Below are 55,895 nucleotides of genomic sequence, written 5' to 3' on the forward strand. Positions count from 1 at the left end.
CTCCGGACGAAAGCCGCAGCTCTTTAATCCATCCACATGAGCAATCAGATCAAACAGCCCGCTCTCTACTGTCTGCTCCACCAGATCAAAGTATCGACTGTACAGGCTGCCGAGATCCATTCTCCCGAAGCGCTCGCTCGTTTGGGGCAGATGAACAGCGACTCCCTCAACAAAATGAACGGCGCCCAGGCAGAAATCCCAGTCATAGGCATTCACGATCCTGGACAGTGCTGCTTCCTGTTCAGGGAAAAAATCCAGCTCGATTCCGACCCGCAGGGCAATCCCGTCGTCTTCCCAGCGCTGCTTCTCCCTCTCCAGAAAAGCGAGGTAGTTCGGAAAGCTCTCGCAGCAGACTTGATCCAGCCACTGCCGCTGGACTCGTCCCAGATGATCCTGTCCCAGATGCAGCTGCTCTTCATAGAGGCTTTTGAATTGTGTAAAACGGTAGCCATGCTCCACGATGCCGACGATTCCAATCCCCAGCTCCTTGGCTCGCGACCGATACTCATCCAGCCAGGCCGACGAATAAGGCCCTTCCCTCATGCGATCCGTCAATCTACGCACCAGCCCGTCCATCCATTCCCTTGTGCCAGGCACCTCTTCCTTTACCTGCTCCGAAAGCGATGCTGTTGTTTGCATCAACCAATCCAGAGAATACGGCCCTTCCTCAACATGGACATGAAAATCTACCTTCATCCCGATCCCCTCCGCGGGTATTTCCAACAGTCTTACTTGTTTTTATGTTGAGGGAATAGGGCATATGTCACACGAACCTATTTCATGTCGCTTTTTCGCTCATACGTACAAAACGCATGTGGATAGCGGTTCTTCTCGTCTATGATACCTTCTCGCTTATCTACCAAGGTAAAGGCATCCCGATCCCATGCCGGGAAATACGTATCCCCCTGCGTGTCCAAATGGATCTCTGTGATGTACATGCGATCTACCACATCGAGAAACTGGCGATAAATCTCGGCTCCTCCGAAGATGATCACATCTCCGAGCGCCAGCACCTCCTCCTTGGTATGAACCACATCCACACCTGGCATGTGAAAATCAAGATTGCGGGTCAGAACGACATTTCGTCGGTTGGGAAGCGGCTTGCCGATGCCTTCCAGCGTCTTTCTTCCCATCACGATCGTTTGGCCTGTCGTAAGCTCCTTTACGTGCTTCAAATCAGCCGGCAAATGCCAAGGCATGACGCCATCCTTGCCGATCACCTGGTTGTTCGCATACGCGACGATCAGGCTAATCATACAGCTACCTCTCCTTTAATATGTGGATGGGCTTCGTAGTCGACCACCTCAATATCGTCGAAGGTAAAGTCAAAAATGGATGTAACCTCCGGGTTGAGCTTCAGCTTTGGCAGAGGCTTCGGCTCTCTGGTCAATTGCAGCTTTACCTGCTCCACGTGGTTGAGGTACAGGTGAGCATCGCCTAATGTGTGCACAAATTCACCAGGCTCAAGTCCCGTTACATGCGCCATCATCTGGGTGAGCAAAGCGTAGCTGGCGATATTGAAGGGCACGCCCAAAAACGTGTCTGCACTGCGTTGATACAGCTGGCAGGAAAGCTTTCCATTGGCGACATAAAACTGAAACAGCAAGTGGCATGGAGGCAGTGCCATCTCATCCAGCTCAGCCGGGTTCCAGGCGCTTACGATCAAACGGCGAGAGTCGGGATTTCGCTTGATTTCCTCTACGACCCACTTGATTTGATCGACCGTCTTGCCGTCTCGTCCAGCGAAAGAACGCCATTGCTTGCCGTATACCGGTCCCAGATCTCCGTTTTCATCCGCCCACTCGTTCCAAATGCGCACGCCATTTTCTTGCAAATAGCCAATATTGGTATCACCAGAAAGAAACCACAAGAGCTCGTGGAAAATCGATTTGGTATGTAATTTTTTCGTTGTAATCAGCGGGAAGCCCTCGCTCAAGTCAAACCGCATCTGATGACCAAAAACACTGATGGTCCCCGTGCCTGTCCGGTCTTCCTTTTTGACTCCCTCGTCCAGAATGCGCTGGCACAAGTCCAGATATTGTCTCATTCCCCTACACTCCTTCCCTATTAGGTCTATACTAAACCAAAACGGCGCGATTGAAAACGGAAGGGATACAGCATGCTATAATAACAAGGAATCGAACGCATGAAAAAGGAAGCGGGATCAAATGGACGAGAAAGAATCGAAGACCAAACCACGCTACAAACAAATTGCAGAACAAATGGAGCAGCGGATCAGCATCGGTGAATTTCCACCTGGCCATTTTTTGCCTTCTGAGCGGTTGCTTGCCAAGGAACTTCATGTAAACCGCTCCACGATCGTCGCAGCGTATGATGAGTTGCAAGCAGCAGGTGTGGTCGAGAGAAAGCGAGGCAGCGGTACGATCGTCAGCCGGGATATTTGGTGCACAGCAAGCTTTGCATCTGGTCGTGCAATGTCTGTTGCAACCTGGAGACGCTGTAGCAATCGAAGAACCATCCTACTGTTATTCCCTGCCCTTGTTTCGTTCTTCCGGCTTACGGACCTTCCCACTTCCTGTAGATAAAGACGGGATTATACCCGAACAACTGGCAGAGCTTCATCGCAAGCATCGGATCAAGATGGTCTTTCTCAACCCCAATTACCAGAACCCGACCGGGAGCCTGCTCTCTCTGGAGAGACGCCATCGCTTGTTGGCTCTTTCAGCAGAAAACGGCATCCCGATTATTGAGGATGATCCTTATAGTCTGACCTCTTTTTCCGGTGAGTCCGTACCGACACTCAAATCACTCGACAGGCACGGTACTGTGCTATACATCAGTTCATTGACAAAAATCGTCGCGTCCGGACTGCGCATCGGCTGGATTGTCGGACCTCAGACCGTCATCGAGCGATTGGCAGATGCCAAGCAGCAATTTGACTACGGACACAGTATTTTTCCGCAGTGGCTGGCTGACAAGTTTCTATCCTCATCTGATTTTTCTAGACATATGGATCTATTACGCAGCCAGCTCCTCCTGCGTCGCGACCAGCTCGTGACCTCGTTGCAAGGCCATTTTGGCGATCAGGCAGAACTTGTGATACCAGCTGGAGGCATTCACCTTTGGTGCGGTCTGGCTGGTGAATGGAACGAATCACAGCTGTTGCGTGAAGCCGTGAAGCGAGGCACCATTTTTGTCCCTGGGCATCTTTTTGGAGCGAAGGATGGATACGTGCGCTTCACATTTGGGCGAGCGGATGCAGACGAAATTCGCGAAGCTGTTTCTCGCTTTGCAGATGCTTTCACTTTAAGTGGATGAGCAAAAAAGCTACCAAGTGGATGGTTTCAATTTGTATGGATCGCGCTATGATCAAGTTGTGCAAGATGTTTGATTCCTTGTCTTCATCTGAATCAATCCTGTTCATTCCCAGAAAGGACGATGGTGTATGTCCATTTATCCATTTATCATTGCTGTCTTTGTACTGGTCGCGATCGCCCTAGCTGCCACCTTTAAGATCGGATTGCAGCCAGAAGAAACCAGACAGCGGGGATTCGTCGAGCGCTCCCGAAACCTGTTGATCATATACGGAGTCATCACCATAATCTTGTTGATTGCTTTGGCCGTCTTTCTCTATTTGCGCTGATTTGGAACATTCGCTAGCAAAAAAACGCCGTCCGCTCTCTACGAACGAGAGCGACGGCGTTATTTTTTTTGGTGGCCAGACATTGAAAAGGCGGATTAATTGTTCACTGCTGAGCGTTCTACATTTGCTGCTTGCTGACCTCGTTGACCATTGACAATTTCAAAGGTAACGAGCTCGCCCTCCTCCAAATTGCGGTAACCGGATCCACTGATTGCTGAGTAGTGAACGAACACGTCCGGCCCACCATCCCGTTCAATAAAACCATACCCCTTCTCCTTGCTAAACCATTTCACTTTCCCATGAATCATTGCATTTCCTCCCTGTACAAATTGCAGCTATGCGCTTACTTCATCCTATGCGGATGCGAAGAAAGTGGAGATACGGTATGATAAATAAAGTACGACTTTTCGTCTTTTCGCCGAAAGGAGATGATTTAGCATGCGTAAAACCGCTATTGTCCTCTGCGCATTGCTTTTGACGGCATGTTCAGAGGTATCAGAAGGTGTACAGACGGCTCAACAGGCAATCGAGACAGGAAAGCAAGCGATCGAAACAGGAAAACAGGTCGTAGAGGCTGGAAAGCAGCTGGCCGAATCTGAGATCGCCCAACAGTTGAAAACCTATCTGCAGGAAAAATACGACTCCTCTGAGGCACTGAGAAACGCGATGTTTAGTGGAGACGGGCAGCTTTTAAGTGAAGAATTGCAAAAAACGGAGCTGGCCAACTTCAGCTTTTACAAATCCGATCTGCTCGGCCTCGAATACAAGGGAAAACTGACCGGAGACGGCAAATTCCAAGTATTGAAGCAGGATCTGAACAATCCTTCTGCGGAGCCTACCGTGGTCAAGGAGTTCCAGGTAAATCTGGACAGCAGTGGACAAATTCAATTGCAGGAATAGACGTTCAAAAGATTTTTTTGATAGGCTTGCGATCCCGTATCGCAAGCTTTTTTTCTTTGGCTGCCGAGAGCCCATCCAAAGCTGAGATCCTGGGTCTTTATTCCAAGCCTTAGCCTTCACGTTTTTGCATGATCAAAAAGAATAAGTCCATATTACACCCATAGAGACTGAATACATAAGAGGTGCTGTGACGTATGAACATGCTGCTTGGCTCCATTATCGTCTATATGGCTGGAATGCTGCTCATTGGCTATTACGCTTATCGACGCACCTCCAATCTGACTGATTACATGCTGGGCGGACGCTCTCTCGGTCCCACTGTCACTGCCTTGAGTGCAGGAGCTTCCGATATGAGTGGATGGCTGATGATGGGCTTGCCGGGAGCCATGTTCGCCCAGGGTCTGAGCGCTTCCTGGATCGCGATCGGCCTGACTTTAGGTGCCTATGCGAACTGGCTGTATGTAGCTCCGCGCTTGCGTACCTATACAGAGATGGCCAACAACTCGATTACGATTCCCGCTTATCTGGAGAATCGCTTTGGAGATGCTTCTCATCTGCTGCGACTGGTATCGGGCCTTGTCATCCTGATCTTTTTTACATTTTACGTCTCATCCGGCTTGGTCTCTGGGGGTGTTTTGTTTGAAAACACCTTCCAGCTCAGCTACCAAACCGGGTTGTGGATAGTGGGACTGGTGACGATCGCGTACACCCTTTTCGGGGGCTTCCTGGCTGTGAGCTGGACCGATGCTGTCCAAGGCCTCATCATGGTCATTGCCCTAATCATGGTCCCTCTCGTTACTATCGTTGCGGCAGGTGGGGTGGGGGAATCGTTTTCCGAGATTCGCTCCATCGATCCTTCTCTGCTCAACATTTTCAAAGGGACCAGTCTGCTCGGGATCATCTCGCTTTTCGCCTGGGGGCTTGGCTATTTCGGTCAGCCGCATATCATCGTTCGCTTCATGGCGATTACTTCGACGAAAGAAATTAAAAAGGCCACCCGAATTGGCATGGGGTGGATGATATTCTCGGTTGCGGGCGCGATGCTCACCGGCCTTGTAGGAATTGCCCTTTACTCCAAAAACAGCTGGACGCTGGCTGATCCGGAGACCATTTTTATCCAGCTTGGTACGATACTTTTTCACCCGATCATCACAGGGTTTTTGCTTGCGGCTATACTGGCTGCCATCATGAGCACGATCTCGTCACAGCTCCTCGTGACATCCAGCTCCCTGACGGAGGACATATACAAGACTTTCTTTCGGCGCTCGGCAACAGACAAGGAGCTGGTGAGAATCGGACGACTCTCTGTTCTCATCGTTGCGGTCATCGCATTTCTGCTCGCTCTAAACAAAAACGACACCATTCTCGATCTAGTCGGCTACGCCTGGGCAGGGTTTGGTTCCTCTTTTGGACCTGTCATCCTGCTGTCGCTGTACTGGAAGCGCATGAACCGCTGGGGGGCACTGGCAGGGATGATTGCAGGGGCCTTGACGGTCATCATCTGGACGAGATTCGATGTGCTAAAGGACTTTTTGTATGAGATGGTCCCAGGCTTTGCTGTGAGCCTGTTGGCGATCCTGATCGTCAGCAACGTCACGGCAAGGCCACCGATGGAAGTAGAATCGCAATACGACGCATACCTGAAGAAGAACCAACAATAATGACTCATGTTCTACACCGCAGGATGAGGCCGAGATGGATCGAAAAAACGAAACACGCTTTTAAGCGTCCACCCCTGAGAGATTCCTTGGAGACGGCGCTTGGGACGCGGTTTCGTTTTTTCACGAAGTCGGGCAGTCTATCCTGTTCTTACTCGTTACCAATACGCTTCAAGCTGGAACATCTCCGATATCGTCGTAAAAGCGTATTTTTGTTCACAAAGCACTTCGATGATATACGGCAAAGCTTCCACTGTTCCCTTGAGTGTATCATCTACAGTTCCCGCACAATGCTGCAAGACGACAGAGCCCGGCCCTACATGCCCGAGGACATTCCTCGCTACCTGGGGCCTGGTAAGCCCCTTCCAATCCCAGCTGTCCACATCCCACAGGATGATCTCGTGACCCCCAGCCTTTAAAATACGGTTCACGTCTTCATTCGTCGCTCCGTATGGGGGACGAACCAGGCGTGGCTTCAAGCCAATGATTTTATCGATTTGCTCTGTGGTTCTCTCCACTTGGTCGAGCACGGCAGAGAGCGCAATTTTCGTAAAATACGGATGGTCCCAGCTGTGATTCCCGATTACATGTCCCTCGGACGCTATTCTTTCCAGTATTTTGGGATTGTATTTTGCCATTTGACCTACGCACATGAAGGTTGCCTTTACGCGATACTGGGCCAAGATATCCAAAACACGCGGGGTCCATAGATGGTCGGGACCATCATCAAAGGTAAGCGCGACTTCCTTGGGTTTTCTCCGAATTGGAGCTTCTGTGGTACTATACCGGCTCTTCCCTTTTTCTTCACCCTTTTTCATTCATTCACCTCCATCAAGCTTCAATCTCAAACCGTTCAACGACACTCTCCCGCTTCGTCCATATATTTCATGATTTTGGCGACGTATTGCTGCGTTTCTTCCGGCGTTGCGGACAACCAGGAATTCCCTTGTTCTGCTATTGCCTTTTTCATGTTGTTTACACCCCAGTTATATGCCCCCAATGCTTTGGGAATATCGCCTTCGAATTCTTTCAGCATTTCTTTCACGTACATCGCCCCACCCAAAATGTTTTGCCACGGATTGGTACGATCGATTCCTAGCTCCTCTGCCGTTTCAGTCAAGAGCTGCATAATGCCGAATGCACCAGCTTTGCTCAATCCTGCATTTTTTCCAAAACTAGATTCAGCGTAGGCAATCCCATGCAGAAGGATCGGGTCCAGATGAAACAGACGTGCCGCCTTGTCCAGCATCATTTTTACTTCTTGCTGTCCATCAAAAGAATCCTCACGTGCTGGCGGTATTTTTAAGGGCTGCCCGACAAAAATCATATTGGATGTGAGTTTGTTCCCTTTTTTAAGCTGTTCTACCGATACCATGTATCTCTGGGCAATCTCCCAGAGGGTTTCTCCCTGGCTCACGATATGCGTTTCGTAAGGTTCGATGGAGGCAGCATCGTAATAGAGAAGCTCACCATGGTGTTGGGGACTCTCCTTTTGATCGGGCAGAATGCCATGCTCTCTCAATGTACGCAGCATATATTCCGCTCGCTGGCGGTAGGTGTGGCTACGGACTGCAAGATTTCCCCGTTCGCGAATTCTTCTTCGCTCTTCTTCGGGACGGGCCAGGTATTCACGAACGAGGCGAAGTGTCTCTTCAGCAGTAGCAGAGACCAGCAGATCGTCACCTGGGCGAAACAATCTCCTGATCTCAGGCGTATCCTGTGTGAGAAGGAATCCGCCACAGCCGAGTATTTCAAAAATTTTCTGCGGGATCTGGGTACCCCATGTGAGTAAGCTGATGACGATGTCTGACGAGCAGTAGACTTGTTTCATCTCTGTAGATGGCAAGGAGGCATGAATCCACTCCTGCGGGATGTCGAGCCCAAAGAAGGGCTTCATTTTATCCCAATCCCTGCCATAAAAATCAATCCGTATGTTTTCGTACAAAAGCGGTCGAATCAGGTTATGCAGGGCCATCAACCGATCCTGATCCGTATGATGTTTATACATGTGGGGAAAAGCATGCCCTACCAATGCTATCGAATGGCGGGGTTCGGAGGGAGTAGGTTCGGGGAAAAAGAAAGTCTGATCATAACCGAAGTCCATATGTGAAGCCCGAAAGCCTGCCTGTCTGTAAGTGGCTACACATGCAGGGGATACTGAAAACACAAAGTCAACCTGCAAACGCGAAATCAAAGGCAAGGACCAGATTTCGAGAAAGGTAGGGTCATCTACCGCCCAATAGACCAACGGCACTTTGGCTTCCTGGGAGCATTGTCGAATGACATGCTGCAGCGTGATCGACAGCTCTGGGCCCCAGCCTATCACGACCATCAGTTCAGGCCTGTATTTTTTGATCATTTCAGGAATATTTTTCTCGGTTAATGGTCCCGTAATCATCACTTGATGTCCTGCATCACGAAACCCATACGCGAGTCCATGAACGGATGCGTGGCTATTTTCAAAGAACAAAACGCGCATGAACGTTCTTTCACCTCCAATCTCAAGAACCGTTGTTTTCTTTGATCTTCAAATACTGGTCAACGTAAATCAGATCGGAAGTCAGACCGTTCTCCTTCATGATTTGTTCGACCGTCACACCGTACTGTTGTGCAATATTCCAAAGGGTGTCCCCCTCTCGAACGTCATGCACCTCGTATTTCTCCCTGATCCGATCCATGAAATAGGTGAGTTTGCCACCCGTCAGCGTATCGCTGTCTTCCTTTTTCACGATGCCTTCCTCCTGGAGTAGGTCCAGCATGTAGTCAGCTCGATGCTGGTAGGTTTCTTCACACACGGCATGCATCCCCTGCTTTCTGATCTGTTCACGCAGATCGGGATGCTCCAGATAGTGACTGACGAGCTCTACGGTTTCCTTAGCAGACGAAGATGCTACCAAATCTCGATGGGGAACAAAAAGGCGTCTGACTTCAGGTGTACTATGCGTAACCAGACAGCCACCCGAGCCTAGAATTTCATAGGTCCGCTGGGTAAGCTGGGTCTCATAATTTTGCAATCCGATCACGATGTCTGCTGAACTATACACTTTGTTTGCTTCTGGATACGGGAGATAACCATGTATCCACTCCGCAGGGATGTCTTTTCCTAAGTAAAATTTCATTTTGTCCCAGTCACGACCGTAAAAATCAATACGTATATTTGCATGAAGGAGCGGTCGAATTAACGTATATAAAGAGACCAGGCGATAATGATTGGGATATTGTTCAAACACCTGGGGATAGGCATTAGCCACGACTGCAATCGAGGTACGGTATTTTTCCTCACTCGGCACGGTGCAATGAATGCTCGGGTGATAGCCAAAATCCATATGAGCAGTTTTTATACCCTGTTGACGGTAATAGTCCACTCGTGCCGGACAAATGGTAAACACGAAGTCAGGTTGCACTCGCTTAATCAATGGCAACGTGAAATAGCTCGTAAAAGTAGGATCTTCCGTTGCCCAATACACGAGCGGTACTTGCGCTGCATGTACATGTTTACAGATCCATTCCTGCTTCTCCGTTGTTTGTTCAGGTCCCCACCCCAGCATGACGATGAGATCGGGCTGAAACTCTGCGATCATTTCAGGGATATTCTGATCCGTCAGAGGTCCTGAAATCATCACTTTATGGCCTGAATCGCAAAATCCATTCGGCAATCCATAAATCCACATCGGGTGGCTCTCCAAAAACAGGACACGCATTTTCTCACCTCAACATTCTCATATCATTCGATACCATATGCGGCGGCAAGTCTTTCGCGTAACGGCGGCAACCATCCTTTTGAATGCGGAAAAACACGTATCGATACTTTTCATAGAGATAAAACCGTCATGAGCCTTTTTTTGCATGTGCATGCAGTTTATCCAGGGCATACTGAATCAATTGCTGATCCTGCGTATCGACTCCATGAAAAAGTGACCAGAAACTGACGATTTTTGTGTAAAAATGATCGATGCGCTTGAGAAAGGCCGAATCCAGCGGTCCCTTGTAAAAATGAATTACTTTATTTACAAAAGCTTTTCCGTAAGCCCGGCAGATCCCGACAAAATCATAGGCAGGATCCCCTGCCCCCATCGCACCAAAATCGATCACACCGGACAGTTTTCTTTGTTCAAAATCGTACAGCAGATGCTCTGGCTTCAGATCATTGTGTAAAAGGCAGGGTGTAAACCGGAATGAATCCTTGTCTGTTAAAAAGTCATCAAAGACTTGCCTGGTCCATGAAATCAGCTTGGGGGTCATAACGGGAAACGCTTTGTTTTTTATCGTTTTGAACAGGTCCCTGTAGTAGTCTTTGATCTGTGAAGCTTCTGCCGCTTCTCCAAATGCTTTATCCAAAGGAAAAGCATGCATGGCGGTCAAAAATGCCCCGATCTCCTTGGCCAGCTGCTCTTGCTCTTGATCATTCAAGCCAGCCATGTCCACAGGAAAAAGCGGACGTCCTGCTATCATGGGATAACCCACATAGGGGATCTGATCAGACTCATTCGAGGAATAGATAAATTGAGGGATTGCAACAGGGAGAACAGCGTGAAGCTGGGGCAAGATCTGAAGCTCCTTGGCCATGATGCTCTTGGCTTCTTCTGTCTTGGGGAAACGAAAAATCATCCTTTCCCCGACGATCAGTACAAGATTGTACCATCCTGTATCATCTACACGCAGGGATTCCTTGGCCAAATCCGGGTATTTGGCGTGCAAAAGCTTTTCCAGTTTCTCCGTCTCCACAGTGATGTCTGCTCCTTTCTAGAACATCCAAATTAGAGGATATTGTATTGTATGACTTGGCAAACAAGTGGAAACTTATAGTCACGTACATTCTCACATCTACCTACCAAGGAAAAAAATAAGGATGTCTCCCCGGCGATGAGAGACATCCTTTGTACTTCCATTAACCTCTATTCCGATAAAAGACCGGACGAATCCCTGCCATTCACGCGCGCAGCATCATCCAACTGCTTGAGCGACTGAGTCATTTGCGCAAAATTGGCTGCCAGATTGCCTATCTCATCCCGGCGCAGGATATCCAGCTGTATCTCGTACTCGCCTTCAGCCAGCTTTTTGGTAGCCTGAGTCAAGGTAGCAAATCCATGTTCAACTCCGGCAAAAAACCTGTCGGCAGTCTCGCAGCCAATCCTGCACTTCCGCCAAATAACAACAGCGTGATCAGCGCGACTTTCCCCTTGTTCTCCAAGGCTTTCTGTAAGACCTCGCTATAAAGCAGCGCAATCCGTCCACCTTGGGGCTTTTTTTCCGCTTTCTTTTCTTTGCGTATGGTCATGCTTGCTAGCAAAGGCACAACCGTAACTGCTACGATCAATGAGGCAAGTAGCGACCATGCTACTGCTGCTGCGAAAGGCTTGAAGAAATCTCCCAGCATGCCGCTCACAAAAGCAATGGGCAAAAAGACAGCGACCGTCGCCAATGTAGACGAGGTAATCGCTCTGGCAACTTCCCCTACAGCAGCCAGAATCGTTTCATTCTGGCGTTCTTCTGTCTGAAAGCGCCTGAAGATATTTTCAATGACGACTATGCTGTCATCTACGACTCTACCGATCGACACTGTCATCCCGAACAAGCTCATCAGATTGATGGTGATGCCGTTAAATTTCATGAACATGACGCTGATGAGCACACAAAGCGGAATGGAAATCATGACGATGAATGTAGATTTCATATTTCGCAGGAACAGATAGATGACGAGAACCGCCATCATCATACCAAGTACACCCTCTTTGGGGATACCGTAAGCATCCCCAGCTTTGCCTGGGGTTCGCTTTCAATATTGATCACTAGAAACGAAAACACCCCACCCAATGCGACGAGTAGCGATAGGAGCACCACCATAGCCGGATTTTGCAAAGACGATTTGGTTAACCACCGCACTTTCATCCCCCCCTTTGCTCGATGTTTACCGCTTGCTGCGGTGATCGCTCTGCCCACAATATAGCTCCCCAATATGAACGATCGATGAACAAAACGTGGCAATATGAAGGAGGAGAAAAAAGAAAAAGAGGCGCCCGATTCGGAGCACCTCTTTATCATCCCTATTTATTCCAGTTCAGCTGCTACACGTTTCAATTTGCCTTCCAGCTCGTTCAGGTCTACCTTCATCTCCAACGCGGCAATCAGACCTGTGAAGTAGGAGGCAACCTGTTCCTTGACAAGGGCACGTTCCGTTTCCACGATTGTGGAAAAGAGTGTGGAAAACTGGTCGCGCAATTGCTCGCTTCCGCCAGAGACATAGGCAGATACAGGCTCTTGCAGGCGCTTTTCCAAATCCTCGCGCATTTTCACTCTGCCATCCTGTTCAAAGAAATCCTTGGTGTTCTTAAACAGGGAGAGCGCAGGTTGGAAGGCCTGGCTGGTTACAGGCAAATCCTCCGCGAATGTCAGCGTCTCTACCTGCCTCGGCTGATATGGAGACAGGGAGAGACTGGTCGCGTGGGCCTGAACATCACGTTGCCACTGCTGGATCAGCGTGACTCCTTGTCTGTTCATGTACTTCTCCAGTCGCAGCGTGGTCGCACGCAGCTCCTGTGCCAGATCATAGCTGATCGAACGGAGGAGATCCGTCAGACAGCCTTGCAGAGCCTGCTTCATGTTGCGTCCATCCTCTTTTAGGACAGCCGGGTTGAAGGCAAAACCAAACAGCTCGTTGAAGCGGAAAAAGAGACGTTGCTTGACGTAGAAAAGCAGTTCTTCTCGCTCTTTGTCCAAATCCCGCTCCATCGAAGTGACCGAGAGAGCATCTACTGCAGCCAGCGCCGCAGCCTGCGCTTCGTTGGCCGCATCCCGACGAGCCAGACGTTCGCTTTCTCCGGACGTTGCCATGCGCATAAATTCGGACAAGGTTTCATGTGCCCTGCGAATCTCAGCGATTGCGGCATTGACCGCAATCTGGGTCAGCTCGTCGATGGTAAAACGCAGGAAATCTTGTTCAAAATGAGCCATTCCAGACAGGGCAAATCCTTCTTCCGCTGGCATCAAAGGCTCACCTTCTGCTGTCTGCGTGCGTTGACGGTACACTTTTTCAGCAGATCCAGCAAGCTTGCCAGCCTCAAGCATCCGCGCCAGCAAAGCAGTCTGACTGGATACCGGATAGATCCGAGGTAGGCGAATTCCGCAGGTAAGCAGGTTTTTCTCTACGTGCGTAATGACACCCTGCAGCTCTTCTTCTGAGGCAGCCAAATCAGCAGCATTCACGATGAAGAACATCTTGTCCATCTCAAAGGTGTCCTTTACACGTCCCATCTGCAGCAGGAATTCGCGGTCAGCCTGGGAGAAGGCATGATTATAGTAGGTTACGAACAGAACAGCATCCGCGTTTTTCATGTACTCAAAGGCAACTCCGGTGTGACGAGCATTGATCGAGTCCGCACCGGGCGTGTCCACCAGGACGATTCCTTGATCCGTCAGCGGGCAAGAGTAGAACAGTTCGATGTACTCGGCAAAGCACGCTTTTTCTTCCTTGGCTACGAAGCCTTTGAACGCCTTCATGTCTACCAGCAACTCGCCGCCGAGATGATCCGCCATCTCACCTAGACCCTTCGTGACGGCTTTTAAGAAGGTGTAGTGAGGTTTCGCGGTTGGAGGGATTTGCGCTACGTCAATTTTGTTCAGTTCGTCCAAAGCGCCCTCCAGATCGGGAGCGGACAATCCGAATACAGCCAGGGAACGGAGCACGTCCTGTTCGATGGCATCTCTGCTTTTCAGCACGACACGAACGGTTCCATGGGGCTGTTCCTCGGTTGGAGGCATAATTTTGTTGATTGCAGCCGTCGTCGGATTGGGCGATACCGGCAGCACCAGATCTCCCATCAAGGCATTGGCAAACGACGATTTCCCCGCACTAAAAGCCCCGAACAAGGCAACAGTAAAGCGGTTGGCAGTCAAGCGATCTGCACGATCCAGCATCGCTTGCGCCTGATTCTTCATACCCGGTACATCTGTGATTTCTATACTTGCACGCCGCAAGCGCTCCGCTGCGGCAAATAGCTTCTCTCTCAACTGGTTCATAATCGTACGTTACGCTCCTTCTTGCAGGATCGCCTGCAACTGTTCTTTGGCGGCTTGCTCTTTGGATGCGAGCTTCGTCAATTCCTGATGAACCTCTGCCATTTTGCGCAGATCAGCCAATCGCTCCTGCAGCTGTCCATTCTCTGCCTTTACCTGCTGTTCCAGCTTCGCCACGACCTGCTCGATGAAAGCGAGACCTGCACGTCTGTACTCCAGCTTGATCCCATTGGAAAGATCGTTGCAGTAATTCATCACATACTCGCGAGAGCCCGCTCCATCCTTGATGTGAGAAGCGAGGAACTCCCCTGTCAACGCAATGCTGGTCGCATGCACTGCAGCGTGATACGCTTCGTCGCGAAGTTCGTATGCCTGTGGCTGCTTCGCCATCAATTCTTTGAAGTGGAAATCGAGATTGCCCGCCACTTTTTCACGCAGATCCGCCAGCAACGCCTCTTCCCTCTTGGCCTTCTCTTCCTCTGTCTTTTTTCCTGCGAATAAAATGCCCGCTTTAAATCCAGGTTTGCGGCTTTCCAGGTAGCTCTGTGCCGCTTCAGAGGTGCTGAAATAGGTCAGGCGAGCGTTGTCCAGGAGAACACCCAGCTCCTTCTCCATCTGTTTGCGCGCATCAGCCGTGCGGTTGGCAAGTGCCTGAGCTGCTGCTTCAGCCTGCTGCAAGGCACGGACGACCTGCTCCGCATCATGGCTGTCCAGCCCTTCTACCTGCACTTCGTCCAGCTTGCCTTCTAGCTCTCGACGTACTTCCTCATTTCGGTTCTTCAGCACCTGCACATGCTCGTCGACCAAATGCTCTGCTGCGCTACGTACGCTGGTCACAACCAGCTCCTCGCGATTCGAGATCAAGCGAGCCAGCAGGGCCTGAAACTCTTCATACTGATTTTCATCATGATCGGGTTCTGCCAGCGAGGTATAGAAAATCCCGTCCGGATGGATGTTCCAGGTCTCAAACGCGTCCTCGACACTTTCTTTGTAGCTGTCAAAATCAAGCTCAAAATCAATGTGCTTATCGATCATATTGACCACCAAATAGACCGGTTTTCCCCGATCCTTCAAGGTTTTTGTAAAGTTGAAGTTCTCTTCAGCCTGGACGTGGTTGTAGTCCATCATATAAATCACGACATCTGCTAAATGCAGGGCGGATTCTGTCGCGATCTTGTGAGCAGCATCTGTCGAATCAATTCCCGGCGTATCCAACAGGCTGGCTTGTTCATGGAGGAAAGTTCCTGGGTACTGTACCTCCACCCATTCAACGGTATCGCCATCTACAGCGAACTGCTTCAGCTTCTCCATCTCTGTATCTGGATCGAATGTAACGACTCCGGTATCTTTGGTATAAACACGCGCAGCCTTCTCACCACCGCGAATTTTCACGACGTTTGCACTCGTCGGAATCGGGTTGGAAGGCAGCAGCTTTACTCCCAACAAAGTGTTGATCATCGTCGATTTTCCCGCAGAAAAGTGTCCGCAAAAAGCGATGTTCAACTCCGCACGTTTCGTTTTATCAGCCAACTGAATCAGCTTGCCCGGCGTCTGCTCGTCGCCGCTTTCCTTCATATGTGCAGCCGCTTTTTCCATCAGATCTGCCATCCGGGCAAAATCCGTCTGCGGTTCCATCACTTGCGTATGAGGCATCTTTACCACCCTCTCCAAATCCATGCTCTCTTTTTTATCCCACCATATCTACCAAGCCGAATGTATCATACCTGCTGGGGTTGTTCAATTATTTGTGTGAAAGTTTGCACGTGGAACTTTCATCCGCATACTTCCCCTCTGATTGGAAAAAATCGCACTAACATCTTATTCACATCCTGGCGGGGAGGGACTCCTAGATGTACAGCGAGAATCAGAAGTCGTCGGAAGCCCATTTCCCGCAGGAACTATCCACGAGTTTGCAGGAAAATATCGCGATTTTCAAGAGCTTGTTCAGCCATGCGGAAGACATTTTCTTGTGGCGGTAGCAATTGATGCACCCAGAACGGATGAAGCAGAGAAAAACGCAGATAAGGAAGCCCCTGGCAAGCCAGAAGGTCAACAGCGCTATCTGGTCACCCAGCAACGAGTGGTTCCAGCGAGCATGGCGATTGGATCACAGCGCGGAAACGGCCAGGGATCGAAAGACAGGCCCTTTTATAACATCGCCTCGGAGGGGATTCCCTGTTCGAAGCGTCCAGAGAAATCGCGACTCGTTCCGGCCGCGCCCCTTTTTACCAGCATTTGAAGGTTGTGGTCATCTCTGAACAAATTGCCAAGTCCCCGAATGGATTCGCCAACTCCATAGATTTTTTTCTGCGCGATCCCGACCTCAGACGAACGAGCAAAATCTTGATCTCGCATGGCATGCTTTTGCGCAAGAGATTATGAGGCTGAGTCACGACACGATCAGTAAAGTGCAAAAGCAGATGAAAGTGGACGTTCTACGCTTGGATAGTTAGCTGAAACAAAACCATCACGCTTTATGGAAAACGATCAAGCAAGATTGGCATTCAGGAAAACGTCTATTTGAAAAAAGCATGATTTCGGTGGAAGCTCGTGTCTTTATCCGCAACATCGGTGAAATAAACCGCTCAGGGTACTGATAAGGAGGAGAACGAGCGTCATGACAACCTTTTTTGGTGAGATTACGATCTATCTCATGATCATTGGCATCCTGCTCTCTGCTTTGGTTCCCTTCGTCCTGGATCGAATCGTCAGCAAACTGCACGAGCTTGGCGATCCGCCGTGTAAAGCAAGAAAAAAGGATAAGCAATAAGGGCCCGTACATCCAACGATCTGGAACGTACAGGCCCTTCTCACGGTTTTATTTTTCAGCTAACAGATCAGCAAATGCCTTGGCGTATGGAGGCAGATCAGGTGGACGACGAGAACCTACGATGTGTCCGTCTACGACGACCGGCTCGTCGACCCAGATCGCTCCTGCATTCTCCATGTCATCCTTGATGCCGGGCGTGGATGTCGTGGTTACACCCTGCAAAATTTTAGCCGAAGCTAGTACCCAGCCCGCGTGGCAAATATGACCGATCGGCTTTTTCGCCTGGTGCATGGCCTGGACGAAGGAAATAACCTCCGGATAGCGGCGCAGCTTGTCAGGCGCCCAGCCCCCTGGCACCAGAACGCCGTCGTAATCAGCCGCATTCACATCCGCCATCGCGATTTCCGCTTCGCAGGGAACGCCGTATTTGCCTATGTAAACCTGTTTGGCTTGTGGTCCTACCAAATGAACGACTGCTCCCTCCTCCCGAAGTCTCAGCACTGGGTACCAAAGCTCCAGATCTTCGAACTCCGACTCGACGAAGCAGACTACTTTCTTGCCAGATAATCTCATGGAATCAGCCTCCCTTTCCTTATCATTGTACAGGTAGGAAGCCCTCTATGGAAACCTCCATGAGACTTTACTTTGCCCGGGCTTCTGTGGAGGAGATAAAAAAGAAGAAAACCCTCCAAGTTCTTGGGATTCCTGCTAGAGGTCATCCCTGCCCGGCTCTATAAAAAAAGGAAATCCGCTTCCAAAGCAGCCGGTTCAAGATGGATCTCATGGGTGGACGCTAAAGGCAGGTTTCTCTTTTTTCATTCCGCTTCGGTTGGAATCCCAAAGACTTTCGCTTGAAGCTGTCCTCAGGAAACAGGACAAATAAGCGCAGATCTTGGAGCGTTTTCTCCTGTTTCCTGCCCACCACTACAGCTGGATCTTTTCATTAAAAAAAGTGAGAAACAGGTTTCATACGCTGTTTCCCACCTTATAGCGGTGATCATATGTAATGTAGATGGTGCCGGTAGAGGGACTTGAACCCCCACGGTTTCCCTCACGATTTTGAGTCGCGCGCGTCTGCCAATTCCGCCATACCGGCATAAATAAGTCAGCAATATTCGACATTTTTCGCAAATCTCGCTGACACTTAAATACTATACAGACAAATTGATACGCACGCAATACCGGATATTTTTTCCATTTAACAAGCACTGAGATGGTAGAAAATCTGACATAAAAGATTGATTTATCAGGCTCTAACAGCATTTTACCGGCAGACCTTCCTCTTTCTATTTTATTGATTGACAAAAAACTGCCACCACTTCGTATCGTCTCATCTTCTGTTTATTCGACAATTTCATTTTCGCTTGTTGACGCAGTTGAGCGGAAGGTCGCACCTATGCTAGGAGAAGATCCAGCTTCACAGAAATATCTCTGAGCCCATTTGTTAGAGGGGTTTCATGGAAACAACAGAATACCATCGGACTCCCGGTTACATATGGAGTTTTCGTAGATCCGCCAAATTACAATCCTGATACCGACCCATTTTCATGGATAGCTGGGGTAGAAGTTCTCCATGATGCGGAGCCGCCAGAGGGCATGATTTCATACGAGCTTCCAAAAGCACCCTATGCTGTCTTAGACTACAAAGGGGACATCGACAGGGCTGGGGATGCTTATGGACAATTATATGATTGGATCACCCAGTCAGAATATGTGCAAGCAGGGTCTTACGGATTCGAAATGTATTCCAAGGTTTATTCGATGACAGAACGGCAAAACGCTGAATTTTCATTATATTTTCCAGTTCGAAAAAAGTAGTTTTACCATCCAGATCAAATGAAGAACCCCCCTGTTAGCTGGGGGTTCTTCATTCTAGCCCAAGATAGATCCTAGCTCAGTTTCTGGCCACAATTCGGACAGAAATTGGCGCCTTCGTTCTTCGCTCCGCAGTTTGAACAAAAGTTCGGTTTTTTCCCCTCAGAAGTCGATGTCGAAGGGGCATTTGCGGCCTCAGCCGAAACCTTTTGACCGGCATTCATATTTTTCATCATTTCGTTCGCAAGGTTCATCCCCATCATCATGCCAGCCATGTCCGAAGCAGCTCCACCGCCTTGGACGTTGCCTGATACGATGCCGTCCGTCATGGCAACCTGTTGATACTTTTGCAGATTTCCGATCATTTCGTAGGATGCTGTCTTCGTGATCTTATCTTGAATTTCTTTCGGATAGTTGAAGCTCATGACTTGAAAGCCTGTAATCGTCATCCCGATGTCCATCACTTGCATATCAAGGTCTTCACGAATGCCTTTGGCAATATCAAGCGCATTCGCTTGCAGATTGAACATATCTTTTCCTTCCCGGCTGATCCACTTCATCAATAACTGGTCCAGCACGGAGGTAATCCGGATTTTGACGTCATCCACAAGATAGCTTTCTTTTACCCCGGCAATCTTATCAATCAGCGTAACGTAATCATTGACTTTGAAATTGAACGTGCCATTCGCGCGGATCGGCATGCCTCCTGGCAGCTGGGGAGTCGGGATCAGCACCGGATTTTGCGTTCCCCATTTGACCGTGAACTCCTTGGTATTCACGAATAGGATTTCCACTCTCATCCCACTGTTGAAGCCAAATTTAAACCCTTTCAACGTGGAGAGGAATGGAACGATCTCAGAAGCGATCTGATACTCCCCTTCATCCTCAAATATCCCTTCGATCTTTCCGTTATTGATAAAAATGGCGTCTTGGCCGGAGCGAATGATTAATTTGCTTCCTTTTTTAATCTCCCGGTTGCTCCACTTCCAAAAAATCATATCGTCTCTGAATTCTTCCCATTCCACTACATTCGCAAATTGATTTCCGAAAAATGACATGGTGCACCCTTCCTTCCTTTAAAAAGATCCTCTGCTGCTATGTGAGTGGCCTCCGCTGGTCATTCCGCCTCCGCTAGACGACCCGCCGCCCGAGCTATTGTTGGTGTTCCTTTCAATCTTCTGTTTCGTTACCGTTGTGTGAAGATAGTCATCACGGGAATCCAGAATCCCAGATGTGTGAGCTTCCTCGTAGGTACGGCTATTTACCGTTACGCGCCCCCCGGACCGATATGCCATCACAGCTACGCTGATCACTCCGATGATCAAGGAAACCGCCAATTGAAACCACGTATTTAAGAAAAGATTATCCGGTTCCCGATTCACCTCAGGGCGAGACGTCACATATTGATCTGCAGCATGCGTCGGTGACTGCACGGGAGGCGAGTAGTCGTTGTTGTAGCTATTGTTACTGTTGTAAGTGATATCCGGTTTCACCTCAGGAAGGACTTCCAAATAGGCGCTCGCGGTTTCAATATACGTTTGAAAGGCAAGCTTGTAGTCGCCGTTTGCTAAATCCGGAGTAATTTGAGAGCGTATCTCGTCAAGCCTGTCGTTGTCCAGATACGTCTCTGCTTTATAGAAACCTGCCAGGTACACCTCTCGATTGTTCATGTCCAAGGTCAAAATAACCGCATTGCCATGAGGCTTGTCGTATCCTGGTGCCTGCTCGTCGTAAAAATCTTCGGTCATGAGTTCCACGTCGATATTTTCTGGATTATCAGAAGTCCAAATGATGATATCCGTTTCTCTTAGTGCCCCCATTTGATTGGCCAATTCATTCAGTTCATCGATCTCATCCTGATTCAGCAGACCCGCCTCATCATAAATCAACGGTTTCAATCCCGCCTCTTCTGCCACACTTGTTTTCATTCCGATGGAGAAGCAAAGCCATACAGCGAAAAAGATCAGGACTGACAGCACTACTCTGTTCCTTTTCACCCTAATCCTCCCCCCATCATCCAGGTAACCAGCTTCAGTGAAAGGAAAGAGACACCTGATATTCCCGCAAACCAGGCGAGCACCTTCAGCTTGCTAATCGGTGGCTTGCCCACTACCTTGCCAGTCTGGCCATTCATGGCAAAGGTATATTCCAAGTTTTTGTAGTCATAATGGACCACCCATACTGGAAGAAGGGTATATTTTGCATCCCTGCACTTGGCATGAATGTTCTTTTCACTAAAACTCACCGATGTATATTGTGACACCGTAGATGATATATAAGAATCGATATAATCGCTGATTTTATCTTGCGCCCGTGGAAATAGCTCCTTGTAGTCATAGCTGTATTTTTCTGCGACGTAGCCAGCCAGATAGGCCGTGTTAAAGCTTTTTAACTGGTCGTATGGAAACGGCTCCAATCGATCCATCAGCTGGTCGTTCATTTTCTCGGAAGCATCGATCGGCACATTCACATAATTAAGGCGAATTCTGCGGTACACATCGTAATGCCGTGTTTCCGTATAGCGATAGTCCCCCTGCTCATACGTTCTCACTCTCTTACCGTGCGCATGGACCTCAATCGCATTATGTATATCATACAGCCAGAAGGGAACATACATCCCGGTTATTCCCTTGATGCGATCGGCTGCCATAAACTCATTGGGCACCAACAGACCCTTCCTGCACCATTTCCGAAAGGCCTGTACCGCTTCTTCCTTGCTAATCGCAAAAGGAATAACCTGTAGCGGGGCAAGCTCCCCGGTCAAACGATCTCCAAGTACGACGACAGACCCACAAAAGCTACAAGTGGTCGCAGTCGTCTCCGACTCAGTCATCACCACAGCCCCGCAGCTTTTGCAATGATATTCGGTTGCCTCACCTTCTGAAAAAACATGTACCTTCAAAGGATCAGGGCTATCCTGAATATCTTCGTTTCTACCGCAGCTATGACAAGACAACATCCCGGTCTCACTGTCAAAGACCATGCCACTGCCACAGTTTGGGCATTTGTAATCGATAATAGGCATTCGCTCACCTCTATATGGAAGAAAGGGCTATTCCTTCTTACCTTTTTCAAATTGCTCGAACAGCTCGTCAAAATTGTCCTTCTTTTCTGCCCGAAGCTCGGCAATAGCCATAGCTTCATCATAGGTACGGTTTACCTTTTCTTCAAAGGCATCGAACACCGCATCATTACCGTTCATCGTCGAACCGATCGAATTCAGTTTTTGCTGAATTTTAGCAGCTGCCAGCTTCTCCTTCAGCTTTGCACGCCTTGCTTCCAGCTGACCAATATCGGCTTCCAGCTTTGCTTGAATTTGCTTCATGCTGGCGACGTTTGCAGCAGCTGTTTCATACACCGCCTGGAGCCGGGCTTCTTTCTCTGCCAGCAATTCCTTCTTATCCTGGAACTTTCTCGCATTCTCGTCATCGCCAGCTTCCATGGCCTTCTCGGCATAATGCTGCAGCTTTCGGATCTCCGCCGTACATTCATCCAGCACTCTTTTAGCCCGCTTTTCATCCCCCAGCATGGAAGCAGACTCGGCTTTGACCTGGCCGAGATCACTGTTTACGCTGCGCATGAATTCATCTATCGTCTTCTCCGGATCTTTGCTCTTCTCTAATAATGCGTTCAAATTGCTGCTCATAATATCTCTTATCCTTGACAAGATTCCCATATGCTCCCTCCAGTCGATAAGTCTTCTTATAATCATATTACCTTTTATTTGAGGAAAGGTTTCAGTTTCTGTAAGATCGTGCTCCCAAAAACCTTGCTCATGCCCACCTCCTCTCACTCTTAGCCTGCCATGAGCCCGCTCTATCTTCTCCCCCTGCACGGCGCACAGCAGCCCGCCAAAAACCTGCGTCTACCTGGCTTGTCAAAAGGATAGTCAAGCGGATGACGACCCACTACAATCCAGCGCCCCCGTACTTTTTTCAATTGATAGACACGGAAAAACTGGTCGCTTGGATCAAAAGCAAACCACACGGCAATGGTCACGCGCCGCGTCCCTTTTGACAATACCTTCGTTTTCACAATAGGCGGTGCCCCAATCCCATCACCTACCGGCACAGCCAAACGACCTTTGATCCGACGCAAATCGAGGTTACCTATCACGCGGTTGGCCAAGCAGGTGGTCATGTTTTTACGTAAAAACCGGCGAATTTTGGGTACGGAATGAAACCGTTTAGGCAGCAATACCCCTCGTCCCCCTACACGCTTTCTTGCTGAAAACACAATGGTCCAAAATCCTCTCTCGGCAGCTCTAATGGTTTGAATCCATTTTTTGCGCATCCGGCATTCCTCCCTTCTAAAAGGGTATGCTTCCGACTACTGTTGCGGTTGGGCACTCTTACGGATGGGCGGCCGCCATTCCTGCATAACCCCGGGGTAAAAGGGCAAAGTAAAGGGGTATGAGTTGATAAGATAGGAGGATGAACAAATGCCGAGTCAGATCAACACGGATTCCCTGAAAAAAGCGGAAGTTTCCGCTACACTTGCAAAAACCATGATCACCCAGGCCATCGAACAGTCCGCAGCGAATCCCCAGCTGGCGGAGGAAGCATTGAAGCAGGCAACACAAGAGATTGCCCAAGCTCAAACGATGATTTCACAGGTACAATCGACCATTCAAACCCAACAGCAGCAACAACAGCAACAACAGCAACAGCAGAAATAATTGCAGCTGCAAGCCAAACAGGCAGAATCCGGTTGACGGTCCTGCCTGTTTTTTGCATTTTGTGTTGTTCTTTCATACAATCAGGCTTGGAGTCACAACATACATGGTGAAAGGTGGAGACATCCAATGCCCAAGCTAAACGGCATCAACCATTTCCTGTTTTCCGTCTCAGATTTGGAGCGCTCGTTTGTTTTTTATCGGGATGTCTTGGGAGCTCGCCCTTTGGTAAAGGGAAGAAAGCTGGCTTATTTTGAATGGAACGGATACTGGCTTGCCTTGAATGAGGAATCCAATATCCCGCGCAAGGAAATCCATGACTCGTATACGCATCTAGCCTTTTCAATCGACAAGGATTCCTTTTCGACATGGAGAGAGCATCTGAAAACGCATCAGGTCAACATCCTGCCTGGTCGGGAGAGAGATGAACGCGACTTGCTGTCGATTTACTTCACTGATCCCGATGGTCATAAATTCGAGCTGCATACGGGAACTCTTCAGGATCGCCTCGCTTACTATCGGGATGAAAAGCATCATATGGTTTTCTTTGATTAATCAATCCTCCTCTTCATGGGGTACACAAGTTCGGCAAATATTGTCCCGAACCATTTATAAATTAACAAGAATCAAATGGAATCAGCCTTTTCTCTCATGCTGTTTTTTTATGCCAACAGCGGAGGGAAAGTATGTTTGGGAAAAAGCGATCAGAGATTGCTGTCGTAGCCAACCGCATCCAAGAAAGCAATATAACGGCTCCAGATCAGCTAGAAGGAAAGCTGAGATTTTTGCAAATCAATCAAGAAGACCTAGACCGGCTGAAACAATTGGATCCTTTGCTAAAGCAACATGTGGAATCGATTACAGAGCGTCATTACCTCATGTTAAGAGAATTTCGCACTTGATGAACATCATCGAAGACAATACAACCATCGAGCGTCTTTCCGATTCTTTCCGTCGATATCTGCTCTCTCTTTCCAAACAACGACCTTGGAACAAGCCAGTGCGGGCAAAGAAATTATTCAGTCGTCCCTGAACAGCTTTTTGACGATGACTACAGAATTCGAAGGCATGCAAAATAAAATCAACAATCTCCTGGACTCGCTTCAAAGTGTTTCTGCTAGCCGGTCGTCACTTCACTCATCGTTGTATACGCCTCGACAGATGTTTTTTTACCTCGCTCAACTCTTTCTTGGACAAGCATCTGGTCGAGGCTGTATGGCTTAGTCTAGTGGAGCGTGCTGCCCTGACCTTGCTTGCTACTGCTCCGGCAGTACGGATGCCAAAGGCCTGCATGGCCCATTGAATCGGAAACGAGATGGAAAATCGGCCATCCTCCGAACCGGCAAAATTCACGGCTGCTGCGCGATTTCCCGATGTCAACCAGACAGAACCCGAATCGCCTGGCAATGAATTGGCCCGGCTGCTGCGAATGACTGTCTGGTTGCGAAAACGAATCGTTCCCAATCCCCCATAGGAGCCGTAATCTACGGCTACGTCCGTGTTGATCGAGGTGACGACACCGCTGACCAGCCCTGTCGTACGTCCCACCTTTTTCAGACGACTTCCCAGTGAATAGGAGCGCACGTATCCGCGAATCCTCCCCACCCTGGCATAAGTGGGAGCAAGCATACGATTGTTCAGTGGAATGGACAAGGCTGCATCCAGATAATTCACTCCACTTCTACTGAGACGGACAAATCGATACAATCTGCCGATCCTGTCTCTGCCGTAGCGACCGCCATCTGCTCCTCCCGGCTGTAGCGTCTCTGTGTATCCCCCTGTATTATGTCGGTTCAAGACATGGTTGTTGCTCAGCAAAAAGCGCTGTGCCCGATTGGCTGCACGAGCCACGATAAGCCCTGCCGTTCCAGATATGCCGGGTCGCCCCACACTATAACCAGCTACTACTGGACGAATTCGGCTTCGCAGTGATCGACTCGTTGCTCTTGGTTTGAAGGCTGGATGACAGGAGCATCTTCCTGAGGTGACTCTCTGGACAGGTACTTGTACGCTTCTCCCCGTCTTTTTGCATCTGACTGCCACGCTTCGCGGACAGCTTTTTCGAATCGATGCACTCGCATTCAGCGTGTACATCACGACGCACATGCCGCCTGATCGATTTAATCCGTTGGCAAATCCGACGCCGATCCCGACCACACCTGGCATCTTGTGCCATCTTTTCACCAGTCTCTCCTTGGCTTGAAGCGCTTGTCTGTACGTAGACATGCAATCCCTCCCTTTCCGGATGCCATCACGATTACATCCTATGTCAAACTTGACCATGAACATTGGACAGATGCAGGAGGAAGAGTGCCTTTTTTGCCTTTGTAAAAAAACAAGGGTGATCCACTAGCAGTTGCCTGCTGTGGATCACCCTGTCCATGGCGCATCTTTGCTTGGATTACGAAGCTTCAGATACGGTTGTTTTGTTTTCTGTCATGGCTTGCTGCAAATTTTTGTTCCAGTGAACCAGAACGAGATTGAGCACGACCGCTGTCAAGGAACCGGTGACGATTCCGTTTTGCAGCAGCATTTTCATCATGGTAGGCAATTGATCAAACATGCTTGGCACAGCAGCGGAGCCAAGTCCCACCGCGATACTGCATGCAGCGATCAGCAGATTTTCGTTTTGACGCAGATCGACCTGAGACAAAATATTGATCCCGGATGCTACGACCATTCCAAACATGGCGACCATTGCTCCACCCAACACAGGGTTTGGAATAACAGTCGTCAGCGCAGCCAGCTTTGGCAGCAGACCCAATACGATCAAGATTCCCCCTGCGCCGATCATCACGTCGCGGCTTTTGATTCCGCTCAATTGAACCAGTCCAACGTTTTGGGAAAAGGCGGTATATGGAAAAGCGTTGAAAATCCCACCGAGCACGATCGCTACCCCTTCTCCACGCAAGCCTTTTACGACATCTTGCTTGCTAACTTCCGTATTGGTTGTTTTCCCCAGTGCGAAGTAAACCCCCGTCGATTCCGCCATGCTGATGATATTTACGAGGATCATGGTAATAATGGCCACAATGCTAAACTCAGGTACTCCGAAATAGAAAGGCTCCACGACACTAAACCAGGATGCTTCGCTTACCGTTCCAAAATGGACCATACCCATCATATACCCTACAACCGTACCTGCGACCAATCCGATCAATACCGAAATCGCACGGATAAATCCAGTTGTAAACCGATTGATCAACAGAATAACGATCAGTGTACCCAACGCTAGCAGCAGGTTGCGTGGTTGGCCAAAATCAGCACTGCCTTGTCCACCTGCCACGTTGTTCATCGCAACCGGAATGAGAGAGAGACCGATAATCGTAACCACAGAGCCTTGTACGACTGTCGGGAAGAATTTGAGCAGCTTCCCAAAGAGAGGAGCCGCCAGTACGACGAATATACCAGAGACAATAATCGCACCGTAGGCGGTGGCGAGGTTGCTCGTCGAGGCAATCGCGATAATCGGCCCCACGGCGGTAAATGTACAGCCCAGCACGACAGGAAGACGAATCCCGGTGTAGCGCGTACCAATCACCTGCAAGAGAGTGGCGATACCGCATGTGAACAGGTCAGCCGCAATCAAATAGGCGATCTGGGCAGGTGTCAGATTCAAAGCTCCCCCGATAATCAGGGGCACGACTACTGCACCAGCATACATGGCCAAGACATGCTGCAAGCCTAAGGTAACTACTTTTTGTTTGGATAGCATGACGGTTTGACTCTCTCCTCTTTATCCTACTTATTTTTTATACACGACTCGTAGCAGGCTCGATGAATTCCATATGATTGACGGACATGGACTTGATTCTTGCCAGCGATTCGATCCGAATACCGGTCTGCTCCAGTAATCCGCGTCCTTCCTGAAAGCTTTTCTCAATGACTGCACCGATACCCACGGTATGTGCACCGGATTCCTTGATAATCTGTGTAAGTCCGATGAGCGCTGCACCTGTCGCAAGAAAATCGTCTACGATCAGGACGCGGTCCTCCGCTGACAGATACTGGCGGGAGACACTGATCTGATACGTCTCCTGACGAGTAAAGGAGTGTACAGGAGCGGCGTAAACCTCTTCAGACAAGGTGATCGCCTTTTTCTTTTTTGCATAGATAAACGGTACGCCCAACGCAAATGCGGTTGCCATCGCGAAGTGAATGCCGCTCGCCTCAATCGTCAGCACCTTGGTAATGCCCTCATCTTTGAACAGCTCCGCAAAGGTCTGCCCGATATTCATGGTCAATTGCGGATCAACCTGATGATTCAGAAACGAATCCACTTTCAAGACAGATTCGGATAACACTTTCCCATCACGCATGATACGCTCTTGCAGTTCTTTCATTTCTGTTTGTCCCCCTCCATACTTTCCCTCTTCGCGCAGCTAAACAAATAAAGCCCAGAGCAGACAGGTCACTTGCTGGTTCATACAACCAACACCAAGTGAAACCTGTCCCTCTGGGCTTTTCTCCCTCAGGTGTAGCACAATGAAGTGCCAGCGCCGCTCGGACCAGCTTTTTCCAAACAGCCGTAGAAAACCCAATCAGGCCACAGGAAAAACGGAACCCTAGACGCTCTTTCACTCGTAGTCAGGCGATTTACGGTCACCCGGTAGAAACTGTTGGGCCTTATTCCCAAAATTATACGAGCATGCAGTATGCTTTTTCGATATTGACCAATCTATCATATCTGGCAAAGCGGGAGCAAGCGTTATTTTTTTGAAAAGAAAAGAATCCCACAAAATTTTGGATCAAAAAAAATAATCCCTCGGTCATCCGATCAAACCGAGGGATTTGTTTCATTTGAACCCTATACTTTTTTCTTCTTCTGACGTTGCCCCATCGAGATTTTCTTCCATTTATCCTTCTCTGCCGCCTGTAGTCTCGCATCTTCCTTGCGAGCCAGGTGGGCAAGCTCTCTTTGCAGCTTGCGATAGCTGTCATAGCGCGCCTGATCCAACGAGCCGTCTGCGAGTGCTGCCTGGATCGCACATCCCGGTTCGCGCAGATGCTGACAATCATGGAATCGGCAGTCTTCCGCCATCGACTCAATATCGTCAAAGGTCCCGCGAAAGCCTTCGTCCGCTTCCCACAGCTGCAGCTCTCTCATACCCGGCGTGTCAATCATCAACCCACCACTCGGCAAAAGAAACAGCTCCCGATGTGTCGTCGTATGACGTCCACGATCGTCTCCCTCACGCACGCCGCTGACTCGCTGCATCTCGACGCCACTCAGTTTGTTGATCAAGGTGGATTTCCCTACACCGGAGGAACCGAGCAAGGCAATCGTCTTGCCCACACCCAGATACGGGGAGAGCTGCTCCAAACCTTCTCCTTGCTCTGCACTCACTACATGTACGGGTACGCCAATCGCAACGGATTCTACCTCGTTCAGACGTGCATCCAGATCATCGCACAAATCCGCTTTGCTCAGCACGATGACAGGCGTGGCGCCACTTTCCCAAGCCAGGATCAGATAGCGCTCCATTCTGCGCAGATTGAAGTCATTGTTCAAGGCATTCACGAGAAATACCGTATCGACGTTCGTCGCCACGATCTGCTCTTCCACTGTCGATCCTGCTACTTTGCGAGAGAACTTGGATTTGCGCGGGAGCAGAGCGTGGATCGTCGCTTTCTTTTCTTCCGCTCGCGGGCTGATCACCACCCAGTCTCCGACAGCCGGGTAATCCTCACGCCCCGTTGCCTCATAGCGCAGTTTTCCTGTCACTTCACCCAGAAGCTCACCGTACTCGCTTTGAAGACGGTACACACGTTTATGTTCCAGCGTAATGCGTCCCACGCTGTAGCCTTGTTCGGCGTAAGGGGCAAAATGCTCTGCAAAAAAAGCATTCCAGCCCATTTTTTGTAAAATAGCTTGATCTTGTTTTCCTTGTTGATTCTGATTCACCTACGGATTCCCCCTGCAAATGGTTTGTACATAACATGCCTAAAACCAGTCACAGTAGAATCCTCATCTGGTAAACGGTATGTGGTTCGTTTAAAAGGAGGATTCCTGTGACCCGACTTCTGCGATCTCAACAATGCTCGTTTTTACCATAAAACATCTCTCCTTTTTTACCTCCATACCATGTCCCGATTGGTGGTCTGGATGTTTTCTACCCAATTATTGTAACATGGGGACTGCGAAATGCAACAGGATCAGTCGCCCCCGCCGCCTCCGCCATCTCCGCCTCCACTATCACTGCTACAGTCATGTCGACTGTCCGAACCATACGAAGAAGAACCTCCATCCCCAGCGGAACCGTACCTTCTTCTTTTCTTGCCTTTTTTGCCAGCATTCATCAACACAATCATGAAGACAAACACAAAAATGATTCCTACCACGAGCAACTCCATTCATCCGCCTCCTTTCGTCGCCTGATTTTGGCTTGAATTTACCGCTTGCGCAACGCACGCCCAAATACCAGCAAGATCGGCATGAACAGGACTGCCGCTACGATCAGCGAAGCCCGAATCGAATAACGGCTCCCAACCCAGCCGACAAAGGGACCACCTGCTGTTTGTCCCAAGGCATCGGTCTGACCCATCATGGAGAGGATGGTCGCCCTTACCTTGCCTTCGATGTTCAAGTTGAGCCAGGTATCATAGAGAGGCTCGATCAGTGTTCCCAGCATTCCGATCAGCAGCAGGGAGACAAGAGCCCAGGTAAAGCTGGGTGAAAAAGCAAACGCCAAAATGGCAGCGATCCGAAGCCCTGTCAGGACAAACATGCCGTTTAGTACGACACGCTCGTTGTTCATATCCAATCGCCGTTCAGTCAATCGAACGACAAAGATACTGAGAAATGTAGAAACGGCCGCGATCAACCCGAACCACATCGCCAGCGATAGGTTGGAATCCGGTATTCCGACCTCCAAGATCAGATGTGCTTCGCGAAGTCTGTCATACCCTTCTGAAGCAGCACCGCTGAATAAAGTAACCAGCAAAATCATCAACAGCACCGGTTGTCTACGAATGACTTTGGCTCCATGTAGCCATGTCGATTTCATCTCGTGCCAATGCGTTGTCCCCTCCACACGCTCTGGTCGGACAAAGCGCTGCTCCTGCATGAAAACAAGCAGGAAAACCCCCAACACCAGGTAGAGAAAGCCTCCGATCATGTAGGGCAAATGGGTTCCGAGTGTGGATAGAGCCACACTCAGCGCAATACCCGCTAGCGTCCCCATCAAGGAATAGCGCTTCGCCTTCAAAAACAGATTGCCCATTTGGCTGGCGCCGACTTCATCCACAATCCAAGCCGTATCTGCACCACTTATCAGGGTGTAGCCGATCCCGCATACGAACTGACTGATCAGCACCCAAACGAATACTGTGACGAGCGGAATGAGCCCATCTAGTGATGGAATAAAGCCTTGCAGGACAAATCCACTGCCGAGCACAAACATTCCGGCAATGACGGAAAGCCTGCGACTATAGGTGTCTGCCACCACACCAGTGATTCCTTCAAAAATCAAAACGGTCAACTCCAGCACCATCCCGACGATCAACAGCTCCAGCGGGTTCAGCCCCAGTGTCGCTATGTAGAAAATGGCATACGTCGTAAACATGGTGCTATTGGCAAAGGACTGGATAAACGACATGATCATATATAGATGTGACGCGTGTAACTTCATTTAACTGTGTCCACCCTTCCGGCAGACAACACGTCACGGTTCACTTGCGTATTCAGTTGTCCACGACCCTAGAAAAGCAAATGCGCACGTGTCGTTCTACCGCTTGTTTTTTACTCCGTTTTGTACGTTTTGAACAGCATGAGAAAATGTTTGCATGCAAGTACACCTCCAATTGAATTAACTTTATTATAACGGAATTGAAATAATTGGATACAGTGAAAAAACATGATTTCATTCTCCACAAAGGTCATGCCAAACCTTTTCTTGAATTGCCTGCGAGCCGTTGAAACATCTACGCCCATCGCTGCAAAGTCTTTCTCCGTCCATCGTTTCTCAGGTTCGGCTTCCACTGCATCGACCAGCTTCTGAACAAGTTCAGATACTTGATTGGGATGAGAGAGAGGACGACATCTCTTGCACGGTCGAAACGACGCCAGCAGTGCTTGCTCTGCCGTTTCAAAAAACTCGCAGTTCTCAAGCTTAGGCTTTCTCGCAGGGCAGGTCGGTCGACAGAAGACTCCCGTTGTTTTAACCCCGACATAAAATACACCTTCGTACTCGGTGTTTTTATCGAGAAGTGCTTGATAATAGTGTTCTTTCATTACCGAGTCCATCCATTTCCTCCTCGCCTACTGCCTCTATATGCATGATAACCATGTGACAAAATGGACGTGACCGAAAATCAGGCATGAATATTTTTTTTCGAAAAAAAGAACGTACCTTCTCGATTAGAAAAGTACGTTCTTCTCCTGATGATGACTATTTTGTCGCGCTTTCTTGATGCTTAATGACTTTTAACAGGCTCGCAATCGTGGAAGCATGCATCGCTTCGTGAACGAAGGCAAAGTTGCACAGCTCAGCTTTTTGCTCAAATTGCAACGGCCCCATCGTAATCGGAGAGTTCAAAGCTCCTTCCAACGCCTCAGGAGCGACTTCGGACAAGTGGTTCAACTGTGATGTCAGGTATTGCAGCAGCTCTTCCTTCGATGGCGGGGCATCTGTCCAATCCGCAGGTTTTGTTCCCATCTTGTAAAGTCCTGGATAGCCTTCCGGCAAGTCGATGGTATCGATCCCACACAGAGACAAGAAGGTATTCAGCGAGACGATAATATGACCCACGTTCCAGTTGACCGTGTTGTTGAAGGGGACTGGTTGAACGTTAAAATACTCTTCAGGTAAGGATTGCAGCTGGTGCACCAAAATTTTTCGAATGGATTTTCCCGAGTTTAAAATGGCCGTGGACATTCTAACATTCCTCCATTTATATAGAAAATACACACATTTCCATTGTACACCATTTACCTATCCTTCCGGAGTAAATCTTCTAGGCTTTTTTACGGAAAAAGCTAATGATGGAAAGCAGCAAAGCCAGACCAGAGAGAACCAAGGGCAAGCTGTTTCCGCCGCTGCCAGTGCCTTCGCTTCCTGCCGCAGGAGCTGCTGTTTCTGCCCCATGCGAGTGACCATGTCCGTCACCTGCTCCAGCACCTTCCTTGATGGTCGTCACGGAAGCAGGGGTTTTCGAATCCTGCTCTCCTGTCCACTCCACGACTTCTCCGTCCGTATACGTCTGGTAAGCTTTCCAAGCAACCTCACCCGCTTCTTTCGGGTTGGCGCCGACAAAGGCAAACTCCATGAATTCGTGAGCTTTGATACCGCCATCTGTCGCGGTCCAGATCAAAGCCGTATTTCGTCCCTCAGCGTCCTTTTCGAATTCATAGCTCCAGCCCGGCACTGGCTGTACGGTGCTTACCTTCACGCCTGACGGGAACTCCAGCTTTACCTTGACTGTATTGACGTCTTTTTCCACCGGGACACGCACCGTATATTTCTCATAGGCCCCAGTCGTCGTCTCTTTGGGATACACATTTACATGCGCTTGTGCAGCTGAGCTCAGTGTCAAAATCGCTCCTGCTACAAGCAGACTACTCATCCATTTTGTCGTTTTCATACCTACGTCCTCCTCTATTATGTTCCGGGATATTGCGTGTGGCTCATCCACAATCCAGCCAGCATTGCCACGATTCCCAACATCAATTCCCAACGCAACAAACTAGCCTGCAAAGTATTCTGCTGGCGCCAGTACCTGTTTTGTCTAAATGCGATTCCGAGCATGAGCAAGAAAGACGCTAGTTTGACATACAGCAGGTAGTTCCAGGTCATGGAGCTCTCCAAGAGACTTCCCACATCTGTCTGTACGGCCAGCATCAGAGCTCCGGTCAGTACAGCAAGGATTGCGGCAATAGCCACCATTCGCAAGAAGAAACGTTTGAAAACCGGGTTCCCTTGTTCAACCTGTCTGGATGTGAGCAGCAGATAGAAAAGCGCTCCAAGCCACAGGGCGACCGTACCTACATGCAAGAGCCGCAGGGCAAGAGACAGCCACACTGGTGAAATCCCCCATGCATGTCCGCCAAAAGCCTGTGTGCTGATCAGCAGTGCCCAAATGAACAGATACCAGCCTGTGACCATGCCAGGAATCACGAGCAGCAGCAGCCATAAGAGCGAGATCAGCAGCATGATGGCAAAGGGTGATTGGAGCAATACCCCCCAATTGCCTTGCAGCAGGATCGTGGTAAGAGACACAGCCGGCAGCGACTCGTCGTAGAGAAACCAAAGAAAAAACAATCCGATCACCATGAGGAACCACCCGATTTGCCTGCCCATCCCCAATACTTGTGTAAAAGAAGGCAATCCGAAGCGTTGTGCCCGCCAGGCGACGAAGTACATGCCACCTCCCAGAAGAAGGAGTCCTTGGGTCAGGTGGCGATATACGATTAAATAGGTCGAATCACTTTGTCTTTGTTCCGGCATGACTACTGTGGCACTTTTTTGACCAATCGAAAACGACAGCCTTTCCTCCACCGGGTGTCCATCCTCCGAGACCACAGCTACGATCGCGTTGTAGGTTCCCTGCGCAAGCTCTGGCAGTCGCACATTCACCCTGGAAGCATCCCCTGGCTGAAGGGTAGGCTGTTCCAGCCTGACCTCGATTCCATTCCAGTCATACAGTCGAATGGATACCAGGTCCGGCTCCAGGGTTTCGGTAAATTGAAAGGAGAGCTGACCGGGGTTTGTTTTCAGCACCTCTCCCTCCTGCGGCGTGCTGCCCATCAGGCCGGCGTGCGCTTGTACAGATGCCATCCCGCCTAAGCTGAACACGAGCATCAGCATGATCCACAGGGAGACCAGATAACGTTTCATACCTATCACCTTCCACTTTCGTATTCATAACACTACCAGAAGGATGGCGTGTACCATATGGCTCATCCGGGCTATTTCTCGTGTCGATATTTTGTAAAAAAAAGCCAGGACCGGATCTTTCCAGTCATGGCTTTGATTTTGCGATTTGGCTTATCGTCCACTCTTCATTTCTGTCCAGTAGCGATCGTATTCTTGCAGCGTTTCACCCACATCTACCAGCCACTCAGCGCGAGCGATGTCTGCTGGGTCGAGGAAGATCATTTTATTCGAACGATACTCTTCACTATGCAGCGGATACGCCTGTTCGTTCGGGTTGCTGTAGCCGATCGATTCGTAGTTCTTCACGCTTACTTCCGGATCCATCAGGTAGTTGATGAATTTCTCTGCCAATTCCTTGTTTTTAGCCCCTTTTGGAATCGCCATCGTATCTGCCCAGATGGTAGCCCCTTCTTTCGGGATCACATAATCGACATTGGCATTCTCAGCCTGGATATACGCTGCGTCACCAGACCATACAGAGCCGATCCACGCTTCCTCAGCGATCATTTTTTGCTTGATATTATCGGTATCAAAAGCGATGACATTCGGCATAAGCGTCTTCATATCTGCAAACGCAGTTTCAAGCTCAGTCTTGTTGGTAGAGCTGTTGGAAAAACCGTTCTTGATCAAAGCCATACCCATGACTTCACGCGGGTCGTTCAACAAAATCACACGGCCTTTGTACTCGTCCTTCCACAGGTCATTCCAGCTAGTTGGCTGTTCTTTTACGTAGTTTTTGTTATACGCGATCCCTGTAATGCCCCATGTGTACACAATGGAGTATTTGTTGCCTGGATCAAAAGGAGGTGTCTGGAATGTCGAGACGATGTTCTTCAGGTTCGGAACATTCTCCTTGTTGATCTCTTCCAAAAGACCAAGCTCGATCATGGTCGCAACCATGTAGTCCGATGGCTGGATCAGGTCATAGCCCGATGCGCCCGCCTGGATTTTTGCCAGCATCTCTTCGTTGCTGCCGTACACATCGTAGTTTACCTTGACGTTGAATTTTTGCTCAAAATCAGCAATCACATCGGGATCAAAGTTGTCAGCCCAGCTGTAGATGTTGAGAACCTGAGCGTCTCCTCCCGATGACGAAGAACAGCCCACGGCCGTGAATGCAAGTGCGGCGCTCAATACGCCAACCATCAATGATTTGAAACGTTTCAATCTTTTCATCCTCCTATCAATAGGTAATTGTCTTTGAATCCTTGCGTCTGAAAAGCTCTGCCACGATCACGAGTAGTACGGTACTGACGATCAGCAGCGTCGAGAGTGCATTGACCTCTGGTGATACGCCGCGTTTCACGAGTCCATAAATGTACAAAGGCAAGGTTGTAGAATTGGGACCTGCTACGAAAAACGAGATGATAAAATCATCCAAGGAAAGCGTAAAGGCCATCAAAAATCCTGCAACAATCCCTGGCATGATCAAAGGCAGGATCACGTACCGCATCGTCTGCCAAGGGGTTGCACCCAAATCCTGCGCGGCTTCCTCCAGCTCCTTGCCCATATCGGCCAGTCTCGCGGAGATGATGACCATGACGAACGGAATACTGAAGGTCGTATGCGCCATGATCAAAGTCGCTTTGCCCAAATCCATTTTCATTTGACTGAACAGAACGAGCAAAGCCAATCCGAGCATGATCTCCGGTATGACAATCGGCAAATAAATCAAGCCGTTGACGACATTTCGCCAGCGCAAGGAATAGTGCTTGATCCCGATGGACGCTGCTGTACCTAACACTGTAGCCAGTATACTGCTGATCAAACCAATCGTCAGACTGTTCGTGAGTGCCTGCATGACTTGTCTGTTTTCAAACAAAGAGATGTACCATTTCCAGGTAAAGCCGTTCCACACCGCATTGATCCGCGATTCATTGAACGAATAAAGAATCAGGATTGCGATCGGCAGGTAGAGGAAGACGATCATCAGCCAGGAAAATCCCGTCAACGCATTATTGCGCTTTTTCATGCTGATCCCTCCTTGGCTTCACCAGCTTGCGTAGCCTTGAAGTAAAGAAGAATCAGCAGCATGGACAACAGCATCAGGACGATGGACAAAGCCGATCCGAATGGCCAGTCACGCGCCGAGAGGAATTGGTTTTGAATGACATTCCCAATCAAAGCTGACTTCGCACCACCCATGACGTCCGGTACAACGAACATGCCGATCGAGGATACGAAGACCAGGATGGAACCCGTCACCACACCCGGCTTGGTCATGGGAAGTGTGACATGCCAGAACGCCTTCAACGGTGTGGCACCGAGATCGTATGCTGCTTCCAGCTTCCGGTGATCCATCTGCTCCAGGGAAACGTAGATGGGCAGGACCATGAAAGGCAGCAGCGTGTACACCATCCCGACGAGTACAGAGCCTGAATTGTAAAGAAGCGTCAGCGGTTCGTCGATGATGCCCAGCCATTGCAGGAGCGTATTCACGACCCCCTGTGAACGCAGGATGATCACCCACGCATAGGAACGAACCAGAAAGTTGATCCAGAAGGGAATCATCACGAGAAGCAGCCAGATTTGCTGCTTGGATTTATCCAGCCTGGAGATGTAGTACGCCAATGGATAGCCACACAGGATCGAAAATACTGTCGTAAGAACTGCGACGACCAGCGTATCCCAAAAAATCAGTCCGTACAAAGGGTCGAAGATGCGAATGTAGTTGTCAATCGTAAACTGATAGACAACTTGCCCGTACGTGCCTCTCGTTAGGAACGAGAGAACCAGCATCAGGATCATCGGCAAGACGAAGAGCGCCCCCATCCACACGAGTGTCGGAAGCGCGAGTAGTTTGATACGCTTTGTCTTCAACAAGAAAGCACCACCTCGTCCGTCTGTGACCAACCAATCGCCACTTGATGATCCACCTGCCAGTCGAAGCCTTCATTGGCATATTGATGGGCCAACACGCTCATTTCTGTTCCATCCAAGCGAATGTAAATCTTTCGCAGATTTCCAAGAAATACGACATCTGTGATTCTGCCAGTCTTCTTGTGCTTGTCGGATTCCGTATCAATCGGATACAGCTTCACCTTTTCAGGGCGCACAGCCGTACAGGAGCCTTCTGCTTTAAAGATGTTGTTTTCCCCAATAAAGGTAGCAACAAACAAAGTCTGTGGTCGGTTGTAGATCTCAGCAGGCGAAGCAATCTGCTCGATCCGTCCTTTGTTCATGACGGCAATCCGGTCAGACATCGCCATTGCTTCTTCCTGGTCATGCGTTACATAAATGAAGGTAATGCCCAGGTTTTTTTGCAAATTCTTCAGCTCCAGCTGCAAGCTTTTGCGCAGCTGATAATCGAGCGCACCCAATGGTTCATCTAGCAGCAGAACCTTCGGGTTGTTAATAATTGCCCGGGCAATCGCTACGCGCTGCTGTTGACCGCCAGAAAGCTGCTTCGGCGTACGTTTTCTCAGCTCGGTCAATTGCACGTACTGCAACACTTCTTCCAGTCGCCGCTTCTGCTCTGCGCCGTCCACTTTCTTCATTTTCAAGCCAAACAGGATGTTCTGCTCGACTGTCATATGAGGAAAGAGAGCGTATTGCTGAAACACCATGTTCATATCCCGCTGATAGGCTGGGACATGCGCCAATGGTTTGCCATCCAGATAGATCTCACCGGAGGTCGGTTCTTCAAAGCCCGCAATCATCCGCAGCAAGGTAGTCTTGCCGCAACCGCTGGGACCTAGCAATGTCAAAAACTCCCCTTCTTCTATAGAAAGAGAAAAAGGGGGAACGACGACAGAACCAGCAAACTGTTTTTCGATTGTATCCAAATGTATGATTGTTTTCATCTTGTCATCTCACCATATGTAGAAATACTCATCCTAATCTAGGTAAATATATCGTGTATGATTCGTTTTGTAAACAGTTTCAGGACAGTCAGTTTATTTTTTTCCTTTCTATATCTATGTCCTGAACGCCTTGCAATCATTCTGTCAGCGAGCGATCTCTACCTTCTGATCAAAAGAGAAAGAAAGTGCCAGCTCAGATTCGGGCTGACACTTTCCCTTTTACTTCACGTTAACGTTGATCTTTGTGCTCTTTCCACCATAGTAAGCTGTGAGGGTTGTACGACCTTTCTTGAGAGCAGTCACTTCGCCATCCTCTACCTTGGCGATCTCCACGTCTGCGATCTCCCAAGCTACGTCTTCCTCTACGATTTCGTCGTAGTCTTTCTCATACTCCGCAATCAATTCCAGTAATTTGGACTCACATCTATTAGAAAACTTGGCTACGCCAAGCTTTTGGCGGAGCCTTAGTTGCACTTATACTATCTTCCGCTAATCTTTTTAGCGCTTTAGCGCACTTAAACTTTCCGATAGTACAAAAAAAGCCCCGCAAGTAGAATACACTACTCGCGAGACTTAGTCTGACATCATTTTTTATTTTTTTGTCACCAGTTCCAGCGCTACCGGAATATTGCTCTCCACTTGCTCGCCTTTCGCCACTTTCACAGCGGTTTGCAAAGCGGTTTCACCGATAGCAGCAGGCTTTTGCGCAACAGTGGCTGCCATTTTTCCATCTTCAACGGATTTTACCGCATCATCGGTCGCGTCAAAGCCTACGACCAGAATGTCTTTGCCTTGTGCTTCAACCGCTTGCAGAGCACCCAGTGCCATCTCGTCATTGTGCGCAAAGATCGCTTGGATGTCCTTGTTTCCTTGCAGAATGTTCTCCATGACAGTCAGCCCTTTTGCACGGTCGAAATCAGCAGGCTGGGAAGCAACTACATTCACGCCTTCCTTGTTGTCTACCGCGTCGTGGAAGCCTTGACCTCGATCGCGTGCAGCGGAGGTTCCGGCAATGCCTTGCAGCTCGACGATGTTCCCTTTGCCACCCAGCTTCTCCAGAATGAAATCTCCCGCCATCTTACCACCAGCGGTATTATCGGAAGCGATGTGGGACACAACTTGACCCCCTTCAGCAGCGCGGTCGACCGTAATCACCGGAATGTTCGCTGCATTCGCTGCTTCGACTGCTGTCACGATCGCAGCACTGTCCGTCGGGTTGATCATCAAGACGCTCACTTTTTTCTGGATCAAATCTTCTACGCCGCTGATTTGCTTCGCTGTATCATCCTGTGCATCTACGACAAGAAGTTCTACACCAGCATCCTTCGCCGCTTTTTCGGCCCCTTCCTTGAGAGAAACAAAGAATGGGTTGTTGAGAGTAGAAACGGCCAAGCCGATGGTTACTTTTCCATCCGTAGTGCCTGTATTTCCGGTCGATTGCCCCGGTGTATTGTTCTCCAGATTAGACGAAGTGGAGCAGCCTGCCAAAACGCCCAAAACCATTGTTGATGCGAGTGCCATTTTCAAAAACTTTTTCATGAAAACCATCCCTCCTGCTTAACATGCTATTTATTTCTTTGATTTAGATCGGTCGAGCAATACTGCCAAGAGAATGACTGCCCCTTTGACTACCGACTGGTAGAAGGAAGAGACGTTCAGCAGATTGAGACCGTTATCTAACACACCGATGATCATCGCACCGATCAAGGTTCCGACGATCCACCCATTGCCCCCAGACAAGCTGGTTCCGCCCAACACGACCGCAGCAATGGCATCCAGCTCATAGGATGTACCAGCTGTCGGCTGTGCCGAATTGAGGCGGGACGTGAGAATGATCCCACTGATTGCAGCGAATAGTCCGCTGATCGCATAGACCTTTACTTTTACCTTCGTCGTACTGATTCCAGACAGTCTGGTCGCTTCTTCATTGCTGCCAAGTGCGTACACATGGCGTCCAAACGTAGTATGACGAAGAATAAAATAGAGGATGGCAAAGGAAATCAGCATCCAGATGACAGGCATCGGGATTTCCAGGAAAAATCCTTTTCCCAACAAGGCAAAATCAGGATTGAGACCGGTGATCGGCCTTCCTTCTGTATAGACCAAAGTCAAACCGCGAAAAATCGTCATCGTAGCCAATGTCGCAATAAACGGAGCTACTTTCCCTTTGGAGATGATCACCCCGTTGATTGCCCCCATCGCTGCCCCAGCCAATAGACCGATCAGTACGGCAAGCGTCGTATCCATTCCACCTGCCATCAGACCAGCTGTAAGTGCGCTGGAGAGTGCCAGAATGGAGCCGACAGACAGGTCAATTCCACCTGTAAGAATGACAAACGTCATCCCAAACGCGATCAGGGCATTGATCGAAATCTGACGCAAAACGTTGAAGATATTGCTCACCGTAAGAAAGTCGGTGGTAATCACGGATAGGACAATGATGATCAAGGCCAGCCCCAAAAGGGGACCCATTTTTTTCAAAAAGTTAAACGGCATGGCTCTTCCCTCCCGTTGCGGCATGCATGATTCGTTCTTGTGTTGCCTCTTCTCGGCTAAATTCGCCAGTGATGCGCCCTTCATGCATGACCAGGATCCGATCGCTCATTCCAAGGACCTCTGGCAGCTCCGATGAGATCATCAGGATGGCTACCCCAGCTTGGGCGAGGCGGTTCATGATATCGTATATTTCTTTCTTCGCGCCAATATCCACACCACGTGTCGGTTCATCCAGAATCAGGATCTTCGGCTCGGTCGCCAGCCATTTGCCGATAACGACTTTTTGCTGGTTGCCGCCCGAGAGAGATCCGACGATCTGCTCGCCGCCTGCCGTCTTGATAAACAGCCGCTTGATGGCATCGTTGCTCAAGTCCAGCTCCTGCTTCGGCTTCATGACGCCAAAGGACGAGACTTTTTCCAGATTGGGCAATGAGATGTTCTCCCGTACCGGAAGCGACAGAACCAGGCCTTCCTCTTTACGGTCCTCCGTGACCAGGGCAATCCCAGCGCGTATCGCTTCGATGGGACGCGTGATGCGCACAGGCTGATGATCCACGAAAATCTGGCCTTCATGCACATGCTCCAAACCAAAAATGGCTTTGGCCATCTCGGTCCTTCCAGCACCCATCAGTCCTGCCACTCCTACAATCTCTCCGCTACGGACAGAAAAGCTGACCTTCTCCAGCTTTCCTTTGACACTGAGATTCTCCACGCGCAGACGTACATCTCCCCATTCAATCTGCTCTTTGGGAAAGCGATCTGTAATCTCGCGACCAACCATCATTTTCACCAGCTCATCCATGTTCGTCTGTGGGGTCTCGACTGTCCCTACGTATTGACCGTCTCGCAGTACCGTAATCCGGTCGCTTACCTGAAAAATCTCTTCCATCCGGTGCGAGATGTAGATCATGCCCACGCCTTTTTTCTTCAGGGAATTGATCACCTGAAACAAGGCTTCAATTTCTCGGTTGGTTAGTGCTGCTGTCGGTTCGTCCAGGACGAGAATGTCGGCTTGCATGGACAAGGCCTTCGCGATTTCAATCATCTGCTGCTGGCCAACAGACAAATCTCCAACCAACGTATCCGGCGAAAGCTTGATATCCAGCTGATCCAGCCAGTGCTTGGCTTCCTCTCTCATCTTGTTCCAATTGACAAACCCCGTGATTCCGTAGGTAAACTCACGCCCCAGGAAAATATTTTCCATGACGGACAAATGCGAGATGAGATTGAGCTCCTGGTGAATGATCCCGATTCCCAGACTGCTGGCAATATCCGGCGTCATTTTTTCCTGCTCGGTTCCCTTGACGATGATCGTCCCCGAATCCCGCTCGTAAATGCCCCCGAGGATTTTCATCAGCGTGGATTTCCCAGCGCCATTCTCCCCCATAAGGGCCACCAGCTCGCCACTGTTCAGATTCAGTTGGACATTGTCCAGCACCTTGACTCCCGGAAAAGACTTGCTGATGTTCTTCATCTCCAACAAATAACCCGACATGTATTCTCCCTCCCTTCTCCTTAGATCCAGTTAAAATGTAACACCGGATTGCAGGATCACATTGGCGTATGGGCTACATTCCCCTGTGCGGATAATCGCTTTTGCCTTTTTGGTCAGATCCTTGAAGGATTCGTGACTGACCGATTCCCATTGGACATCCGGCAGTGTTTCTTTCAGCTGATCGAGCAATGGCGGTTGAGCCACAGCCAGTTCATCCGCGACAATCGCTTTTTCCACCTGCATTTCCAGCAATACGGCCTCCACAACATCAGCAAAGGAGGGGAGCCCCGGTACAACTGCCAGGTCGATGCGTGTCACAAAATCGGGAATGGGCAGACCTGCGTCACAGATGACGATCTGGTCTGTGTGCCCGAGTTGGCTGATAACTGCTGATAGTTCACTGTTTAAAATGCCCAATTTCTTCATATCGACAACCCCTTATTCTCTGTTGAACTCCTCGACCTGTGTCAGGGTAGGCATACCTGCTTGTGCACCCAATCTGGTGACAGCCAGCGCCGCTACTTTGGTGGCAAAAGCGACGGAATCTGCAACACTGCAGCCTGTCGCATACGCATAGGAAAAGCCCGCGTTGAAGGAATCTCCTGCCCCAGTCGTATCCACGACCTGTACCGAATGGCTGGGAACAAATCCGGCTCCATCCGACTCTGACAGATAGGCTGCTCCTTTGGCTCCCAAGGTCGTGACGACGGTTTGGACCCCTTTGTTCAGTAGGGAACGCATGGCAGACTCTATATCGTGCCCCGCCTCTACTCCCGCTAGCAAGAACAGCTCCGATTCGTTCGGAATCAGTACATCGACGTTTTGCAGCAGTTCGTCTGGCAAGGGTCGGGCAGGTGCAGGGTTCAGAACGACGGTTTTGCCCAAGCGCTTCGCTGTCTTGGCTGCAGAAACGACCGTCTCCAGCGGAATTTCCAGCTGCAAAAGCACCAGATCAGCGTCGGCTATCCGATCTTCCTGGGTAGTCAGGTCCTGCGGCAAACAAGCCTCATTGGCTCCTGCCACGACGATGATCTGGTTGTCTCCTTGCGCCAAAACAATCGATGCCACTCCCGTAGGGCTATCGCTCACCGTCTTTACTGCCTCTGTATCAATCCCTTCATGACGCATGGCTAGAATCAGCTCTTGACCAAAGGCATCGTTTCCAACAGCGCCGATCATCGTTGTCTTCGCTCCAAGTCGTGCAGAGGCAACAGCCTGATTGGCTCCTTTTCCACCGGGGATAAAATGAACCTGCTTGCCCATGACGGTTTCTCCGAGCATAGGCGGACGATCTGCTTCTACCACGATATCCATGTTCAAGCTGCCAATGATGGCAATGTGCGGCTTTTGACTCATGCTTCTCTCCCTTTCTCTATGGCCTGTCTGTTGGCTTGCGTGCAGTCGAATCTCGCTCGATGAGCGTAACCTCCAGCTCATACAGCTTGGGCTGTACGACTCCTGACTGAATGGCTTCAAACAACACCTCTGCTGCCAGCTTACCCATGTCATAGTTTGGCTGGGCAATGGTAGACAGCTCCGGCTGCGTGATTTCTGTCAGACTAATGCCGTCAAAACCGATCAAGGCCACATCATCCGGAACTCGAATTCCCAATTGGTGCAAGCCCTTCAGCGCACCGACAGCCATGAGGTCATTTCCACAAAAAATACCATCTATATCAGAATGCTTTTCCATCAAATCCTTGACTGCCCGAAGGCCACCATCCATATGAAAGTGACCAGGCAGCATCAAGCTGGGCGTATACCAGGGAGCATGCTTCACGGAATCTTCATATCCTTGCAGCCGTTCCTTTGCTGTAATCATCTCTTGTGGTCCGTACAGATGAGCGATTTTCTTGCAGCCGATATCCAGCAGATGGCGGACAGCCAGCTTTGCTCCCTCGTAGTTGCGTGCGCGAATGACACTGTAGGATTGGCTCGTCAGCGCACGGTCCAGTACGACTAAGGGAATCTTGTTTTTCCGCATTTGCTCTACATCCTCTTCGCTCAACGTACTGGAAGCGAAGATCATGCCATCGACGTACTTTTTTCGCAGCATCTCGATATAGCCTTTTTCCTTCTGCCCATGATCGTCCGAATTGCACAATATCACCGTGTAACCGTGCCTTTGGGCAACGTCCTCCACTCCCCTGGCGATAACGGGAAAAAAGGGGTTGGAAATATCGGGCAAGATCAACGCTATTGTTCCCGTCTCTTTCCCAGCCAATCCTCTTGCAACCGTATTGGGCTCGTACTGGAGCTGCTCAATCGCCTTTACCACCTTTTGTTCGGTGTCCTTGTTTACGTAGCTGTTTTTATTGAGCACCCGCGAGACTGTTGCTACGGATACTCCCGCCAATTTGGCGACATCGCGAATCGTTGCCATGATCATATCTCCGAATAATATTGTGTAACCGGTTACATATAAATTAAAAAAATAAGATAATTAGCTAATTTAATTATCTGTAACCGGTTTCATATTTGTGTCATTAATATACTCCTGAATCCATTTTCTTGTCAACCCAAAATTCTAGAAGAATGTATAGTAGACCTTATGACAGTTTATACCGGAATATTCTTCCTTGTTGGTTAAAAGAAAAACGTTATCGACCGTGCTTTTGTGTAGGAGAAAAAAAGAAGAAAATGCTCCAAGTTCTTGAAATTCCCGCTGGGGGACATTCCTGCCCAGCTCCGGGAAAAAAGGGAAACCCGCGTCCAAAGCAGCCGATTCAGGTTGCATCTCATAGGTGGACGCTAAAGGCAGGTTCTCTTTTTTCCCTCCGCTTCGGATGGAATCCCAAAGACTCAGCTTGAGTGGTCGTTCAAAGTTTAAACTCAACTCACCGTTCTCCTACGTAGTTTACTGCTGCTAGTAGCCTATAAAGATAGTGAGTTTGCTCATGTTTCCTCAAAAAAGCAGAGTAAAAGATTCCCTTTTACTCTGCTTGTTCGAACCTACGATAGACTTCTTTCCCAGCCACAAAAGTCAGGGTACTCTCAAATCTGTCATTCAGGACAGTTACATCTGCATCGTACCCCGCAGCCAGACGTCCTTTTCTTCCATCGATGCCGAGGATGCTTGCCGGGGTTTGCGAGGCCATCCGCACCGCTTCTGCCAATGGAACACCGCTTTTCTCAACCATATTGCCGACGGCCTGATTCAGTGTCAAGATACTGCCAGCCAGCGTCCCATCTGCCAGCTTGGCTTCCCCGTCACTGACATGCACCTCCTGGCCGCCCAAGTCATACGTGCCTGCTCCGAGTGCAGCCGCGCGCATCGAGTCACTGATCAGCGCCAGCCGCTCCGCCGACTTGATCCGGTACAGAATCCGCATCACGGCAGGGTGGACATGAATACCATCCGCGATCAGCTCGGTGCTGAGCTGTTCATGAAACATCGCTGCCCCCACTACACCCGGTTCGCGATGATGGAGGCCAGTCATGGCATTGAAGCAGTGAGTAAAATGTCGGACGCCTGCATCAACGGCCTGCTTTGCCTGATCAAAGCTCGCCCCGGTATGACCAGCCGAGACGATCACTCCCTGATCTCTGAGCCAGGAAATCGCCTCCAACGCACCAGGTTGTTCCGGTGCTATCGTTACAACCTTGATCAGACCGCGCGCGATTTCATACAGATGTCTGACTTCTGCCAGGCTTGGCGCAGCAATATCCTTTTCATTTTGCGCACCTTTGTAGCGAGGATTGATCCAGGGTCCTTCCAAATGAATGCCTACGACCTCTGCCCCGTCCAGTCCCTTTTCGTTTACCGTGACGATATTTTGTAAAGCTCGCTCCAACTGATCATACGAAGCCGTCATCGTTGTAGCCAAAAATGATGTCACCCCGTAGCCCGTCAAAGCCTTCGAGATGGCCTGCAGGGACTCAGGTGTCGCATCCATCGTATCGTGACCTGCTATTCCATGCATGTGGATATCGATGAAGCCGGGACAAATCCATCCTTCTGCCACGTCAATGATCGAATCCGGCATTTCTCCCACGTAGTCGTCAGCAGTCCCTGCATATTGAATGCTTTTTCCATGTACAAGTACCAAACCGTCCAGGAACTCTTTTCCGTCTGTTACAACCTTGCCCCTGAGCGCGTATTTTACGTTCATTCTCCAACCCTTCCTCTCGCTGCCCATCTATCTATTCCGTTCAGCTGGATGTTGTTCCCTACAACCGACGACGTACCTGCTCTGTCTCATCTACCAATCGCTGGATTAGCTCTTTGGCCGTGCAAGCCTTTGCCAGCGATGCTGCTTGCCCCGCCCACATCGACAAATACTCGCTTTTCTGCTGCTTGCTCGCCGCGGCACGAATGTCGCGGGTCAACGCGTTTTGGACTGGATAAGAAGGGAGCTCCTTCTCCAAAGGGGCCAACAGTTTCATAAAATGGTTCGAAACGCCCCTCGCTGCTTTTCCAGAAAAAGCGCGTGTGATCACTACGCTCTCATCGCTGGCTTCGAGGACTGCTCGCTTATGCAACGAATGGGCACCGCTCTCGGTACAGGTCAAAAAGACAGTACCCAGTTGAACGGCCTGTGCTCCCAATGCAAACGCAGCAGCGATTCCACGACCATCCATGATTCCTCCAGCCGCAATGACTGGAATGTTCACCCGATCCACGATCTGCGGCACCAACGCCATCGTCCCGATCATATTACTGGGAGCATCTGGCAAAAAGGAACCGCGATGGCCGCCTGCTTCACTTCCTTGTGCAGTCAGCATATCGACTCCGCTCTCCTCCAGCGCCACTGCTTCGCGCACAGTCGTTGCTGTTCCGATCACGGTCACGCCCTGCTCCTTCAGCTTTTTCATCCAGGCCTGATCCAGCATGCCGAAGGTGAAGCTGAACACAGGAACACGCTCTTCCAAAACGATGGCCATCTGCTTCTCGAACGGTTCCGTGAAGCTAGCCACGTCCGGATCCAGGGGAATGTCCAATTGGCTGCGGACTTCGTTCATGACACGGGATACCGACTCGGCGACCTTCTGATGGGCGTCAAATGGTTCGGGAATAAACAGGTTAACACCAAATGGTTTGTCCGTCTGTTCGCGAATGGCCCGAATGGCCGCGCGTATCTGCTCGGCATTCATATAGGCCGCGCCCAGGGTTCCTAGTCCACCGGCCTGTGAGACGGCAGCAACCAACTCAGGAGTCGTCGTCCCTCCGGCCATGCCAGCCTGGATGATCGGCCATTGTATGTGCAAACGCTTTGCCAGTTCACTGTTCGACCACATGCTCATTCCACTCTTTTCCCCCATTCATGCGGCAATTCGTACTCCTCAATCAGTTCTATGAAATGGGCGAGCACCCGAGCTGTCATGCCCCAAATCACTCGTCCGTCGATTTCGTAAAAGAGATGCTCCAACTGGCCTGTACGCCACGGCGAGCGTCTCCCGCCAGGAATCAGATGAAACGGGAAATCCTTCTCTGCTTCCATGAACATCGTCACCCGATGTCTGGCTGGCTGCATGGAGCGGAACGTATCCAGCGGGATGATAAACACCTCTCCAACTTCATCGGGATTGGGCTTCATCCCCTCGATCTGTTTCAAATATCCGACAAATGGATAGACACAGGAAGATCCTGGTCCCAGCAAGATATCCAAAGCTCCTATATATTCAATCTGCTCCATCGGCAGACCAAGCTCTTCACTTGTCTCCCTGCGGGCAGTCGCCCAATTGGATTCGTCATCCTCTTCCTTGCGCCCTCCCGGAAAGCATATCTCATCTGCTTGTCTGCGCATCGTACTCGCCCGTTTTTCAAACAAAATACCCAGACGACCATCGTCCATCGTTACTAGGGGTAGCAGGACACTGAAAAAGCCCAGGCGCTGTTCTCCCATGATGCCTTGCTCGCGGTCTTTGAAGAGCTGGGCAATTGCCGTAGCCTCGCCACTCCCTGCCGAAAAAGAATCCAGCTGATTTGCGATTTCGATGAGATTCTCATCCGGGTCGCGCAGATAGATCGAGAGCAGCGGCGCTTTTGCTCCCGTGCGCTGTACAGGTCCTTCGACGATTTCGACTCCGCATGCCGTTAGGTGCTGGAGCAGCTTCTCCATCGGCCATGAGGAGAGCAAGCACAGGTCAGCCGAGCCTGGTACAGGATGCTGAGCTTTTGGCTCCCATTCCTTGCCTGCCTGATGAAGGTTGATTTTTTGATTGCCGAACAGTAAAGCCTTTCTGTTTTCACCAAACGTGATCGATGTCATGCCCAGGACCCGTTCGTAGAATTGACAGGTAGCTTCGATATCTCGGACCGTGAGAACCAAGTGATCCAGACTGTCGATCATGTCATCATCTCCCATTTCCACCTACTGATCCTATTATAGCAGAGTTAGAGAATGAATCAGGTGCGATGACGTACCTTATCTCACGTTCTCAACAGTCAAAGCAGCTTCCACAGCCAGCTCCGCATGAATCGTCGTCGAATCGTAGACTGGAACAGGACAATCCTCCTGCGAGATCAAAAGTCCGATTTCCGTACAACCGAGAATGATGGCTTGCGCTCCCTCATCGACCAGTCGGCGGATGATGGCTTCATACTTTTGCTTGGAGTCTTCCTTGATCACTCCTAGGCACAATTCGTCATAAATAATCGCATGCACTGTCTGTCTTTCCTGTCCATTCGGCAGCAAGACCTCCAGTCCATGCTTGTCACGAAGCCTTCCTGTATAAAAATCCTGCTCCATCGTAAATCGGGTGGCGAGAAGACCGACTCGCTGATGCCCATCTCTCAAGATAGCGGCAGCTGTCGCATCCCCGATGTGCAAAAACGGAAGAGGAGTCGCCCCCTGAATAAAGGAAGCCAGCTTATGCATGGTGTTGGTGCAAAGCACGATGAAGTCGGCACCTGCCGCCTCCAGGCTTCGTGCAGCTTCCGCCATGCGCTCTCCAGCCTCGTCCCATCTTCCCTCTTTCTGCATGACTTCAATTTCGGCAAAATCAACGGAAAACAAAATACACTTGGCCGAGTGCAGTCCGCCCAGCTTTTCTCTGACAGCACGGTTTACCAGTTGATAGTACAATTGCGAGGATTCCCAGCTCATGCCACCGATCAATCCTATTGTTTTCATTGTTTTCCCTCCCGACTGTTTTATCTCGATGTCTGACGAAATGAACGCGTCAGCATTCGCCGTGCTATCGTGGTATCCAGGGATGTGTCCAAAGGTATTCCCAGCTTGCGCGCTTCGTCGGGCGCAAGTTGATTGTCTTTTATCAGTTCTTGATTCAAGCCTAGCATCCCTGCCATTTTCCAGTGAAACGAGTAGTAGCTTTCTTTTTCAGATGGGCCCAGATGGATCGTCCCGGTATACTCGCTATCAACCAACTCGTGCAAGGCCGCTGCCAAATCCTCTACATGGATAAAGCTTTTATACAGATTGCTAGTCCGCACCATTTCCTTGCCTTCCCCCAATTGCTGCATCATGGCTGACGTACGCTTGTCCCACAGTCCATTGCTGTTTTTCCCATAAACAGGCCCAAAACGCACGATAATATGATTTATATGCAGCTCGCGCATGAATTTCGTCTGAATAGGAAGCAAATCCTGCCTGAATCCCATCCCTTAACTCGAGTACTGCGCTTCATGGAGTCTACTGTAGATGCCACCGGAAGTGATCAGCTCCTGATGGTTGCCCTGCTCCGCAATTCCTTCCTTGTTGACAACGATGATTCGGTCAGCATTTTTGATCGTGGTCAGACGGTGAGCAATCACAAGTGTCGTACGTCCTTCCGACAGCTCCGAGAGAGACTGCTGAATGAGGGCTTCGGTCTCGGTATCCAGAGCAGAGGTCGCCTCATCCAGTATCAGAATCGGCGGGTTCTTGAGAAACATTCGGGCAATGGACAAGCGCTGCTTCTGACCGCCAGAAAGCTTGACTCCGCGCTCACCGATGACCGTATCCATGCCATTTGGCAAACTGCGGATGATGTCCTCCAAAGATGCTCGTCTCGCGGCTTCCCAGATCTGCTCCTCGCTGGCGCTCAGATCGCCATAAGCGATGTTTTCTCGAATCGTTCCGGAGAACAAGAAGACATCCTGCTGGACGATGCCGATGTGCTTGCGCAGCGATTGCAGCTTCATATCGCGAATGTCGATGCCGTCGATGGTAATTCTGCCTCCTGTCACTTCATAAAACCGCGGCAGCAGACTGCAGATTGTCGTCTTCCCTGCACCAGAAGGCCCGACGAATGCAACCGTCTCACCTGCATAGATCCTCAGGTTGATTCCCTTCAAGATGTCTCTTCCTTCATCGTAGCTGAAGGAAACGCCCTCGTATCGGATTTCACCTTTTACCGCATCCACATCCTTCGCATACGGGGCATCTGCGATCTCCGGCTCCGTATCCATGATTTCCAGATAGCGTTTGAAACCGGCAATTCCTTTGGGGTAGCTTTCAATGACGGCATTGATCTTTTCAATCGGACGGAAGAAGATATTGGACAAGAGCAGGAAGGCCATGAACTCTCCCATCTCCAATTTGCCCTGAATGAAGAACCATGCGCCGCAGATCATGACAAAGACTGTGATGAGGCGCATCATCATGTAGCTGACGGACATGCTTTTCGCCATGATTTTGTACGCCAACAGCTTGGTGTGACGAAATTGTTGGTTGTCGGTAGCAAACAGCTTCGCTTCGTGGGCTTCGTTGGCGAAGGATTGCACGACCCGGATGCCGCCTACGTTGTCTTCGATTCGTGCATTGAAGTTTCCGATATTGTCAAACAGCCTTCTGTAGGTCTTGGTCATGCGTCCTCCAAAAACGATGATCAGCCAGCCCATGACGGGGACGATGATGAAGGTCAGCAAAGCCAGCTCCAAATTGATATACGCCATGAGCGAGAACGAGCCGATCAAGGTCATGACGGCGATGAACACATCCTCTGGTCCGTGGTGGGCCAGCTCGCCGATATCGTTCAGATCGTTGGTCATGCGCCCGATCAAATGTCCGGTCTTGTTGTTGTCAAAGAAGCGAAAGCTCAGCTTCTGAATATGCGCAAACAGCTTTCGCCGCATGTCGGTTTCGATGTTTACACCAAGCATGTGGCCCCAATACGTCACGATATAATTCAGTGCGGTATTAAACGCATAGATGGCGAGCAATGCCAGGCAGGCCAGCACGATGAGCGGCCAATCCTGACCCGGCAGCAGCTCATCGATAAATTTGCTGACGGCAATAGGAAAAGCCAGCTCTAACAGCCCGGCCACAATCGCACAACAAAAATCCAGTAGAAAAAGTCCTTTGTACGGTCTGTAGTAAGCAAAAAAGCGGCGCAGCATGTTGATTCACTCTCCCATTCGTTTCGACGCAGCCGTCCTTACTTGTCTATGATTCTTGCCTTGCTCGTCTGCGGGTCCCATTCGACCTGCATGCCCAGTGCTTCAGCGATGGCACGCAACGAAACCATTTGTTTTCCTGCAATCATTCGCGTAGGCAGCCTCGTGGTAATTCCTTCAGCAGTCATCTGCTCAGCCCCCTGCCGGGCAACGTCAGCATTTTTCCATGAGCGTACAGCCCGGATGATGCGCCACCATCCATATTCCCAAGGCGGCTTGTACGCCATAAGAAAACCTTTATCGGGGCGAAATTCAAGTCGTACATCGTTCAGGTTGATGCGGACGAATTGTACCGTTCATTTCCCCGATGTGGTCGCAAAGGTTTGGAATCTTCCCACTTCAATAAACCAAACCATCTTAACACATTTTTCCACATATGATAATATGTCAGAAAAGGTTTAAAAAGGGGGGCTTACCATGCCCATGTGGGTATTCCTCGTCTCAGTCATCGGTGGCATTTTGATTTTTGCTGTCGGCTACGATTGGTTTGCCCAACGATCCAAAAAAAGACCAAAGCTTCCTCCAGGAAAGTATGATCACGTATACACGGAACAATTGCTCCATGATTCCCGAGAGCAGATCAACAGAAATGAACTGATCTGATAAAACGTAAACGGCTGCCTTTTCACGGGCAGCCATTTCTTTTTGTATGTGCAGCGCTTAGCTTTCAAAAATCGCTGAAAGTGCTTTGTGTTCATCTTCTGCTTTCACGTAAATATCGTACTGAATGTGATCGGTCAGTGGAAAAAATTCTCTGTTATGCCCTCCGTAATCGCTAATCGTTCGCGTTCGAAAGCTCACCCCTGCTGCTTTTAGGCGATATGCGACACGAAAATACGCCTCACTCCCCATTGCCGTATAAATCAGGCATTTATGCGAGGAGAAAAAACGAGCAAACAGACTCATCCATTCACCTCCTTAAAACTCGATCAGCGGAATGGCTTCCTTCCCTCTCTTCGGGTTCACGGGTTGGCCTTTGGAGCGGACGAGTGTATAGTACTCATAGCAGCCGATGACCCCGAAATCCCCATCGATTACGCCGGGATACGCGCGATTGACCGAATAGACCTGACTCAGATGTGCGCGCAGCGCTTCCCCTTTTTGAAGGCGGAAACCAGAAATGTCCACCTTGCCCGTAATCGGAACAGCAGGCTGCGGTCCTTTATCCGAACAATGATCATAGTAATGGGGAATGGACACGTAATACAGATCAGGATACTCCTCTGCGGCCAATGTCCGCTCGGCTTGTTCTACCGCCAGCGTCGTGGCATGACAGGTAGCGATGTGGTCAGGATGCCCTGTCACGCCATCAGGAGGAAACGTAATGATCACCCCTGGTTTCCAGTCGAGTATGACATGCAATATTTTCTCCGACAGCTCTTGCCGATCTACTGTAGCAAGTGAACCGTCTGGATAGCGAAAAAGCTCCAGCCTGCTGATTCCCAATACTTCGGCTGCGCGTCCCAGCTCCTGCTCACGATGTCGCGCAAGCTTCTCTCGGCAGGAGATGTCGTATGTCCCTGAACGCCCTCTGCAGCCAGATGTTACACAGATTAGACAGGTTTCCTGACCACGCTCGCGACACAGGGCCAACGTCCCTCCGCAGGCAAAAGACTCGTCATCCGGATGAGGAAAAATCATCATAATCTTCTTACATGCTGACATGATTAACACCTCTCACACGATTCAAGGCTGGCGATCCAAGTACGCCCATCCTTGTGCAATTACCCCATAAATCGGATCATGCTGTGCATCTTCATACACGACTTCAGGCGCATAGCTGCTCATTTTTGCCATGATGCTGCTCCGTACACGCTCGTCATTTTGCAAGACGCCCCCCTGCAGGATCATCTGGAAACGCTCTTCTTTCATCCCCAACTGATCGATGACGGCCGTGGCTGCCAGATACAGCTCATCCCCCGCGCTTTGCAAAATGGCGATAGCCACCTCATCACCTGCATCTGCCGCCTGACTGACGAGCACAGACAGCTCGCCTACCTTTTCGATCGAGTAATGCTGGCTATACGTCCAATTAAACAATTCATCGACTTGATTCAAGCCTACATAGGGGAGCAGCAGATCTGTAAGTGCCGTCTTTTTCCCTCTTCCATCCGCTGCTTTCAGGACGGCCATGATTGCCTGTTTGCCGATCCAATAGCCGCTGCCTTCATCTCCTACACGATGACCCCACCCCCCTGATCGGGAGGTTTCCTGTTTTCCATTGACTCCGTAGGCGATGGAACCTGTGCCCGCGATCACCAGAACTCCCGGCTTGCCCCCCGTCGCTCCCAGCAATGCGGCGAAGCCGTCATTCTCCACGACGAGGTGCTGTACGTTTATCGAGAGTTGCTCAAGCACTTCTTGTACGATTCCGGTGATCACCTGGCGATCGTATTCCGTATCCAGACCAGCAATTCCCATGACGGCACATTCTACTTCCCAGACAGTGCCGGGAGCCGTCGAAGTTTCGTCCTGACCTTGGGCAAGAGCCTGTTCCTGCGCTTGCTGGATGGCGGATTTCAATTCCCGAACCGCTGCCTCCACGCCGATCCCCTGATAATTGCATGAACCTGATCGGCCAGTACCTACCACTTGTCTGGATTGATCCATCAGTACCGCCAAGCATTTGGTACCCCCACCATCTACGGCAAGAAGAGGAATCCGCACCGCTATCATCCCCCCACACTCCATTCGGCTGTGATCTGATCCAATTGCTGCATCGCATCTGCACAAGCCTGTCTTGCCTGCTGAAGCCACGCGCTTTCTGCCTGCAGTTCGTTTCTTCGCGCTGTGATCACTCGTCTGATCTCATCCGCATTCGGTCCTCCAGGCAATTTGCGAATCTGGACAAAATGGACAGGATCTAGCGCAAGGCGCAGCTCTTCCTCCGTAAGAAGCAAAGACTTGCCGATCACTTCTTTGGCTGCCTGATTCACCAGCTCGAGGCTGATCTGATCGGCTCGCAGTCCCGCCTGCATCGCTTCCTTGACGACGCGGCTGACGATGTGATGCGAGCCGCGGAATGAAAGGCGATCTGTTCGTACCAGCGTATCAGCCAATTCTGTGACCGTAGCAAAGCTGCCCTGGGCACGCTCAAGCAGTCCTTCCTTGTTCACTTCCATCGTACCGACTACACACGCCATGAGTCTGTACATCTGCTCCAGAACCGACATGCTGCGCCAGGCGTAGGGCTGCATGTCATCCTCTGTATCCACGATGTCGCCAAACGGTGTATTGTGCATCATCGTCAGAACTGTCGTGGCATTGCCGATACTGCTGGATAATAGGGAGCGCATGTGTTCAAAGGAGACGGGATTTCGCTTCTGCGGCATGATTGAGCTGATCTGTACGTAGGGCGGTGCCACCTTTAGAACCGCGAACTCCTGCGTACACCATTGCAGCATATCCTGGACGACCCGTCCCAGGTTGATCGCTGCGAGCTGCACCGCAGTAGCCACCTCGCCGAGATAATCGGCTCCGCACACCGCATCGTAGGAATTTTCCACCAATTGTTCAAACCCGAGTAATTCTTTCATCCGTTCGCGGCTGATCGCAAATCCGGATGTCGTCAAGGCTGCCGCCCCCATCGGACTGCGGTTGCAGGTTTGATAGGCATGAATCAATCGCTGGATGTCCCGACCAAGCATATCGGTTGCCGCCATCATGTAGTGGGCCAGTGTAGTCGGTTGGGCTTGCTGCGTATGGGTATACCCGATCATGATCGTCTCCGCGTGTTCCTCAGCGAACAACAGCAGGTGTTCTTTCAGATAGAGGGCCGAAGATAGGGTAACCAGCAGCTTTTCCCGCAGCACCATGCGGTAGATCGTGATCCCCATGTCGTTGCGGCTTCGAGCCAGATGCAGGTTTCCTGCTACATCCGGGGCCAACTCTAAAAGGCGACTCTCTACCTGAAAGAACAAATCTTCAAACTGCCCTGTGTACGTTGCACGGCGCAGCTCATCCAGTTCTAGCCCGTTCAGGGCACAAGCAATCCTTTTCGCTTCATTGTCTGTGATCAGTTCCTGTTCGCGAAGCATGATCAGATGCGCTTTGTTGATCGCCATCATCGGCCCAAGCAAATGGTTTTTCGCCTCGTTAAAGGCGGGCTCCAGCACAGCTTCCACATACGTTTTGCCAGGAAAGCCTGCTCCCTCTTGCTGAAAAATGCGCTCTTTGTAATTCATTGCTATTCGCATCTCCTCTCCTGCTCATGTCGGCTTGTATAGGAGGAGGGGCGACCATTGACGGACGCCCTTCCCTTGAGGCATAAATGGCTACAGCTTTCTCGCAGGAATTTCTTGATTTTTACTGCTGAAGACTGACCATGTTGACAAACATCCGGATCGCGCCTGGCACCAATGCCGGAATTTCGCGATACCAGACAATGGAGCTATACGTGTAGGTTCCCTTGCCGTAGTTGGCAGAAAGGAATGTACCTGTAAATTCGTTTTC

The 55,895-nt window shown here is 50.0% G+C and carries 64 protein-coding genes, 1 tRNA gene, 3 pseudogenes and 1 riboswitch (2 of these 69 only partly in view); of the genes and pseudogenes, 14 read left to right on the forward strand and 54 right to left on the reverse strand.

The annotated features are described in order from the left end of the window. The 3 genes from EDM52_RS09315 to EDM52_RS09325 all read right to left on the reverse strand — a co-directional run. Positions 1-696, reverse strand: the 5' portion of a protein-coding gene (locus tag EDM52_RS09315) for a PHP domain-containing protein (protein WP_122908725.1). It extends 297 nt beyond the left edge of the window; only the first 696 of its 993 coding nucleotides appear in the window; it begins with the start codon at positions 694-696; the stop codon falls past the left edge of the window. 77 nt (positions 697-773) lie between these two features. Then, positions 774-1,256 (reverse strand): dihydrofolate reductase, encoded by a 483-nt coding sequence (locus tag EDM52_RS09320; RefSeq protein ID WP_122908726.1) that lies wholly within the window; start codon positions 1,254-1,256, stop codon positions 774-776. Then, positions 1,253-2,047 (reverse strand): thymidylate synthase, encoded by a 795-nt coding sequence (locus EDM52_RS09325; protein ID WP_122908727.1) that lies wholly within the window; start codon positions 2,045-2,047, stop codon positions 1,253-1,255. Before EDM52_RS09325 ends, EDM52_RS09320 begins: the two co-directional genes overlap by 4 nt. 121 nt (positions 2,048-2,168) lie before the next feature. Here EDM52_RS09325 and EDM52_RS09330 point away from each other — a divergent pair. Next, positions 2,169-3,279 (forward strand): annotated as a pseudogene (locus EDM52_RS09330) (aminotransferase-like domain-containing protein). 127 nt (positions 3,280-3,406) lie between these two features. Then, positions 3,407-3,604, forward strand: a complete 198-nt coding sequence (locus EDM52_RS09335; RefSeq protein WP_122908728.1) for a hypothetical protein — start codon at positions 3,407-3,409, stop codon at positions 3,602-3,604. A gap of 95 nt (positions 3,605-3,699) precedes the next feature. Here EDM52_RS09335 and EDM52_RS09340 read toward each other — a convergent pair whose 3' ends face one another. After that, a complete protein-coding gene (locus EDM52_RS09340; protein ID WP_122908729.1) occupies positions 3,700-3,912 on the reverse strand; it encodes a cold-shock protein in 213 nt (70 codons plus the stop codon). Between the two features lie 130 nt (positions 3,913-4,042). On the opposite strand from EDM52_RS09340, the gene EDM52_RS09345 reads away from it, so the two are divergent. Both EDM52_RS09345 and putP read left to right on the forward strand, forming a co-directional pair. After that, on the forward strand, positions 4,043-4,504 hold the full coding sequence (locus tag EDM52_RS09345) for a hypothetical protein (protein WP_122908730.1): 462 nt from the start codon (positions 4,043-4,045) through the stop codon (positions 4,502-4,504). Between the two features lie 194 nt (positions 4,505-4,698). Continuing rightward, positions 4,699-6,165, forward strand: coding sequence for a sodium/proline symporter PutP (gene putP / locus EDM52_RS09350; protein WP_122908731.1), 1,467 nt, complete (start codon positions 4,699-4,701; stop codon positions 6,163-6,165). Between the two features lie 155 nt (positions 6,166-6,320). Here putP and EDM52_RS09355 read toward each other — a convergent pair whose 3' ends face one another. The 9 genes and pseudogenes from EDM52_RS09355 to EDM52_RS09395 form a co-directional block, all read right to left on the reverse strand. After that, positions 6,321-6,980, reverse strand: a complete 660-nt coding sequence (locus EDM52_RS09355) for a polysaccharide deacetylase family protein (RefSeq protein ID WP_122908732.1) — start codon at positions 6,978-6,980, stop codon at positions 6,321-6,323. A 35-nt stretch (positions 6,981-7,015) separates the two neighbouring features. After that, entirely contained in the window at positions 7,016-8,641 is a 1,626-nt protein-coding gene (locus EDM52_RS09360; protein ID WP_122908733.1) for a DUF3880 domain-containing protein, read from the reverse strand. Positions 8,642-8,663: 22 nt separating this feature from the next. Beyond that, positions 8,664-9,863: a DUF3880 domain-containing protein gene (locus tag EDM52_RS09365; RefSeq protein WP_122908734.1), complete on the reverse strand. Its 1,200-nt coding sequence runs from the start codon at positions 9,861-9,863 to the stop codon at positions 8,664-8,666. Positions 9,864-9,990: 127 nt separating this feature from the next. Then, a complete protein-coding gene (locus EDM52_RS09370) occupies positions 9,991-10,887 on the reverse strand; it encodes a phosphotransferase family protein (protein WP_122908735.1) in 897 nt (298 codons plus the stop codon). Between the two features lie 221 nt (positions 10,888-11,108). Continuing rightward, positions 11,109-11,240, reverse strand: a pseudogene (locus EDM52_RS25145) (HAMP domain-containing protein); the annotation flags it as partial. Next, entirely contained in the window at positions 11,234-11,878 is a 645-nt protein-coding gene (locus EDM52_RS09380) for an efflux RND transporter permease subunit (RefSeq protein WP_122908737.1), read from the reverse strand. The pseudogene EDM52_RS25145 and the gene EDM52_RS09380, both read right to left, overlap by 7 nt. Continuing rightward, positions 11,875-12,045, reverse strand: a complete 171-nt coding sequence (locus tag EDM52_RS24600) for a hypothetical protein (protein ID WP_183184948.1) — start codon at positions 12,043-12,045, stop codon at positions 11,875-11,877. The genes EDM52_RS09380 and EDM52_RS24600 overlap by 4 nt, the downstream gene beginning before the upstream one ends. A 165-nt stretch (positions 12,046-12,210) precedes the next feature. Further along, positions 12,211-14,178, reverse strand: coding sequence for a dynamin family protein (locus EDM52_RS09390; RefSeq protein ID WP_122908739.1), 1,968 nt, complete (start codon positions 14,176-14,178; stop codon positions 12,211-12,213). Positions 14,179-14,187: 9 nt separating this feature from the next. Further along, positions 14,188-15,828, reverse strand: a complete 1,641-nt coding sequence (locus EDM52_RS09395; RefSeq protein WP_122908740.1) for a dynamin family protein — start codon at positions 15,826-15,828, stop codon at positions 14,188-14,190. Between the two features lie 197 nt (positions 15,829-16,025). Between EDM52_RS09395 and EDM52_RS25420 the strand changes: the two genes are divergently transcribed. The 4 genes from EDM52_RS25420 (at position 16,026) to EDM52_RS24605 (ending at position 16,945) form a co-directional block, all read left to right on the forward strand. Beyond that, positions 16,026-16,154 (forward strand): hypothetical protein, encoded by a 129-nt coding sequence (locus EDM52_RS25420; protein ID WP_276330101.1) that lies wholly within the window; start codon positions 16,026-16,028, stop codon positions 16,152-16,154. Beyond that, on the forward strand, positions 16,145-16,414 hold the full coding sequence (locus EDM52_RS09400) for a hypothetical protein (RefSeq protein ID WP_122908741.1): 270 nt from the start codon (positions 16,145-16,147) through the stop codon (positions 16,412-16,414). The genes EDM52_RS25420 and EDM52_RS09400 overlap by 10 nt, the downstream gene beginning before the upstream one ends. Then, positions 16,372-16,557, forward strand: coding sequence for a Ger(x)C family spore germination protein (locus EDM52_RS25825; RefSeq protein WP_477021205.1), 186 nt, complete (start codon positions 16,372-16,374; stop codon positions 16,555-16,557). Before EDM52_RS09400 ends, EDM52_RS25825 begins: the two co-directional genes overlap by 43 nt. Positions 16,558-16,792: 235 nt before the next feature. Further along, the gene (locus EDM52_RS24605; protein WP_183184950.1) at positions 16,793-16,945 is read left to right on the forward strand and encodes a hypothetical protein; all 153 of its coding nucleotides are present in this window, start codon (positions 16,793-16,795) and stop codon (positions 16,943-16,945) included. Between the two features lie 48 nt (positions 16,946-16,993). Here EDM52_RS24605 and EDM52_RS09405 read toward each other — a convergent pair whose 3' ends face one another. Together EDM52_RS09405 and EDM52_RS09410 are read right to left on the reverse strand one after the other, a co-directional pair. Then, on the reverse strand, positions 16,994-17,518 hold the full coding sequence (locus tag EDM52_RS09405) for a type 1 glutamine amidotransferase domain-containing protein (RefSeq protein WP_122908742.1): 525 nt from the start codon (positions 17,516-17,518) through the stop codon (positions 16,994-16,996). A 440-nt stretch (positions 17,519-17,958) separates the two neighbouring features. After that, positions 17,959-18,041, reverse strand: a tRNA-Leu gene (locus tag EDM52_RS09410). 335 nt (positions 18,042-18,376) lie between these two features. Here EDM52_RS09410 and EDM52_RS09415 point away from each other — a divergent pair. Then, positions 18,377-18,763, forward strand: coding sequence for a GyrI-like domain-containing protein (locus EDM52_RS09415; RefSeq protein ID WP_338068296.1), 387 nt, complete (start codon positions 18,377-18,379; stop codon positions 18,761-18,763). Between the two features lie 71 nt (positions 18,764-18,834). On the opposite strand, the gene EDM52_RS09420 is transcribed toward EDM52_RS09415, so the two are convergent. The 5 genes from EDM52_RS09420 to EDM52_RS09440 all read right to left on the reverse strand — a co-directional run bounded on the left by EDM52_RS09420 (position 18,835) and on the right by EDM52_RS09440 (position 23,053). Continuing rightward, positions 18,835-19,818, reverse strand: a complete 984-nt coding sequence (locus EDM52_RS09420) for an SPFH domain-containing protein (RefSeq protein ID WP_122908744.1) — start codon at positions 19,816-19,818, stop codon at positions 18,835-18,837. Positions 19,819-19,836: 18 nt separating this feature from the next. After that, positions 19,837-20,757, reverse strand: a complete 921-nt coding sequence (locus EDM52_RS09425; RefSeq protein ID WP_183184952.1) for a TPM domain-containing protein — start codon at positions 20,755-20,757, stop codon at positions 19,837-19,839. After that, complete coding sequence (locus EDM52_RS09430) at positions 20,754-21,785, reverse strand: TFIIB-type zinc ribbon-containing protein (protein ID WP_122908745.1); 1,032 nt, start codon at positions 21,783-21,785, stop codon at positions 20,754-20,756. The genes EDM52_RS09425 and EDM52_RS09430 overlap by 4 nt, the downstream gene beginning before the upstream one ends. Before the next feature lie 27 nt (positions 21,786-21,812). After that, positions 21,813-22,436, reverse strand: coding sequence for a PspA/IM30 family protein (locus tag EDM52_RS09435; RefSeq protein WP_122908746.1), 624 nt, complete (start codon positions 22,434-22,436; stop codon positions 21,813-21,815). Positions 22,437-22,576: 140 nt separating this feature from the next. Continuing rightward, positions 22,577-23,053 (reverse strand): hypothetical protein, encoded by a 477-nt coding sequence (locus EDM52_RS09440; RefSeq protein WP_122908747.1) that lies wholly within the window; start codon positions 23,051-23,053, stop codon positions 22,577-22,579. A gap of 148 nt (positions 23,054-23,201) precedes the next feature. On the opposite strand from EDM52_RS09440, the gene EDM52_RS09445 reads away from it, so the two are divergent. From EDM52_RS09445 to EDM52_RS25425, 4 genes are all read left to right on the forward strand, one after another. After that, entirely contained in the window at positions 23,202-23,438 is a 237-nt protein-coding gene (locus EDM52_RS09445; protein ID WP_122908748.1) for a hypothetical protein, read from the forward strand. Positions 23,439-23,564: 126 nt separating this feature from the next. Beyond that, complete coding sequence (gene fosB / locus EDM52_RS09450; RefSeq protein ID WP_122908749.1) at positions 23,565-23,990, forward strand: metallothiol transferase FosB; 426 nt, start codon at positions 23,565-23,567, stop codon at positions 23,988-23,990. A 131-nt stretch (positions 23,991-24,121) separates the two neighbouring features. Beyond that, complete coding sequence (locus EDM52_RS09455) at positions 24,122-24,337, forward strand: protoglobin domain-containing protein (RefSeq protein WP_122908750.1); 216 nt, start codon at positions 24,122-24,124, stop codon at positions 24,335-24,337. Continuing rightward, positions 24,337-24,468, forward strand: coding sequence for a hypothetical protein (locus EDM52_RS25425; protein ID WP_276330102.1), 132 nt, complete (start codon positions 24,337-24,339; stop codon positions 24,466-24,468). Before EDM52_RS09455 ends, EDM52_RS25425 begins: the two co-directional genes overlap by 1 nt. 104 nt (positions 24,469-24,572) lie before the next feature. On the opposite strand, the gene EDM52_RS09460 is transcribed toward EDM52_RS25425, so the two are convergent. The 29 genes and pseudogenes from EDM52_RS09460 to EDM52_RS09600 all read right to left on the reverse strand — a co-directional run bounded on the left by EDM52_RS09460 (position 24,573) and on the right by EDM52_RS09600 (position 51,670). Continuing rightward, on the reverse strand, positions 24,573-25,661 hold the full coding sequence (locus EDM52_RS09460; protein ID WP_122908751.1) for a chymotrypsin family serine protease: 1,089 nt from the start codon (positions 25,659-25,661) through the stop codon (positions 24,573-24,575). A 175-nt stretch (positions 25,662-25,836) separates the two neighbouring features. Next, positions 25,837-27,150, reverse strand: a complete 1,314-nt coding sequence (locus tag EDM52_RS09465; protein ID WP_122908752.1) for a nucleobase:cation symporter-2 family protein — start codon at positions 27,148-27,150, stop codon at positions 25,837-25,839. Between the two features lie 37 nt (positions 27,151-27,187). Continuing rightward, positions 27,188-27,778 (reverse strand): xanthine phosphoribosyltransferase, encoded by a 591-nt coding sequence (locus EDM52_RS09470; RefSeq protein WP_122908753.1) that lies wholly within the window; start codon positions 27,776-27,778, stop codon positions 27,188-27,190. 221 nt (positions 27,779-27,999) lie between these two features. After that, positions 28,000-28,101, reverse strand: a riboswitch (purine riboswitch). A 141-nt stretch (positions 28,102-28,242) separates the two neighbouring features. Continuing rightward, a complete protein-coding gene (rsgA, locus tag EDM52_RS09475) occupies positions 28,243-29,292 on the reverse strand; it encodes a ribosome small subunit-dependent GTPase A (RefSeq protein WP_122908798.1) in 1,050 nt (349 codons plus the stop codon). Between the two features lie 299 nt (positions 29,293-29,591). Further along, on the reverse strand, positions 29,592-29,789 hold the full coding sequence (locus tag EDM52_RS09480; protein WP_122908754.1) for a hypothetical protein: 198 nt from the start codon (positions 29,787-29,789) through the stop codon (positions 29,592-29,594). A 38-nt stretch (positions 29,790-29,827) separates the two neighbouring features. Then, the gene (locus EDM52_RS09485) at positions 29,828-31,066 is read right to left on the reverse strand and encodes an MFS transporter (protein WP_122908755.1); all 1,239 of its coding nucleotides are present in this window, start codon (positions 31,064-31,066) and stop codon (positions 29,828-29,830) included. 236 nt (positions 31,067-31,302) lie between these two features. Next, positions 31,303-31,680: pseudogene (locus EDM52_RS09490) on the reverse strand (bifunctional transcriptional activator/DNA repair enzyme AdaA); the annotation flags it as partial. A 145-nt stretch (positions 31,681-31,825) separates the two neighbouring features. After that, positions 31,826-32,311, reverse strand: coding sequence for a DinB family protein (locus EDM52_RS09495; protein WP_122908756.1), 486 nt, complete (start codon positions 32,309-32,311; stop codon positions 31,826-31,828). Between the two features lie 79 nt (positions 32,312-32,390). Next, complete coding sequence (locus EDM52_RS09500; protein ID WP_122908757.1) at positions 32,391-33,017, reverse strand: YcnI family copper-binding membrane protein; 627 nt, start codon at positions 33,015-33,017, stop codon at positions 32,391-32,393. 17 nt (positions 33,018-33,034) lie between these two features. Next, positions 33,035-34,270 carry a copper resistance CopC/CopD family protein gene (locus EDM52_RS09505; protein ID WP_122908758.1) on the reverse strand — a complete coding sequence of 412 codons (1,236 nt, stop codon included), beginning with the start codon at positions 34,268-34,270 and terminating at the stop codon, positions 33,035-33,037. A gap of 150 nt (positions 34,271-34,420) precedes the next feature. Next, positions 34,421-35,476: an ABC transporter substrate-binding protein gene (locus EDM52_RS09510; RefSeq protein ID WP_122908759.1), complete on the reverse strand. Its 1,056-nt coding sequence runs from the start codon at positions 35,474-35,476 to the stop codon at positions 34,421-34,423. Positions 35,477-35,492: 16 nt separating this feature from the next. Then, positions 35,493-36,281, reverse strand: coding sequence for an ABC transporter permease (locus EDM52_RS09515; protein WP_122908760.1), 789 nt, complete (start codon positions 36,279-36,281; stop codon positions 35,493-35,495). Further along, complete coding sequence (locus EDM52_RS09520; protein ID WP_183184960.1) at positions 36,278-37,081, reverse strand: ABC transporter permease; 804 nt, start codon at positions 37,079-37,081, stop codon at positions 36,278-36,280. The genes EDM52_RS09515 and EDM52_RS09520 overlap by 4 nt, the downstream gene beginning before the upstream one ends. A gap of 44 nt (positions 37,082-37,125) precedes the next feature. Continuing rightward, positions 37,126-38,112, reverse strand: a complete 987-nt coding sequence (locus EDM52_RS09525; RefSeq protein ID WP_122908762.1) for an ABC transporter ATP-binding protein — start codon at positions 38,110-38,112, stop codon at positions 37,126-37,128. A gap of 219 nt (positions 38,113-38,331) precedes the next feature. Further along, positions 38,332-38,586 (reverse strand): Ig-like domain-containing protein, encoded by a 255-nt coding sequence (locus tag EDM52_RS09530; protein ID WP_122908763.1) that lies wholly within the window; start codon positions 38,584-38,586, stop codon positions 38,332-38,334. A 117-nt stretch (positions 38,587-38,703) separates the two neighbouring features. Then, the gene (gene rbsB, locus EDM52_RS09535; protein ID WP_122908764.1) at positions 38,704-39,651 is read right to left on the reverse strand and encodes a ribose ABC transporter substrate-binding protein RbsB; all 948 of its coding nucleotides are present in this window, start codon (positions 39,649-39,651) and stop codon (positions 38,704-38,706) included. 30 nt (positions 39,652-39,681) lie between these two features. Beyond that, a complete protein-coding gene (locus EDM52_RS09540; RefSeq protein WP_276330103.1) occupies positions 39,682-40,608 on the reverse strand; it encodes an ABC transporter permease in 927 nt (308 codons plus the stop codon). Beyond that, positions 40,598-42,103, reverse strand: coding sequence for a sugar ABC transporter ATP-binding protein (locus EDM52_RS09545; RefSeq protein WP_122908766.1), 1,506 nt, complete (start codon positions 42,101-42,103; stop codon positions 40,598-40,600). The genes EDM52_RS09540 and EDM52_RS09545 overlap by 11 nt, the downstream gene beginning before the upstream one ends. A 30-nt stretch (positions 42,104-42,133) precedes the next feature. After that, the gene (gene rbsD / locus EDM52_RS09550; protein ID WP_122908767.1) at positions 42,134-42,529 is read right to left on the reverse strand and encodes a D-ribose pyranase; all 396 of its coding nucleotides are present in this window, start codon (positions 42,527-42,529) and stop codon (positions 42,134-42,136) included. 12 nt (positions 42,530-42,541) lie between these two features. Continuing rightward, complete coding sequence (gene rbsK / locus EDM52_RS09555; RefSeq protein ID WP_122908768.1) at positions 42,542-43,459, reverse strand: ribokinase; 918 nt, start codon at positions 43,457-43,459, stop codon at positions 42,542-42,544. 16 nt (positions 43,460-43,475) lie between these two features. Beyond that, positions 43,476-44,486, reverse strand: a complete 1,011-nt coding sequence (locus EDM52_RS09560; RefSeq protein ID WP_122908769.1) for a LacI family DNA-binding transcriptional regulator — start codon at positions 44,484-44,486, stop codon at positions 43,476-43,478. A gap of 144 nt (positions 44,487-44,630) precedes the next feature. Next, complete coding sequence (locus tag EDM52_RS09565; protein ID WP_122908770.1) at positions 44,631-44,939, reverse strand: hypothetical protein; 309 nt, start codon at positions 44,937-44,939, stop codon at positions 44,631-44,633. A 97-nt stretch (positions 44,940-45,036) separates the two neighbouring features. Then, positions 45,037-46,215 carry an N-acetylglucosamine-6-phosphate deacetylase gene (gene nagA, locus EDM52_RS09570; protein ID WP_122908771.1) on the reverse strand — a complete coding sequence of 393 codons (1,179 nt, stop codon included), beginning with the start codon at positions 46,213-46,215 and terminating at the stop codon, positions 45,037-45,039. Positions 46,216-46,273: 58 nt separating this feature from the next. Next, positions 46,274-47,341, reverse strand: a complete 1,068-nt coding sequence (locus EDM52_RS09575; RefSeq protein ID WP_122908799.1) for an NAD(P)H-dependent flavin oxidoreductase — start codon at positions 47,339-47,341, stop codon at positions 46,274-46,276. Positions 47,342-47,343: 2 nt separating this feature from the next. After that, complete coding sequence (locus tag EDM52_RS09580) at positions 47,344-48,411, reverse strand: VOC family protein (protein WP_338068297.1); 1,068 nt, start codon at positions 48,409-48,411, stop codon at positions 47,344-47,346. 60 nt (positions 48,412-48,471) lie between these two features. Then, positions 48,472-49,179, reverse strand: coding sequence for an aspartate/glutamate racemase family protein (locus EDM52_RS09585; RefSeq protein ID WP_122908773.1), 708 nt, complete (start codon positions 49,177-49,179; stop codon positions 48,472-48,474). 20 nt (positions 49,180-49,199) lie between these two features. Continuing rightward, on the reverse strand, positions 49,200-49,625 hold the full coding sequence (locus EDM52_RS09590) for an SDR family oxidoreductase (RefSeq protein ID WP_183184954.1): 426 nt from the start codon (positions 49,623-49,625) through the stop codon (positions 49,200-49,202). A 45-nt stretch (positions 49,626-49,670) separates the two neighbouring features. After that, positions 49,671-51,386: an ABC transporter ATP-binding protein gene (locus tag EDM52_RS09595; protein ID WP_122908775.1), complete on the reverse strand. Its 1,716-nt coding sequence runs from the start codon at positions 51,384-51,386 to the stop codon at positions 49,671-49,673. A gap of 38 nt (positions 51,387-51,424) precedes the next feature. Next, positions 51,425-51,670 carry a stalk domain-containing protein gene (locus tag EDM52_RS09600; protein WP_122908776.1) on the reverse strand — a complete coding sequence of 82 codons (246 nt, stop codon included), beginning with the start codon at positions 51,668-51,670 and terminating at the stop codon, positions 51,425-51,427. A 190-nt stretch (positions 51,671-51,860) separates the two neighbouring features. Here EDM52_RS09600 and EDM52_RS09605 point away from each other — a divergent pair, with 190 nt between their 5' ends. Continuing rightward, complete coding sequence (locus EDM52_RS09605) at positions 51,861-52,046, forward strand: hypothetical protein (RefSeq protein ID WP_122908777.1); 186 nt, start codon at positions 51,861-51,863, stop codon at positions 52,044-52,046. 57 nt (positions 52,047-52,103) lie between these two features. Here EDM52_RS09605 and EDM52_RS09610 read toward each other — a convergent pair whose 3' ends face one another. The 5 genes from EDM52_RS09610 to EDM52_RS09630 all read right to left on the reverse strand — a co-directional run. Then, positions 52,104-52,349, reverse strand: coding sequence for a hypothetical protein (locus tag EDM52_RS09610; RefSeq protein ID WP_122908778.1), 246 nt, complete (start codon positions 52,347-52,349; stop codon positions 52,104-52,106). 12 nt (positions 52,350-52,361) lie between these two features. Next, on the reverse strand, positions 52,362-53,108 hold the full coding sequence (locus EDM52_RS09615; RefSeq protein ID WP_122908779.1) for a PIG-L deacetylase family protein: 747 nt from the start codon (positions 53,106-53,108) through the stop codon (positions 52,362-52,364). A gap of 21 nt (positions 53,109-53,129) precedes the next feature. Further along, positions 53,130-54,119: an N-acetylglucosamine kinase gene (locus tag EDM52_RS09620; protein WP_122908780.1), complete on the reverse strand. Its 990-nt coding sequence runs from the start codon at positions 54,117-54,119 to the stop codon at positions 53,130-53,132. Then, positions 54,116-55,627, reverse strand: a complete 1,512-nt coding sequence (gene argH, locus EDM52_RS09625; protein ID WP_122908781.1) for an argininosuccinate lyase — start codon at positions 55,625-55,627, stop codon at positions 54,116-54,118. The genes EDM52_RS09620 and argH overlap by 4 nt, the downstream gene beginning before the upstream one ends. 121 nt (positions 55,628-55,748) lie before the next feature. Beyond that, a protein-coding gene (locus EDM52_RS09630; protein WP_122908782.1) for an NEW3 domain-containing protein crosses the window boundary here: on the reverse strand, positions 55,749-55,895 show its final stretch. 2,385 nt of this gene lie beyond the right edge of the window; only the last 147 of its 2,532 coding nucleotides appear in the window; its start codon lies beyond the right edge, outside the window — the gene reads right to left on this strand; its stop codon occupies positions 55,749-55,751.

The organism is Brevibacillus invocatus (assembly GCF_003710915.1).
In the GTDB taxonomy this organism is placed as follows: Bacteria; Bacillota; Bacilli; order Brevibacillales; family Brevibacillaceae; genus Brevibacillus; species Brevibacillus invocatus.

Coding starts and splice junctions, on each gene's coding strand:
- EDM52_RS09430 (WP_122908745.1), bottom strand. CDS start 21,785: ATGCCTATTATCGATTACAAATGCCCAAACTGTGGCAGTGGCATGGTC.
- EDM52_RS09390 (WP_122908739.1), bottom strand. CDS start 14,178: ATGAACCAGTTGAGAGAGAAGCTATTTGCCGCAGCGGAGCGCTTGCGG.
- EDM52_RS09440 (WP_122908747.1), bottom strand. CDS start 23,053: ATGCGCAAAAAATGGATTCAAACCATTAGAGCTGCCGAGAGAGGATTT.
- EDM52_RS09525 (WP_122908762.1), bottom strand. CDS start 38,112: ATGAAAACAATCATACATTTGGATACAATCGAAAAACAGTTTGCTGGT.
- EDM52_RS09320 (WP_122908726.1), bottom strand. CDS start 1,256: ATGATTAGCCTGATCGTCGCGTATGCGAACAACCAGGTGATCGGCAAG.
- fosB (WP_122908749.1), top strand. CDS start 23,565: ATGCCCAAGCTAAACGGCATCAACCATTTCCTGTTTTCCGTCTCAGAT.
- EDM52_RS09610 (WP_122908778.1), bottom strand. CDS start 52,349: ATGAGTCTGTTTGCTCGTTTTTTCTCCTCGCATAAATGCCTGATTTAT.
- EDM52_RS09615 (WP_122908779.1), bottom strand. CDS start 53,108: ATGTCAGCATGTAAGAAGATTATGATGATTTTTCCTCATCCGGATGAC.
- EDM52_RS09465 (WP_122908752.1), bottom strand. CDS start 27,150: ATGCTATCCAAACAAAAAGTAGTTACCTTAGGCTTGCAGCATGTCTTG.
- EDM52_RS09520 (WP_183184960.1), bottom strand. CDS start 37,081: ATGGGGGCGCTCTTCGTCTTGCCGATGATCCTGATGCTGGTTCTCTCG.
- EDM52_RS09340 (WP_122908729.1), bottom strand. CDS start 3,912: ATGATTCATGGGAAAGTGAAATGGTTTAGCAAGGAGAAGGGGTATGGT.
- argH (WP_122908781.1), bottom strand. CDS start 55,627: ATGAATTACAAAGAGCGCATTTTTCAGCAAGAGGGAGCAGGCTTTCCT.
- EDM52_RS09515 (WP_122908760.1), bottom strand. CDS start 36,281: ATGAAAAAGCGCAATAATGCGTTGACGGGATTTTCCTGGCTGATGATC.
- EDM52_RS09335 (WP_122908728.1), top strand. CDS start 3,407: ATGTCCATTTATCCATTTATCATTGCTGTCTTTGTACTGGTCGCGATC.
- EDM52_RS09405 (WP_122908742.1), bottom strand. CDS start 17,518: ATGAGATTATCTGGCAAGAAAGTAGTCTGCTTCGTCGAGTCGGAGTTC.
- EDM52_RS09470 (WP_122908753.1), bottom strand. CDS start 27,778: ATGAAAGAACTGCAAGAGCGTATCATGCGTGATGGGAAAGTGTTATCC.
- EDM52_RS09435 (WP_122908746.1), bottom strand. CDS start 22,436: ATGGGAATCTTGTCAAGGATAAGAGATATTATGAGCAGCAATTTGAAC.
- EDM52_RS09395 (WP_122908740.1), bottom strand. CDS start 15,828: ATGCCTCATACGCAAGTGATGGAACCGCAGACGGATTTTGCCCGGATG.
- EDM52_RS09500 (WP_122908757.1), bottom strand. CDS start 33,017: ATGAAAACGACAAAATGGATGAGTAGTCTGCTTGTAGCAGGAGCGATT.
- EDM52_RS25420 (WP_276330101.1), top strand. CDS start 16,026: ATGTACAGCGAGAATCAGAAGTCGTCGGAAGCCCATTTCCCGCAGGAA.
- EDM52_RS09445 (WP_122908748.1), top strand. CDS start 23,202: ATGCCGAGTCAGATCAACACGGATTCCCTGAAAAAAGCGGAAGTTTCC.
- EDM52_RS09540 (WP_276330103.1), bottom strand. CDS start 40,608: ATGCCGTTTAACTTTTTGAAAAAAATGGGTCCCCTTTTGGGGCTGGCC.
- EDM52_RS09480 (WP_122908754.1), bottom strand. CDS start 29,789: ATGGAGTTGCTCGTGGTAGGAATCATTTTTGTGTTTGTCTTCATGATT.
- rbsB (WP_122908764.1), bottom strand. CDS start 39,651: ATGAAAAAGTTTTTGAAAATGGCACTCGCATCAACAATGGTTTTGGGC.
- nagA (WP_122908771.1), bottom strand. CDS start 46,215: ATGAACGTAAAATACGCGCTCAGGGGCAAGGTTGTAACAGACGGAAAA.
- EDM52_RS09420 (WP_122908744.1), bottom strand. CDS start 19,818: ATGTCATTTTTCGGAAATCAATTTGCGAATGTAGTGGAATGGGAAGAA.
- EDM52_RS09560 (WP_122908769.1), bottom strand. CDS start 44,486: ATGGCAACGATTCGCGATGTCGCCAAATTGGCGGGAGTATCCGTAGCA.
- putP (WP_122908731.1), top strand. CDS start 4,699: ATGAACATGCTGCTTGGCTCCATTATCGTCTATATGGCTGGAATGCTG.
- EDM52_RS09620 (WP_122908780.1), bottom strand. CDS start 54,119: ATGATAGCGGTGCGGATTCCTCTTCTTGCCGTAGATGGTGGGGGTACC.
- EDM52_RS09455 (WP_122908750.1), top strand. CDS start 24,122: ATGTTTGGGAAAAAGCGATCAGAGATTGCTGTCGTAGCCAACCGCATC.
- EDM52_RS09590 (WP_183184954.1), bottom strand. CDS start 49,625: ATGCGCGAGCTGCATATAAATCATATTATCGTGCGTTTTGGGCCTGTT.
- rbsK (WP_122908768.1), bottom strand. CDS start 43,459: ATGAGTCAAAAGCCGCACATTGCCATCATTGGCAGCTTGAACATGGAT.
- EDM52_RS25425 (WP_276330102.1), top strand. CDS start 24,337: ATGAACATCATCGAAGACAATACAACCATCGAGCGTCTTTCCGATTCT.
- EDM52_RS09485 (WP_122908755.1), bottom strand. CDS start 31,066: ATGAAGTTACACGCGTCACATCTATATATGATCATGTCGTTTATCCAG.
- EDM52_RS09505 (WP_122908758.1), bottom strand. CDS start 34,270: ATGAAACGTTATCTGGTCTCCCTGTGGATCATGCTGATGCTCGTGTTC.
- EDM52_RS09575 (WP_122908799.1), bottom strand. CDS start 47,341: ATGTGGTCGAACAGTGAACTGGCAAAGCGTTTGCACATACAATGGCCG.
- EDM52_RS09460 (WP_122908751.1), bottom strand. CDS start 25,661: ATGTCTACGTACAGACAAGCGCTTCAAGCCAAGGAGAGACTGGTGAAA.
- EDM52_RS09345 (WP_122908730.1), top strand. CDS start 4,043: ATGCGTAAAACCGCTATTGTCCTCTGCGCATTGCTTTTGACGGCATGT.
- EDM52_RS09600 (WP_122908776.1), bottom strand. CDS start 51,670: ATGGCGTACAAGCCGCCTTGGGAATATGGATGGTGGCGCATCATCCGG.
- EDM52_RS09585 (WP_122908773.1), bottom strand. CDS start 49,179: ATGAAAACAATAGGATTGATCGGTGGCATGAGCTGGGAATCCTCGCAA.
- EDM52_RS09580 (WP_338068297.1), bottom strand. CDS start 48,411: ATGGGAGATGATGACATGATCGACAGTCTGGATCACTTGGTTCTCACG.
- EDM52_RS09605 (WP_122908777.1), top strand. CDS start 51,861: ATGCCCATGTGGGTATTCCTCGTCTCAGTCATCGGTGGCATTTTGATT.
- EDM52_RS09325 (WP_122908727.1), bottom strand. CDS start 2,047: ATGAGACAATATCTGGACTTGTGCCAGCGCATTCTGGACGAGGGAGTC.
- EDM52_RS09360 (WP_122908733.1), bottom strand. CDS start 8,641: ATGCGCGTTTTGTTCTTTGAAAATAGCCACGCATCCGTTCATGGACTC.
- EDM52_RS24605 (WP_183184950.1), top strand. CDS start 16,793: ATGACAACCTTTTTTGGTGAGATTACGATCTATCTCATGATCATTGGC.
- EDM52_RS09495 (WP_122908756.1), bottom strand. CDS start 32,311: ATGTCCACGGCCATTTTAAACTCGGGAAAATCCATTCGAAAAATTTTG.
- rbsD (WP_122908767.1), bottom strand. CDS start 42,529: ATGAAGAAATTGGGCATTTTAAACAGTGAACTATCAGCAGTTATCAGC.
- rsgA (WP_122908798.1), bottom strand. CDS start 29,292: ATGGGCTGGAATGCTTTTTTTGCAGAGCATTTTGCCCCTTACGCCGAA.
- EDM52_RS09595 (WP_122908775.1), bottom strand. CDS start 51,386: ATGCTGCGCCGCTTTTTTGCTTACTACAGACCGTACAAAGGACTTTTT.
- EDM52_RS09365 (WP_122908734.1), bottom strand. CDS start 9,863: ATGCGTGTCCTGTTTTTGGAGAGCCACCCGATGTGGATTTATGGATTG.
- EDM52_RS09355 (WP_122908732.1), bottom strand. CDS start 6,980: ATGAAAAAGGGTGAAGAAAAAGGGAAGAGCCGGTATAGTACCACAGAA.
- EDM52_RS09380 (WP_122908737.1), bottom strand. CDS start 11,878: ATGATGATGGCGGTTCTCGTCATCTATCTGTTCCTGCGAAATATGAAA.
- EDM52_RS09545 (WP_122908766.1), bottom strand. CDS start 42,103: ATGTCGGGTTATTTGTTGGAGATGAAGAACATCAGCAAGTCTTTTCCG.